This is a genomic window from Athalassotoga sp. (genome assembly GCF_049965695.1).
Taxonomy (GTDB): Bacteria; Thermotogota; Thermotogae; order Mesoaciditogales; family Mesoaciditogaceae; genus Athalassotoga.
On record NZ_JBMFWB010000012.1, the window covers coordinates 1 to 57,671 of the forward strand.

At 40.5% G+C, this 57,671-nt stretch carries 60 protein-coding genes, 1 tRNA gene and 1 other RNA gene (1 of these 62 running past the window's edge); 27 read left to right on the forward strand and 35 right to left on the reverse strand.

The window, feature by feature from the left end; all coding sequences use genetic code 11:
* Positions 1–14 precede the first annotated feature (14 nt).
* The 10 genes from ACP5NR_RS05050 (at position 15) to ACP5NR_RS05095 (ending at position 12,522) form a co-directional block, all read left to right on the forward strand.
* A complete protein-coding gene (locus ACP5NR_RS05050; RefSeq protein ID WP_428006064.1) occupies positions 15–980 on the forward strand; it encodes an aldo/keto reductase in 966 nt (321 codons plus the stop codon).
* A 10-nt stretch (positions 981–990) separates the two neighbouring features.
* Entirely contained in the window at positions 991–2,010 is a 1,020-nt protein-coding gene (locus tag ACP5NR_RS05055; RefSeq protein WP_428006056.1) for a HoxN/HupN/NixA family nickel/cobalt transporter, read from the forward strand.
* Positions 2,011–2,019: 9 nt separating this feature from the next.
* Positions 2,020–3,153, forward strand: a complete 1,134-nt coding sequence (locus tag ACP5NR_RS05060; RefSeq protein ID WP_428004712.1) for an aldo/keto reductase — start codon at positions 2,020–2,022, stop codon at positions 3,151–3,153.
* Complete coding sequence (locus tag ACP5NR_RS05065) at positions 3,154–4,782, forward strand: radical SAM protein (RefSeq protein ID WP_428004711.1); 1,629 nt, start codon at positions 3,154–3,156, stop codon at positions 4,780–4,782.
* Complete coding sequence (gene dxr / locus ACP5NR_RS05070) at positions 4,772–5,881, forward strand: 1-deoxy-D-xylulose-5-phosphate reductoisomerase (RefSeq protein WP_428004710.1); 1,110 nt, start codon at positions 4,772–4,774, stop codon at positions 5,879–5,881. Before ACP5NR_RS05065 ends, dxr begins: the two co-directional genes overlap by 11 nt.
* Positions 5,878–7,371, forward strand: coding sequence for a site-2 protease family protein (locus ACP5NR_RS05075; RefSeq protein WP_428004709.1), 1,494 nt, complete (start codon positions 5,878–5,880; stop codon positions 7,369–7,371). The genes dxr and ACP5NR_RS05075 overlap by 4 nt, the downstream gene beginning before the upstream one ends.
* Positions 7,372–7,453: 82 nt before the next feature.
* A complete protein-coding gene (locus ACP5NR_RS05080) occupies positions 7,454–8,260 on the forward strand; it encodes an FAD binding domain-containing protein (protein WP_428004708.1) in 807 nt (268 codons plus the stop codon).
* Entirely contained in the window at positions 8,257–8,721 is a 465-nt protein-coding gene (locus ACP5NR_RS05085) for a (2Fe-2S)-binding protein (protein ID WP_428004707.1), read from the forward strand. The genes ACP5NR_RS05080 and ACP5NR_RS05085 overlap by 4 nt, the downstream gene beginning before the upstream one ends.
* Complete coding sequence (locus ACP5NR_RS05090) at positions 8,718–11,036, forward strand: xanthine dehydrogenase family protein molybdopterin-binding subunit (RefSeq protein WP_428004706.1); 2,319 nt, start codon at positions 8,718–8,720, stop codon at positions 11,034–11,036. The genes ACP5NR_RS05085 and ACP5NR_RS05090 overlap by 4 nt, the downstream gene beginning before the upstream one ends.
* A 100-nt stretch (positions 11,037–11,136) precedes the next feature.
* Entirely contained in the window at positions 11,137–12,522 is a 1,386-nt protein-coding gene (locus ACP5NR_RS05095; protein WP_428004704.1) for a ComEC/Rec2 family competence protein, read from the forward strand.
* Here the strand turns inward: ACP5NR_RS05095 and ACP5NR_RS05100 are convergent.
* The 3 genes from ACP5NR_RS05100 to ACP5NR_RS05110 are packed head-to-tail and all read right to left on the reverse strand — an operon-like array spanning position 12,419 to position 14,781.
* Positions 12,419–12,898 carry a Fur family transcriptional regulator gene (locus ACP5NR_RS05100; RefSeq protein WP_428004703.1) on the reverse strand — a complete coding sequence of 160 codons (480 nt, stop codon included), beginning with the start codon at positions 12,896–12,898 and terminating at the stop codon, positions 12,419–12,421. The genes ACP5NR_RS05095 and ACP5NR_RS05100 overlap by 104 nt on opposite strands.
* 6 nt (positions 12,899–12,904) lie before the next feature.
* Complete coding sequence (locus ACP5NR_RS05105) at positions 12,905–14,119, reverse strand: pyridoxal phosphate-dependent aminotransferase (RefSeq protein ID WP_428004702.1); 1,215 nt, start codon at positions 14,117–14,119, stop codon at positions 12,905–12,907.
* 20 nt (positions 14,120–14,139) lie between these two features.
* On the reverse strand, positions 14,140–14,781 hold the full coding sequence (locus ACP5NR_RS05110) for an LptA/OstA family protein (protein WP_428004701.1): 642 nt from the start codon (positions 14,779–14,781) through the stop codon (positions 14,140–14,142).
* 162 nt (positions 14,782–14,943) lie between these two features.
* Between ACP5NR_RS05110 and ACP5NR_RS05115 the strand changes: the two genes are divergently transcribed.
* From ACP5NR_RS05115 to queD, 6 genes are read left to right on the forward strand one after another with little or no spacing between them, the layout of a single operon-like run.
* A complete protein-coding gene (locus tag ACP5NR_RS05115; protein WP_428004717.1) occupies positions 14,944–15,315 on the forward strand; it encodes a DUF2089 domain-containing protein in 372 nt (123 codons plus the stop codon).
* Positions 15,293–16,276, forward strand: coding sequence for a DUF4097 family beta strand repeat-containing protein (locus ACP5NR_RS05120; RefSeq protein ID WP_428004700.1), 984 nt, complete (start codon positions 15,293–15,295; stop codon positions 16,274–16,276). The genes ACP5NR_RS05115 and ACP5NR_RS05120 overlap by 23 nt, the downstream gene beginning before the upstream one ends.
* A 2-nt stretch (positions 16,277–16,278) precedes the next feature.
* Positions 16,279–17,508 carry an MFS transporter gene (locus tag ACP5NR_RS05125; RefSeq protein ID WP_428004699.1) on the forward strand — a complete coding sequence of 410 codons (1,230 nt, stop codon included), beginning with the start codon at positions 16,279–16,281 and terminating at the stop codon, positions 17,506–17,508.
* Between the two features lies 1 nt (position 17,509).
* Positions 17,510–17,848, forward strand: coding sequence for a hypothetical protein (locus ACP5NR_RS05130; protein ID WP_428004698.1), 339 nt, complete (start codon positions 17,510–17,512; stop codon positions 17,846–17,848).
* Complete coding sequence (locus ACP5NR_RS05135) at positions 17,845–18,171, forward strand: hypothetical protein (RefSeq protein ID WP_428004697.1); 327 nt, start codon at positions 17,845–17,847, stop codon at positions 18,169–18,171. The genes ACP5NR_RS05130 and ACP5NR_RS05135 overlap by 4 nt, the downstream gene beginning before the upstream one ends.
* 9 nt (positions 18,172–18,180) lie before the next feature.
* A complete protein-coding gene (queD, locus tag ACP5NR_RS05140) occupies positions 18,181–18,534 on the forward strand; it encodes a 6-carboxytetrahydropterin synthase QueD (RefSeq protein ID WP_428004696.1) in 354 nt (117 codons plus the stop codon).
* A 328-nt stretch (positions 18,535–18,862) separates the two neighbouring features.
* Here queD and ACP5NR_RS05145 read toward each other — a convergent pair whose 3' ends face one another.
* From ACP5NR_RS05145 to ACP5NR_RS05165, 5 genes are read right to left on the reverse strand one after another with little or no spacing between them, the layout of a single operon-like run.
* Positions 18,863–20,422: an FGGY-family carbohydrate kinase gene (locus tag ACP5NR_RS05145; RefSeq protein ID WP_428004695.1), complete on the reverse strand. Its 1,560-nt coding sequence runs from the start codon at positions 20,420–20,422 to the stop codon at positions 18,863–18,865.
* Positions 20,419–21,678 carry a UDP-N-acetylglucosamine 1-carboxyvinyltransferase gene (gene murA, locus ACP5NR_RS05150; RefSeq protein ID WP_428004694.1) on the reverse strand — a complete coding sequence of 420 codons (1,260 nt, stop codon included), beginning with the start codon at positions 21,676–21,678 and terminating at the stop codon, positions 20,419–20,421. The genes ACP5NR_RS05145 and murA overlap by 4 nt, the downstream gene beginning before the upstream one ends.
* Positions 21,656–22,345: a DUF4203 domain-containing protein gene (locus ACP5NR_RS05155; protein WP_428004693.1), complete on the reverse strand. Its 690-nt coding sequence runs from the start codon at positions 22,343–22,345 to the stop codon at positions 21,656–21,658. The genes murA and ACP5NR_RS05155 overlap by 23 nt, the downstream gene beginning before the upstream one ends.
* Positions 22,342–23,271, reverse strand: a complete 930-nt coding sequence (locus tag ACP5NR_RS05160; RefSeq protein WP_428004692.1) for a hypothetical protein — start codon at positions 23,269–23,271, stop codon at positions 22,342–22,344. The genes ACP5NR_RS05155 and ACP5NR_RS05160 overlap by 4 nt, the downstream gene beginning before the upstream one ends.
* Entirely contained in the window at positions 23,249–24,190 is a 942-nt protein-coding gene (locus tag ACP5NR_RS05165; RefSeq protein ID WP_428004691.1) for an ROK family protein, read from the reverse strand. Before ACP5NR_RS05165 ends, ACP5NR_RS05160 begins: the two co-directional genes overlap by 23 nt.
* Before the next feature lie 52 nt (positions 24,191–24,242).
* Between ACP5NR_RS05165 and ffs the strand changes: the two genes are divergently transcribed.
* An RNA gene (ffs, locus tag ACP5NR_RS05170) (signal recognition particle sRNA large type) lies at positions 24,243–24,510 on the forward strand.
* Positions 24,511–24,543: 33 nt separating this feature from the next.
* Here the strand turns inward: ffs and ACP5NR_RS05175 are convergent.
* The 11 genes from ACP5NR_RS05175 to ACP5NR_RS05225 form a co-directional block, all read right to left on the reverse strand.
* Positions 24,544–25,221, reverse strand: a complete 678-nt coding sequence (locus ACP5NR_RS05175; RefSeq protein ID WP_428006057.1) for a site-2 protease family protein — start codon at positions 25,219–25,221, stop codon at positions 24,544–24,546.
* The gene (locus ACP5NR_RS05180; protein ID WP_428004689.1) at positions 25,211–26,128 is read right to left on the reverse strand and encodes an RluA family pseudouridine synthase; all 918 of its coding nucleotides are present in this window, start codon (positions 26,126–26,128) and stop codon (positions 25,211–25,213) included. Before ACP5NR_RS05180 ends, ACP5NR_RS05175 begins: the two co-directional genes overlap by 11 nt.
* The gene (gene lspA / locus ACP5NR_RS05185; RefSeq protein WP_428004688.1) at positions 26,094–26,567 is read right to left on the reverse strand and encodes a signal peptidase II; all 474 of its coding nucleotides are present in this window, start codon (positions 26,565–26,567) and stop codon (positions 26,094–26,096) included. The genes ACP5NR_RS05180 and lspA overlap by 35 nt, the downstream gene beginning before the upstream one ends.
* Positions 26,568–26,831: 264 nt before the next feature.
* Positions 26,832–27,779, reverse strand: a complete 948-nt coding sequence (locus tag ACP5NR_RS05190) for a hypothetical protein (protein ID WP_428004687.1) — start codon at positions 27,777–27,779, stop codon at positions 26,832–26,834.
* 3 nt (positions 27,780–27,782) lie between these two features.
* Positions 27,783–28,616, reverse strand: a complete 834-nt coding sequence (locus ACP5NR_RS05195) for a PHP domain-containing protein (RefSeq protein WP_428004686.1) — start codon at positions 28,614–28,616, stop codon at positions 27,783–27,785.
* 4 nt (positions 28,617–28,620) lie between these two features.
* Positions 28,621–29,379 carry a YebC/PmpR family DNA-binding transcriptional regulator gene (locus ACP5NR_RS05200; RefSeq protein ID WP_428004685.1) on the reverse strand — a complete coding sequence of 253 codons (759 nt, stop codon included), beginning with the start codon at positions 29,377–29,379 and terminating at the stop codon, positions 28,621–28,623.
* Between the two features lie 79 nt (positions 29,380–29,458).
* Positions 29,459–30,547 (reverse strand): DUF362 domain-containing protein, encoded by a 1,089-nt coding sequence (locus tag ACP5NR_RS05205; RefSeq protein ID WP_428004684.1) that lies wholly within the window; start codon positions 30,545–30,547, stop codon positions 29,459–29,461.
* Between the two features lie 4 nt (positions 30,548–30,551).
* Positions 30,552–31,763 carry a nickel pincer cofactor biosynthesis protein LarC gene (gene larC / locus ACP5NR_RS05210; protein WP_428004683.1) on the reverse strand — a complete coding sequence of 404 codons (1,212 nt, stop codon included), beginning with the start codon at positions 31,761–31,763 and terminating at the stop codon, positions 30,552–30,554.
* Positions 31,764–31,768: 5 nt separating this feature from the next.
* Positions 31,769–32,521: a nickel pincer cofactor biosynthesis protein LarB gene (gene larB / locus ACP5NR_RS05215; protein WP_428004682.1), complete on the reverse strand. Its 753-nt coding sequence runs from the start codon at positions 32,519–32,521 to the stop codon at positions 31,769–31,771.
* A complete protein-coding gene (gene larE, locus ACP5NR_RS05220) occupies positions 32,511–33,329 on the reverse strand; it encodes an ATP-dependent sacrificial sulfur transferase LarE (protein ID WP_428004681.1) in 819 nt (272 codons plus the stop codon). The genes larB and larE overlap by 11 nt, the downstream gene beginning before the upstream one ends.
* Before the next feature lie 80 nt (positions 33,330–33,409).
* The gene (locus ACP5NR_RS05225; RefSeq protein ID WP_428004680.1) at positions 33,410–34,966 is read right to left on the reverse strand and encodes a radical SAM protein; all 1,557 of its coding nucleotides are present in this window, start codon (positions 34,964–34,966) and stop codon (positions 33,410–33,412) included.
* A gap of 133 nt (positions 34,967–35,099) precedes the next feature.
* On the opposite strand from ACP5NR_RS05225, the gene ACP5NR_RS05230 reads away from it, so the two are divergent.
* Positions 35,100–35,172: transfer RNA gene (locus ACP5NR_RS05230), tRNA-Ala, on the forward strand.
* Between the two features lie 181 nt (positions 35,173–35,353).
* Here ACP5NR_RS05230 and ACP5NR_RS05235 read toward each other — a convergent pair.
* The 4 genes from ACP5NR_RS05235 to mce are packed head-to-tail and all read right to left on the reverse strand — an operon-like array spanning position 35,354 to position 37,893.
* A complete protein-coding gene (locus tag ACP5NR_RS05235; RefSeq protein ID WP_428004679.1) occupies positions 35,354–35,767 on the reverse strand; it encodes a biotin/lipoyl-containing protein in 414 nt (137 codons plus the stop codon).
* Positions 35,768–35,772: 5 nt separating this feature from the next.
* Positions 35,773–35,943: a hypothetical protein gene (locus ACP5NR_RS05240; RefSeq protein ID WP_428004678.1), complete on the reverse strand. Its 171-nt coding sequence runs from the start codon at positions 35,941–35,943 to the stop codon at positions 35,773–35,775.
* A gap of 8 nt (positions 35,944–35,951) precedes the next feature.
* A complete protein-coding gene (locus tag ACP5NR_RS05245) occupies positions 35,952–37,493 on the reverse strand; it encodes an acyl-CoA carboxylase subunit beta (RefSeq protein ID WP_428004716.1) in 1,542 nt (513 codons plus the stop codon).
* Entirely contained in the window at positions 37,489–37,893 is a 405-nt protein-coding gene (gene mce / locus ACP5NR_RS05250) for a methylmalonyl-CoA epimerase (protein ID WP_428004677.1), read from the reverse strand. Before mce ends, ACP5NR_RS05245 begins: the two co-directional genes overlap by 5 nt.
* Before the next feature lie 308 nt (positions 37,894–38,201).
* Between mce and hutU the strand changes: the two genes are divergently transcribed.
* From hutU to ACP5NR_RS05295, 9 genes are all read left to right on the forward strand, one after another.
* Entirely contained in the window at positions 38,202–39,851 is a 1,650-nt protein-coding gene (hutU, locus tag ACP5NR_RS05255) for a urocanate hydratase (protein WP_428004676.1), read from the forward strand.
* 353 nt (positions 39,852–40,204) lie between these two features.
* A complete protein-coding gene (gene asnB / locus ACP5NR_RS05260; protein ID WP_428006058.1) occupies positions 40,205–42,082 on the forward strand; it encodes an asparagine synthase (glutamine-hydrolyzing) in 1,878 nt (625 codons plus the stop codon).
* 91 nt (positions 42,083–42,173) lie between these two features.
* The gene (ndk, locus tag ACP5NR_RS05265; RefSeq protein ID WP_428004715.1) at positions 42,174–42,575 is read left to right on the forward strand and encodes a nucleoside-diphosphate kinase; all 402 of its coding nucleotides are present in this window, start codon (positions 42,174–42,176) and stop codon (positions 42,573–42,575) included.
* A gap of 265 nt (positions 42,576–42,840) precedes the next feature.
* On the forward strand, positions 42,841–43,128 hold the full coding sequence (locus ACP5NR_RS05270; RefSeq protein ID WP_428006059.1) for a hypothetical protein: 288 nt from the start codon (positions 42,841–42,843) through the stop codon (positions 43,126–43,128).
* Complete coding sequence (locus ACP5NR_RS05275; protein ID WP_428006060.1) at positions 43,118–43,621, forward strand: hypothetical protein; 504 nt, start codon at positions 43,118–43,120, stop codon at positions 43,619–43,621. The genes ACP5NR_RS05270 and ACP5NR_RS05275 overlap by 11 nt, the downstream gene beginning before the upstream one ends.
* A gap of 193 nt (positions 43,622–43,814) precedes the next feature.
* A complete protein-coding gene (rpsT, locus tag ACP5NR_RS05280; RefSeq protein WP_428004672.1) occupies positions 43,815–44,102 on the forward strand; it encodes a 30S ribosomal protein S20 in 288 nt (95 codons plus the stop codon).
* A gap of 102 nt (positions 44,103–44,204) precedes the next feature.
* On the forward strand, positions 44,205–44,795 hold the full coding sequence (locus ACP5NR_RS05285; protein WP_428004671.1) for an RNA polymerase sigma factor: 591 nt from the start codon (positions 44,205–44,207) through the stop codon (positions 44,793–44,795).
* A complete protein-coding gene (locus ACP5NR_RS05290) occupies positions 44,785–45,237 on the forward strand; it encodes an anti-sigma factor family protein (RefSeq protein WP_428004670.1) in 453 nt (150 codons plus the stop codon). Before ACP5NR_RS05285 ends, ACP5NR_RS05290 begins: the two co-directional genes overlap by 11 nt.
* On the forward strand, positions 45,234–46,115 hold the full coding sequence (locus tag ACP5NR_RS05295; RefSeq protein WP_428006061.1) for a hypothetical protein: 882 nt from the start codon (positions 45,234–45,236) through the stop codon (positions 46,113–46,115). Before ACP5NR_RS05290 ends, ACP5NR_RS05295 begins: the two co-directional genes overlap by 4 nt.
* Position 46,116: 1 nt before the next feature.
* Here the strand turns inward: ACP5NR_RS05295 and ACP5NR_RS05300 are convergent, their stop codons facing one another.
* The 12 genes from ACP5NR_RS05300 to xylA all read right to left on the reverse strand — a co-directional run.
* Positions 46,117–46,821 (reverse strand): DUF554 domain-containing protein, encoded by a 705-nt coding sequence (locus ACP5NR_RS05300; protein WP_428004668.1) that lies wholly within the window; start codon positions 46,819–46,821, stop codon positions 46,117–46,119.
* Positions 46,793–47,584, reverse strand: coding sequence for a TIGR02757 family protein (locus tag ACP5NR_RS05305; RefSeq protein ID WP_428004667.1), 792 nt, complete (start codon positions 47,582–47,584; stop codon positions 46,793–46,795). Before ACP5NR_RS05305 ends, ACP5NR_RS05300 begins: the two co-directional genes overlap by 29 nt.
* A 115-nt stretch (positions 47,585–47,699) precedes the next feature.
* Positions 47,700–48,095 (reverse strand): class II SORL domain-containing protein, encoded by a 396-nt coding sequence (locus tag ACP5NR_RS05310; RefSeq protein WP_428004666.1) that lies wholly within the window; start codon positions 48,093–48,095, stop codon positions 47,700–47,702.
* A 25-nt stretch (positions 48,096–48,120) separates the two neighbouring features.
* Positions 48,121–48,609 carry a ferritin gene (locus tag ACP5NR_RS05315; protein ID WP_428006062.1) on the reverse strand — a complete coding sequence of 163 codons (489 nt, stop codon included), beginning with the start codon at positions 48,607–48,609 and terminating at the stop codon, positions 48,121–48,123.
* 14 nt (positions 48,610–48,623) lie between these two features.
* Positions 48,624–49,811, reverse strand: a complete 1,188-nt coding sequence (locus ACP5NR_RS05320; protein WP_428004664.1) for an FprA family A-type flavoprotein — start codon at positions 49,809–49,811, stop codon at positions 48,624–48,626.
* A 17-nt stretch (positions 49,812–49,828) separates the two neighbouring features.
* Positions 49,829–50,245 (reverse strand): Fur family transcriptional regulator, encoded by a 417-nt coding sequence (locus ACP5NR_RS05325; RefSeq protein ID WP_428004663.1) that lies wholly within the window; start codon positions 50,243–50,245, stop codon positions 49,829–49,831.
* A gap of 145 nt (positions 50,246–50,390) precedes the next feature.
* Positions 50,391–52,670, reverse strand: a complete 2,280-nt coding sequence (locus tag ACP5NR_RS05330; protein ID WP_428004662.1) for a sodium-translocating pyrophosphatase — start codon at positions 52,668–52,670, stop codon at positions 50,391–50,393.
* A 109-nt stretch (positions 52,671–52,779) separates the two neighbouring features.
* Positions 52,780–53,376, reverse strand: coding sequence for an isochorismatase family cysteine hydrolase (locus ACP5NR_RS05335; protein ID WP_428004661.1), 597 nt, complete (start codon positions 53,374–53,376; stop codon positions 52,780–52,782).
* Between the two features lie 40 nt (positions 53,377–53,416).
* Positions 53,417–53,614, reverse strand: a complete 198-nt coding sequence (gene dmpI, locus ACP5NR_RS05340) for a 4-oxalocrotonate tautomerase DmpI (RefSeq protein ID WP_428004660.1) — start codon at positions 53,612–53,614, stop codon at positions 53,417–53,419.
* 162 nt (positions 53,615–53,776) lie between these two features.
* Positions 53,777–55,246 (reverse strand): xylulokinase, encoded by a 1,470-nt coding sequence (xylB, locus tag ACP5NR_RS05345; protein WP_428004659.1) that lies wholly within the window; start codon positions 55,244–55,246, stop codon positions 53,777–53,779.
* Positions 55,243–56,436: an ROK family transcriptional regulator gene (locus tag ACP5NR_RS05350; protein WP_428004658.1), complete on the reverse strand. Its 1,194-nt coding sequence runs from the start codon at positions 56,434–56,436 to the stop codon at positions 55,243–55,245. Before ACP5NR_RS05350 ends, xylB begins: the two co-directional genes overlap by 4 nt.
* Before the next feature lie 102 nt (positions 56,437–56,538).
* On the reverse strand, positions 56,539–57,671 hold the 3' portion of the coding sequence (gene xylA, locus ACP5NR_RS05355) for a xylose isomerase (protein WP_428004657.1). 184 nt of this gene lie beyond the right edge of the window; 1,133 of the gene's 1,317 nt are visible here — the last part of the coding sequence; its start codon lies off the right edge, out of view; the stop codon is at positions 56,539–56,541.

Below are 57,671 nucleotides of genomic sequence, written 5' to 3' on the forward strand. Positions count from 1 at the left end.
AAGGAGTGATCGAAATGGAATACAGAAAAGTAGGAAAATGGGGATTGAAGATAAGCGAATTGGGATTTGGGACATGGCTGACCTTTGGTCCGCAACTCGATGTTGACAGATCCAAAGAGATAATAAGGGAAGCATTCAAAAATGGCATAAACTTTTTTGATACGGCCGAGGCATACCAAGGCGGGATGGCGGAGTACATTTTAAGTCAGGCTTTAAAGGAATTCAAAAGGGAAGATTTGGTGGTATCGACGAAGATATTCTGGGGAGGGTCGGGGCCGAATGATTTGGGATTATCGAGGAAGCATTTGATAGAAGGGACAGAAAATTCTTTGAAGAGACTTCAGATGAAATACGTAGACCTTGTGTACTGTCACAGGCCTGACCCGTCTGTACCGATGGAAGAGGTTGTGTTGGCGATGGATTACATAGTCAGGAGCGGGATGGCTCTGTACTGGGGGACGTCCGAATGGAGTGCTCAAGAATTAGAAGAGGCACACAGGGTATGCAAAGAATGGAAATGCGTCGAGCCGATAGTGGAACAGCCGCAATACAACATGCTCAAGCGTGAAAGGGTTGAGAAGGAATACCTTCCGATATACGAAAAGTATGGCATGGGCTTGACCATATGGAGCCCTTTGAATGCGGGAATATTGACAGGCAAATACAACAACGGAATACCAAAGGGAAGCAGACTTGATCTTTTCAAAGATAACGGAGGGCTTAAGGGAAATATAGATGAAGCAGGAGGACTTAACGAAAAAACACTTGAAAGAGTCAAGAAACTTACGAAAATTGCCGATGATCTCGGAGTTAAAACGGCTCAGGTTGCGCTTGCATGGGTGTTGAAGAATGATCATGTGAGCAGTGCGATATTGGGTGTCAGCAGAGTCGAACAACTTCAAGAAAACATAAAGAGTCTTGAAGTGAAAGCCAAACTTACAGATGATGTTATGAAAAAGATCAATTCAATATTTGAATGAGGAGAAATTGATGATGGTAAAATCGACCTTTCCGAGAAGAAGGATCTTGGTACTTTTCGTAGGGTTGGCAGCGTTCAACGTTTTAACATGGTCTCTCATGGGACACATAAGTATGCTTGATCCTACAATGCTCGGTATAGGAGCCCTTGCTTATTTCTTTGGTTTACGTCATGCTTTCGATGCGGATCACATCGCAGCGATAGACAACGTAACGAGAAAATTGAGGCAGGAAGATAAAAAACCCGTGGGAGTTGGCTTTTTCTTTTCTCTCGGCCATTCAACGGTTGTGATATTACTTTCCCTTGCGCTTGTCTTTGCAGTCAGAGATGTAAAAGGTCAGATGGGATTTTTGCAGCAGTGGGGTGGAATTGTCGGAACTATCGTATCGGCGAGTTTTTTAACGGCGATAGGTCTTATGAACCTCGTGATCTTCAGGAAACTAAGACGTCTTTTCGTCGAGAATAAGATGAAATCACAAAATTCTGAAGATGTGAACAAAGGAATAGAAGAGTTGTTAAATAGACGTGGATTTTTCTCAAACATTTTCAGGTTTCTTTTTAAAAATATAGACCAAAGTTGGAAAATGTACCCCATAGGCTTTCTCTTCGGCCTCGGTTTCGATACGGCAACAGAAGTTGCAATTTTGGGAATATCCGCAACGATGGCCCAAAATGGAAAGATGCCTATATGGGAGATAATGATCTTTCCGATATTGTTCACAGCCGGTATGAGCCTTATGGACTCTCTGGATGGAGTGGCGATGTTAAAAGCCTATGACTGGGCAATGGTCGATGGCATGAGAAAACTCTTTTTCAATATGACAATCACAGGGATGTCCGTACTTGTGGCCCTTATAATAGGGTTTATCGAATGGATTCAGGTTGTTGGATTGCAATTGAACCTCGGAGGTCCATTCTGGAGCGGCATTGAAAATCTCGATTTCGGAATTCTCGGGATAATCATAGTGAGTTTGATGATCTCGACATGGATCATCGCTTACGTTTATTACAAAAAAGTGCTGAGTTCGTAGGAGGTAAAGATGATCTACAGAAAATTTGGTCAGAAAGATATTGAAGTTTCGGAACTTGGATTTGGTTGCATGAGATTGCCTGTATTGGATGGTGATTATGGGAAGATAGATGAAAAAAAAGCGACTGAAATGTTAAGGTATGCCATAGATAAAGGCGTAAACTACGTTGATACGGCATATCCTTACCATAAAGGCATGAGTGAAATATTCGTTGGAAAAGCGTTAAAGGATGGTTACAGAGAAAAAGTTTATCTGGCGACTAAATCTCCGGTGTGGCTTGTGAATGAAAAAGGAGATTTCGATAAATATCTCGATGAACAACTTAAAAAACTTCAAACGGATCACATAGACATGTATTTACTTCACGCACTCGGAAAGGACAGATGGAAACAGATAAAGGATCTAAACGTCTTCGATTTTGTGGAAAAGGCTAAAAAAGACGGCAGAATAAGAAATATAGGTTTTTCATTTCACGATGAGTTTAAAGTATTCAAAGATATCGTGGATGCTTACGATTGGGATTTCTGCCAGATCCAGCTTAATTACCTTGACGAGCATTTTCAAGCGGGCATTGGAGGCCTGAAATACGCATCTAAAAAAGGTATGGCCGTCATAGTTATGGAACCAATAAAGGGAGGGAAATTAGCCGGTAAATTGCCGTCCGAGGCAGTGGAGATATTCAAAGATGCTAATCCACAAAGGACACCTGCTGAGTGGGCGTTGAGATGGGTCTGGGATCATCCGGAAGTATCACTTTTGCTTAGCGGCATGAGCGAGATGAACCAGGTTGTTGAAAACGTAAAAGTGGCAAATGTTAAACCAAATTCACTTGCTCCGGAAGAAATTACGGCCATAAAAGCGGTGAAAAACGTCTTTGATCAAAGGCTGAAGGTTGATTGCACATCCTGTAATTACTGCATGCCATGCCCAAACGGTGTTCATATTCCTGATGTCTTCAGGCTTTACAACGACGCTTCTCTCTTTGATGAGTTTGACAATTCAAGAAGAGAGTACAAAAATTTCATATCGGGTCATTTTGACGCATCTCAATGCATAGAATGCGGAGATTGTGAAAAAGTTTGTCCTCAGCATCTTCCGATAAGAAAACTTTTGAAAGAAGCAGATGCGGCTCTAAGAGAATAAATGAAAGCGCTTATCGTTGATGGTTACGTTGATGAACCTGCACACTTTGGTGTGCCACCTTATATTTCCGCTTATCCACGGTATGTAGCCGGTCTTCTTAAAATGGCCGGCTATGATTTTTTCTACGACACGATAGAAGGCGTAAGGCAGCATGGATTAAAAGCGGCAGATATACTTGTAACGGTGGGGGGAGTTACCGTTCCGGGAAATTATGTGGGTGGTATACCGATGACAGTTGAAGAGGCAAAAGAGATCTCTAAAAAATTTGTCGGATCCAAAAGCATTATAATAGGTTCTATGGGACAATACGAAGTTGAAAGATCGGGCGGCGTCGTTGCGAATTTGAAGAAGTTTGAAGAGTACGATTTTTCACTTTGGTACGATTACGAAAGAAAACTGTATGAAATACTTACGGGAAAAGCGTGGAATGAAAACAGATATTCGCTCGTCAAGGTTGCATCTGCCGCAGGGGCCGAAGTTATCAAAAAGCATCCGAATTTCCCCGATTTGATGTGTGAAATAGAACTTGGAATGGGTTGCGAAAAAGAAATAAAATGTTCATTTTGTACTGAGCCGCTCTGGGGTAAATCAATTTCAAGGCCTGTCGATGATGTGATAGAAGAAATCAGTTCACTTTACAAATCAGGATGTAGACATTTCAGACTCGGAAGAATTTCGAACATATTTGCTTACATGGGAGAAAAGTATCCAGATCCAAAAGCGATAGAAGCGCTCTACACCGGCATAAGATCCGTTGCGTCAGATCTTATGACCCTTCATACAGATAACGCAAACCCGGGCTACATATACTCTCACATGAAAGAATCTGAAAGCATAGCAGGTACGATATCTGCGTACAACACACCCGGAGATGTTTTGTCAATGGGTATAGAATCTTTCGATCCCAAAGTCATTTCGATGAATAACTTAAAAATTGGCAAAGATCAGGCATTTGATGTCATAAAAATGATAAACGGTGTTGGCGGAAGCCGTGTGGAAGGGATACCAAAATTACTTCCGGGCATAAATCTTTTGTACGGTCTTATGGGAGAAACAAAGGAAACGTATAAAATAAATTTCGAAACTTTGATGAAGATCTTGCATGCAAATTTGATGGTCAGACGTGTTAATATAAGAAAGGTTATGGCCTTTCCTCAAACACCTTTGTTCGAAAAATTGAATGGGAGGGAACCAAAGACAGACGAAAGAATGTACGCCCATCACAAATTTATCGTAAGAAAGGAATTCGATCATGAAATGCTGAAAAGGGTTTTTCCATCGGGAAGCATTTTCAGAGATGTCATAATCGAATATCATGAAGGAAAGATGTCTTACGGAAGAAAAATTGGAACTTATGCCATGCTTGTCGGAATTCCAAAAATTTTAAGTCTCAGGTCTCATGTGGATTGCGTTGTGGTTGATCACGGTCAAAGATCTCTTACAGTACTTCCAATTCCTTTGAAGATAAACAAAGAAGGATATGATATGTTAAAATGGATACCAGGCATAGGAGATAGTTCATCGATTGTGATATTGAAAAGACCCTTTAATTCGATGCAAGAATTTGTACAAAAGACAAATTTGAAATTTCCAGACTGGATGAGTGAGATGGTGAGTTTTGAAAGGTAAAAGAGTTGTAATTCTCGGTGCAACAGGGACGATAGGACGCATGTCCGTCGACGTTTTATCGAAACTCGATCAATTCGAAGTTGTTGGGCTTGCGGCAGGCAAAGATATCAAAACGTTGCTTGAAATCAAATCTAAATTTCCTCTTGCCAAAACATCGATGACAGATGTTTCATCTAAGGACGTTGACTTTCATGGTCAAGACGCAATTGAAAATTTGCTTTCATCGACGAATCCGGACATCGTGATCGTAGGTGTTTCTGGTTTTGCGGGGTTAAAGTATGCTTTGATGTCCTCGAAGTATTCAAAAAGGCTCTGTCTTGCAAACAAAGAGTCCATAATCACGGGTGGAAAATTTTTCATCGATTCGGTCAAAGCAAATGGTTGCGAGATAATCCCTGTTGACAGCGAACATAACGCCATATTTCGTTTGCTTGATTCTGAAAAATCAGAAGTGTCTTTTATATACATAACCGCGTCGGGAGGTGCTGTAAGGGATATTCCAACGGAAAACCTCAAGGACGTAACTCCGGATGTGGTTTTAAAACATCCCGTTTGGAAGATGGGCGCCCGCATAACGATAGATTCATCCACGATGTTCAACAAAGGTCTTGAAGTTATGGAGGCTCATTTTCTTTTCAACCTGAATCCAAAACAAATTCGTGTTTTGATACATCCTCAAGGAAAGATCCATGGAATGATTTATCTGAAAGATAAAACCGTCAAAGTTTTGATGTCAAATGCCGATATGCGCATCCCGATAACTTATGCACTTTGTTATCCGCAAAGTACGGATATATTTGAAGAATTCGATCCTTGCGGAACTTACAGCCTTTTTGATCCGGATCCCAAAAGGTACCCCGCGCTTGACCTTGCTTACAGATGTTTGAAGATGGGAGATGGATCAAGAATAGCGTACAACGCAGCCGATGAGGTTGCGGTTCAGGCCTTTCTTGAAGGTAAAATAAGGTTTACCCAGATATACGAGATAGTAGAAAAAGTCATTGAAAAGGGTTGGCCAAAAGATCTAAAAGATTACGATTCGATAGAAGAGGTGGATAAAGAGGGGAGAAAAACTGCCATGGAGATGCTAAGTAAATGATCCTAAGCATAATATATTTCATCATCATACTCATAGGAATAGTCATCGTTCACGAATTCGGACATTTCATCTTTGCGAAACTTTTTAAGGTCTATGTGCTTGAGTTTGCTTTTGGCTTTGGACCGAAACTTTTTTCTTTTAAAGGAAAAGAAACGGAATACAGGTTTAACGCCATACCTCTTGGCGGGTATGTGAGAATGGCGGGAGAAGATCCCGGCGTAGAAAGTATAGATGGCGTGCCAAAAGAGAGAATGCTTTACTCAAACGCTGCATGGAAACGTTTGATAATAGTGGCGGCAGGCCCTGCTTTCAGCATCATCGCCGCTTACGTTTTGATGATCTTTGTTTCAGTTATCTGGGGTTTCCCACAGGCGCTTGTTGATTGGGTTGTGCCCAATTCGCCCGCAGCCGTTGCCGGTTTGCAACCGGGAGACAGAATAATATCTGTCAACGGCAACGTTATACTCAATCCGAACGAAACTGTAACATTCATAAGCGGTCAGAAGGAAGTGCATATCGTCTACATTCGAAATGGTCAAAGGTACAAAACGTCAATGGCACTTCAAGAATTAGGTCCTCAATATTTCATGGTTATCAATGGAAATGTCTCAACGAACACCACTTTGAAAAAAGTCGGTACAATTCCATTTAATCCCCAAAGTCAAATTATAAACGGTTCACTGCTCACATTCTCAAATGGTGCAACCGCGATACTTGTGAATTACCAATCGATACCAAAATCAAAACTTATCGGTATCTACATGCAATCGATGTCAAATAAAATAGCATCGGTAAATCAATCCACCGGTTTTAAAGCCGGAGATAAAATTTTGTCTATAGACGGGATAAACGCGAGTGGTTCTTTAGGTTTACAAAACGCGATAGAGATCGGTGAATATGCCACGGGGACGGGTAATTTTGCGATCCTCAACGGTGATAAAGTGATCAACGTCTATAAATATGAAGCACCTTCGAATGGCGTTGAAATTGTTTATGAAAGAGACGGAAAGACTTCTTCTGTGATATTAACGCACGATGAATTCAACACTTTTATAAGTTCTCTCGAACTTTTCCCGTCTTACAGTAATTGGTATCCAGGACCAATTGATGCCATAGGATATGGTGTTGTTTACACAAATAGAATTTTCACAAGCATGATAACATTCCTTGGAGGCCTTTTCACAATTAAAAATCCATTAAGCCAGTTCACAGGTCCTGTCGGGCTCGTCAAGATCGTCGGACAGGCATCTGCTCAGGGTCTTCAAACTATACTCACGCTCATCGCTTTGATAACTTTAAACCTTGGAATAATAAATTTAATACCGTTTCCGGCTCTCGATGGCAGTCATATCGTTTTTGCACTCATAGAAATCATAACAAGAAAAAGAGTCAATCCTCAGATCATCGGCTATCTCAGCATGATAGGCTTTATAATACTTATGGGCTTTTTCTTTTACATAACCTATCTTGATCTTGTGAGATTTTATTGAAAATCAGCGACGATTCGGAATCTGAATTTTGTTTAGTGTATGTTATAATTTTTTTACCAATTTAAAGAGGGAGGGAAGCATCTTGCTTGATATTAAAGAATATCTTAAACCAAATACAGTTCAATCTGCTTACGAGATGGGACAAATGCCTAATTCTCTTTACGTGAGCGGCGGGCTTATGGTTGCCCAATTGAAAATTTCAAGCGTTGAAAGGCTTATTGACCTGAAAAGCGTTGGACTAACTCAAATCGAAGATCACGGCAATGCTTTTAAAATAGGTGCCAACGCGAAAATATCCGATCTTATCTCAAATCCATCTCTTAACATCAACGGTGATTTTATAAAAACAGCGCTTAAAGAAATTGGCAGCACTCAAATAAGAAACATGGCAACTTTAGGCGGTTCAATAGCCTTCAAACTCGGTTGGTCTGACGTTATAACGATCTTCATGGTTTTGAATTCAAATCTTGAGATCTACGACGGCAAGTTTTCCAAAATTTCCCTTGAAGAATATGCAAAAAAAAGCATGAAAGGTACGATAATCACAGCGGTGGAGGTGCCAAAAACAGAAGGCATAGCCGTTTTTGAAAAATTCGCAAAATCTAATTTTGATATAGCCACGCTTAATTTAGGCCTTAAAATCGTTTTAGACGGTCAGATCGTCAAAGACGCGCAGATTGTCGTTGGTTCAAGGCCGATGGTTTCTCAGAGAATAAAAGAAGTCGAGGAATTTTTAACTGGAAAGCCCATAAAAAGCGCTTCTAAAGATGCCTGCGATCTTATTGAGAAAGTCATTCAAGTTGGATCGGACATAAGGGCCAGCGCAGAATACAGAAAAGCGCTTTCAAAATCTTTACTTGATAAAGCTCTGAGGAGGTTTCAGTTATGAGGGTGAAGATAAAAATTAACGACAAGGATCAATTTATAGAAATAGATCCCGGAGAAATGCTTTTGGAAACACTTAGAAAACTTGGCTACAAAGGTGTAAAGCATGCATGTTCAACGGCGAGTTGCGGAGCATGCTCCGTTCAACTCGATGGTAAACCTATTTTATCATGTACGACTTTCACGGCCGCGGTTGACGGACACGAGGTGAAGACAATAGAAGGATTTTCGGACGAAAATTCTCTTTCCGATGTCCAAAAAGCACTCATCGACGAAGGAGGATCGCAATGTGGCTTTTGCATTCCGGGTCTTGTTGTTACGGCCGAAGCGCTTTTGAGCGAAAATCCCGATCCCACCCAGCAGGAGGTCATAGATTATCTTAAAGGAAATCTTTGCAGATGTACAGGTTATGAAAGTCAAACCCGCGCAATTCTTAAAGCCGCAAAAGAGAGGCGATCAAAGTGAAAACTCTTACTGAAGAGAAGTTGAACGTTGTCAACACCTCTGTTGAAAAGGTAGACGGTAAAGCGCTTGTCAGAGGCAAACCCGTTTTCACAGATGATTTTGATATTCCAAACACTTTGACGGTGAAAATCCTCAGAAGTCCTTACGCCCACGCGATCATAAAGTCCATAGACACATCCGACGCGATGATAGAAGGCGTTGCGTGCATACTTACCTACAAAGACGTACCACACGTCATTTACACGCGCGCAGGTCAGGGATATCCGGAACCCTCTCCTTACGATACTTTCGTGCTCGATAAAAAAGTTAGATATGTCGGTGACGGGGTTGCGATAATTGCGGCAGAAAATGAAAGCATCGCCGAAAGATCAATGAAACTCATAAAAGTTGAATACGAAGTTTTGCCTTCGATACTCGATTATGAGCATGCGATGGACAAAGATGCGCCGATAATACACGATGAATCAGAAATATCAGGCGCATACGATCCCAAACGCAACATCGCGGCGCATTACGAAATGGAAATAGGAAATGTCGAGGAAGAATTGAAAAAATGCGATTACGTTGTTGATGAAACGTATTACACGCCGAATCAATCTCATGCCATGATGGAACCACATGGGGCCATCTCGTATTTCGATCCGAACGGAAGGTTGACCATAATAACGTCAACTCAGGTGCCATTCCATGCAAGAAGGATAATCAAACGTATCTTTGGCGTTAACTCACGTGTCATAAAACCTCGCATAGGCGGAGGCTTTGGGGGAAAACAAGCACTTCACGTTGAACCTTACGTTGTGGCCGTTACTTTAAAAACTGGAAGACCTGCAAAATGTATATATTCAAGAGAAGAAACGATGACGGCATCCAACACGCGTCATGCGATGAGATTTAGGGCCAGAGCCGGTGCCATGAAAGACGGCACGCTCAGAGCACTTGAATTATGGGGACTTTCCAACACGGGTGCTTACGGAGAGCACGCCCTTACGGTTTTCATGGTCGGAGGTTCAAAGACGCTTCCGCTTTACAACAAAGTTAAGGCCGTTAAATTTGGAGGAGATGTCGTTTACTCCAACACCGAACCAGCCGGAGCCTTCAGAGGATATGGAGCGCCGCAGGGTATGTTTCCGCTTGATTCTGCGCTTGATGAACTTGCACATAAAATTGGGATGGATCCCATTGAATTTAAATTGAAAAATTCGATTCGCGAAGGAGAAACATCACCCATCTTCAGAATAATGGGAGAAGGGCGAGAAGGCGTGGATCAGATCATAAACAGTTGCAAAATTGAAGAATGTGCCATAAATGGATCGAAAGAATTCGGATGGTATGAAAAAAGGAAACAGCCAAGAATAGATCGGCAAAGGCAGATTGCCCATGGTTATGGCGTTGCTTTTGCAATGCAGGGATCATCCATTCCAGCGATAGACATGGGCAGTGCGACGATAAAAATGAACGATGATGGCACCTTCAACTTGCTTGTCGGCGCAACGGATCTGGGAACGGGAAGTGATACGATTCTTGCCCAGATAGTTGCAGAAGTGCTTAACACAACGGTTGAAAAAATAATCGTTTATTCCTCAGATACCGATATGACCCCATTCGATAAAGGTGCTTACGCCTCTTCCACAACTTATGTTTCCGGAAATGCGGCCAAAAAAGCGGCCGAAAAGATGAAAAAGGAAATTCTTAATGCCGCATCTGAGATCATGAATAAACCAATTCACACTTTAGAACTCGATAAAGATGGTGTCATTTCCGAAGATGGGAAAATTTTGAGTTTTAGCGATCTCCAAACAAAACTCTTTTACACATTTAACCAGCGTCAACTTGAGGTTACAGAATCTTTCGTAAGTGAGGTCGCCCCACCGCCATATCTCGTTTCATTCGCGGAAGTGGAGATCGATCTAAACAGCGGAAAAGTAAAAGTTATTGATTTTTTGAATTACATCGATTGCGGTGTCCCGATAAATCCTGTGCTTGCAAGAGGACAGGTAGAAGGTGCGTCTGCACAGGGAATAGGGATGGCACTCTTTGAAGATCATGTAATGGATAAAAATGGAAGGATCATAACAAATGATTTTTTCACTTACAAAATACCCGCAAGAGGAGATATAGGTAGAATACAGGTTAGATTTGTGAAAAGTTATGAACCGACTGGGCCATTTGGGGCAAAGAGTGTTTCCGAAATCGGCCTTGATACTCCAGGACCGGCCATAGCAAATGCGATTTTCGATGCCATTGGAATTAGAATAAGAAGATTACCCATAAGTTCTGAAGATCTCTTCTTTGAGATCAGAAAGAAAGGTTTATGAATGATCCTTTGATTTTGGATTACTTTATCGCCACCTTTGTCGTAGAGGTGGCGATAGTTTTGGTGCTTTTTATTTTTGGAGTCTTCCCGCCACAAGGACGATGAAAAAATATCCCTTTTTTCTCTTCTTTGTATCGGCGATTTTTGGATCATTTCTTTCAAAGACAAATATCTGGTGGATAGGCCCTGTTTTATCGTTAGGCGCAGCCGTACTCATCTTTGCCAAGCGGGATATTTTGATCTCACTTTCAATTTTTTTCATGGGCCTTTCTTTCATGCTTTCTCCGGTGACCATACCTGACGGAATCCACTTCATAACCGGAAGAATAAATCAGGTTAGCGGTAATGCTGTAAGTTTGTCGGATATCAAAATTCATATTTCTCATGGGTGGATAAGGGGAGGATCGGCATACGTTTTACTTTCAAAAACCAATTATTCTCAGAAAAATCCCGAGATATCGGATCTTTTCATGGCAAGAATCGAAAAAACAGATGGTAAAATCTCTGCCATCGATTCTTTTTGGACAGCATGGCCGGGTTCCTTTTTGGATGAAACGATGGCCTGGGGTGCAAAAGTTTCAAATTTCATCTACGATCATTTTAAACGCTACGTGATAGCCGGTGCCGACACGCTCGCTTCGGTTTTTCTCGGAAGAAGAGACATCCCCTACGATCTTAAAATGATGTACAACGAAAGTGGTTATGCACAGATATTCGCAGTATCTGGCGCCAACGTGTGGATAATAGCCACCATAACGCTTATTTTCATTTCGGAACTCGTTCCCATGAATTACGTTAAATATCCGATTGTTTTAGCGATCATCGTCTTTTACGGCATCATAACAGGCTTTTCTATACCCACTTTTCGCGCGGTTTTCACTTTTGGAATTTACACAATTTTCAAACTCTTGGACAGAAAACAAAGTTTGCTCAACATTTTAGGTTTTGTAGGCCTTTTTGAGGTACTCATCGATGGTTCGGTGATCTTCGATCCATCTTTTCAACTTTCTTATTCGGCGGTAATTGGAATGATAGCGCTTATACCCATACTTCCTGAATTCAAACCCAGATACGTTTCTCAGGCATTGAACGCGACAATAGCGGCAAATATAGGGATAATGCCGTTTTTGATTCTTGATTTCGGAAAGATATACGTTGCATCTCTTCCGTTCAACGCACTTGTCGTGCCGGTGCTTATGACCATACTCATGGAAGGTGGTTTGATCTTTTCTCTTTGTGCTATTTTAGAGATATCTTTTCTCGAAGTGATCGTGGGAAGTGGAATTTCACCTTTCGTTAAAGCCTTAGACTGGCTTGCTTATTTTACGATCAGACTGCCACTTTCAACGGTAGAGATACCGTCAAAAATGACAGTCTTTTGGATCACTTTTTCGATGCTTTCAACTTTAATTTTGTTTGCTTTGCTGCATCAGCAAGGCAATCCTGACAAATACCGTAAATCTTCAATTGATGATCTTTTACCTTGAAACCGGTTCTTTCTTCTATTATTTTTTCAAGATCATCGAGCAGATCTTCGTCTAATTCGTAAACTTTTCCGCAAATCGTGCATATAAGATGGTGATGTTGATGGCCGGACGCTTCTTTCAATTCGTACCTTTCAAAGCCATCATCAAGATCTATCTTTGACAAAAGTTTCATTTCAACCAACATTTGAATTGTCCTGTAAATTGTAGCCTTACTTATATTTGAATGCGAATTCTTTCGAGAAACAAGCCTGTAAATTTCATCCGGCGTGAAATGCTCGCCTTTGTGTTCAACAAAAAAAGAAAAGATACTTTCTCTTTGAGAGGTTATTCTTAAATTTTTCTTTTTAAGTTCACCTCTCAACCTTTCGTTTGTCAACCTTATTCACCTCTCAGCAAAAATTTTTCTTTGCGTATAACTTTCAAGTCCTTTTGCCAAAATCGAACATGCTTCCCTGAGATCTTCGGAATTGAGAACATACGCTATTCTTATTTCATCTTTTCCCATATTTGGCGTTATGTAAAACCCTCCAAGTGGTGCCACCATGGTTGTTTTGTTTTGATAAGTGAAATTTTGAAGCATCCATTTTACAAATTCTTCGGCATCTTCGACAGGTAATTTAGCTGCCAGATAAAAAGCGCCTTGAGGTTTATTCACAACAATTCCCGGAATATCTTTAAGCGCTTCATAAACTACGTCTCGCCTTTTTTCATATTCCCTTGTCATGTCCTCGAAATACGAATCAGGCAAATCGAAAAGCCCTATTGCTCCGTACTGGGAAAGGTGGTTAGCCGCAAGCCTGGCCATTGCCATCTTCATCACGGCATCCATTATTTGCTTGTTCTTTGACGCTATGGCACCGATTCTCGCACCACATATGTTGAATCTTTTCGAAAGGCTATCGGCGATTATGACCCTTTCGTGATTGCCGAAATCCATCATCGAATACGCTTTCAAGCCGTCAAAGGTTATCTCTCTGTAAACTTCATCTGAAATTACGTAAAGATCATTCCTTACGGCAAAATCCATTATTGACTGAAGTTCATCTTTTGTGTAAACCACACCATTTGGATTGCCGGGATTTGGAAAAAGCATTGCCCTTGTTTTTGGCGTGAGTACCTTTTCAAACTCCTCGATGGCAGGCATCCTGTAACCGTTTTCTGCCCTTGACGTGACCGGTACGACGTTAACGCCAAGAAATTTCGCAAAAGCCGCGTAATTTGCGTAAAAAGGCTCTATAACGATGATGTCATCGCCGGGATCGGCCACCGCTGCTATCGCAAAACTTACAGCCTCACTGCCACCTTCTGTCACGATTATCTCTTTTGTTTCAAATGGGATTGACCATTTTTTGTAATATTGAGAAAACTTTTCTCTCAATTCGATAAGCCCTGCCGAATTGGTGTAATCATCTATGCCTGAGAACGTTTTTATTCTGTCGAAGTAAATTTTAGGCGTTCTCAAATCAGGCTGACCTATGTTCAGATGATAAACCTTCACGCCTCGCTTTTCGGTTTCGTCAGCATAAGGTACGAGTTTTCTTATAGGTGAAGCCGGCAGTTCACTTGCTCTTCTTGATAAACCGTTATATCTTTCCATCTGAGTGTCACCTCCGTAATTTATGAACCAGCACCAACCATTATCTCCATTTGTACTTTTTTCAACACTATTTTGTTGTTAGATGTGTCCATAACAAGTTCGTCTGCGTAAGCCTTCTCTTTTGTTGAACTGTTGTATAGATAAACGTTACCCGTTATGTCTAAGTAATTTTTGGCGGAATCGTAAGAAAATTGCTTTCCTTGAATGTAAATATCTTTTTTAGTTATGACCGTTGGGCTACCTTGGCCTGTGTAAAAGTTTGTCTTTGTGTTAAATTGAAGGGTAGACGATTGAATGGATATTTGACCGCCACTTGCGTTTATCGTCATCGAAGCCATGCCGGAAAGCGTTCCCACATTTGTGTTAAGGTTGTAAATCATAGATCTTGCTGTGGCTGTGGCATTTCCTGTGTATATAAAAACACGACCGGTCGCCTGAGCCGTCGTCCAATTCACATTGCCACTTAAATCTTTCTGGCCCATGATCGTTATCGAGGTTGCGATTATGGTTGTGTTACCGATCATCACTTTACCATTCGTGATGGTCGTTTGCGTGCTGCCTATGCCGTAATTAACCTCTCCCGCTATTATATGGAGCGTATCTGTAAGTGCCACCACAGATAAAGCCAAGATTAGAACCCAAAAGATGAATAATTTTCTCATGGTTACCTCCTGAAGATATTCTACCACCAATTAGGTGAATATTTTCTATACAATTCACATTTGTTTTTTGTTAATTCTTGACAAATAAAAAATTTTGATTTATAATTCAATAAAATTGATTTTTAGTTTAAAATTATTAAGGAGGTGATCAAAATATCTTTGGTGACGAAGTGTCCAAATTGTGGACACAGGATGGATGTTGTGTCTTTAAGATGCCCTGTTTGCGGGACAGGAGTAACAGGACAGTTCGTGTTAGATGAGTTTTTCAATCTTTCGGAAGATCAGATGAAATTCGTCAAAGTGTTTCTGAAGCACAAAGGGAATTTAAGTGAGGTTCAAAAAGAATTTGACATATCTTATCCTACCGCGCGAAACAGGCTCAATGAAATTGTGTCAACGCTTGGTTATGATGTTGAAGATGAAAGGGAAAACGAAAAAGACATTCTTGAAAAATTGAAAAACGGCGAGATCGACGTTTCATCCGCGATTTCAATGTTGAAAGGAGAAAAAGATGAAGGAAACCAAAAAATTTGACTGGGATATACCGAACGTCAAAAGACTTTTTGTACATTCTATCTCATCGGATACAGTCGTGGTTCGCAACTCAGAAAGCAAAATATCTTTGGAGATCGAACTTTCCGGATTTAAAAAAGACGTTGAAGAGTATGAACCGAAGGTCAAGATCGACACAGATCGGTTTGAAATAGATCTATCGCCGCACACGTCTTTTTTTCCGGACGGATTTTTCGCTTTCGGCTTCATTAAATTCGGAGGATTGGAAATTCAAAGAATTTCTCTGAAAATTCCCGACGGACTTTCTTTGGGAATGGAAACAACCTCCGGAGATACCCTGATCGATGGACTTTCCTTCGATGAATTGAGGATCTCATCTGTCTCGGGAGATTTCGATCTTAATTCAAAGATGAAGCATCTTTTTTTGAAGACTGTTTCAGGCAATACGAATATCAAAGGATCTTCATCGAAGATCGAAAAAATGGAGTTGCAATCGGTATCCGGAGATCTTAAGTTCTCAAAATTGGTTTTTGGTCGCGGAATCATCAAAACCACGTCCGGTGATATAAATCTCACAAATGTGGATCCTGATTTTGAAACTTTGGACGTTAAAACGGTATCGGGAGACTTTTCCGTTTCTTTCACATCAAGGCCGAATGTGCACGTGGAAACCGACACGGTAAGCGGAGACGTAAAATCAGATGTTAACATAAAAGGCATGATAAGAAAAGCATTTGACATCGGAAAACCTTCGTCGATGCTGAAGTTCAAGAGCATCTCCGGAGATGCGAATTTTGAATTCGGATCTTTTGAAACTCAAGATCAAAATTTGAAAAACGAATCTGAAAATGAAGATGAAAGGCTGAAAATTTTTGAAGAGATTTTAAAATCAAAAAGGGCAACAAAAGATGAGATAAAAACGTTGATGAAAACCATCGGATATGATGACGAAAAGATAGAAAAATTTTTATCGGGTAAGTAATCATGGATCAAAAAGAAACCGTTATAGATCAAAAAATGAGACTTTTCAACAAAAACTTTGTCCTTTTGTGGGCAGGTCAGGTAGTTTCATCGATCGGAAATTCAATTCAGTACATTGCGGTCATGTGGTGGATAATGAACCATTTTTCAAGTTCGCAGTCCGGCATCGTTATGGGTTTGATGTTCACATTCAGCGTGATTCCGATGGCAGTCATAGGTCCCTTCGCTGGAGTTCTTAACGATAGAATAAGCAGAAAATCGATCGTCGTACTTTCTGATTTTTTAAGAGGACTTTTGATTTTGTGGATGGCATATCTTGCATACACGAATACTTTGACTGCCATTTTGATATATCTCATCTCCGCATTGATGGGCATAGGCGGCGCTTTTTTCAATCCCGCCATTCAATCGACGATACCAAACATCGTACCGGACAAAAATTTGACTCGTGCAAACAGCCTTTACCAGACGGGAATGCAATTTACCCAGATAATAGGTCCTGCCATAGGAGGAGTTTTGGTGGGATTTTTCGGACCGTTTTTCGTCTTCATGTTAAATGGCTTTTCCTTTATAATTTCGGCCGGAACTGAGATCTTTATAAATTTCAAACAGTCAATTTCAAAGAATAAAGACAGTTCTTTCTTTGCAGACTTCAAAGAGGGATTCAAATTTCTTTACAATCAAAAATTGCTTTTCTGGTCGATGATCATCGTTTCGGTTTTGAACTTTGCCTTTTCTCCGCTCGATATACTCATAGCAAAGCAGATAAAGGAGATATATCATCTTGGTGCGCTTGAACTCGGCTATACGGTCAGCGCCTTTGCAATCGGAATGATGATAGGTTCCATTTTGCTTTCGATAATTCCCGAGATAAAGGTAAAACATAATTTCATAATAATAAGCGCTATAACGATGGGAATATTGTACGTGTTTTTCGGATTCGCACCAAATTTACTTACTTTTTTGGTGATTGCTTTCCTGATGGGTCTTGCACTTGCTTTTGTCAACGTGCTCTTTCAGGTTATAATACAGAGGTTAGTACCAGATGAAAAAAGAGGAAGAGTCTTCAGCGTCATGCTGACATTCGAGACGATGTTTCAACCTATTTCTCTTTCGGTCATCGGTTTCCTGTCTTCGACACTTTCAAATGTTATAATCTTCACAATTCTCGGAACGCTTGTTACCGTTTTCTCGTCTCTTTTCTATCTCGTACCGGGTGTAAAGGAGGTTTAAAATGAAGGCTTTTGCGATTTTTTTGATTTTGCTGGGTTTTTTAGCATTTTTAGGTATTTTTGGTGTCATGGACCTTACATTTGGATTCATATTGGGCATATTTTTTGCCATACTTTTCGGATTTGAAGGTATAAGAGAACTCGTCGGAAGAAGGCTGATAGGAACTGGGAGTTTGCTTTTTGGCATATTCTTGCTTTTAAGGGCATTTCAACTCTTTGGCATAAATGCCTCCTTCAGTCAACTGTTCTTGGGGTTCATTGCCTCTTACCTCATAGGAATAGGATTGCAGATCTTCTTCGGTAAAAGATTCATCCGCATTAAAAAGGAGTGGTTCAATTGAACAGAGAATCTCTCATGAAAATCATCAAAATGCTAAAAGACGGGATCATAAACGAAGCAGAGGCCGCCGATCTAATAGAAGCGATAAGTACCGAGGAAAATGAAGGCAAAGGCAAACAAAAATTCAGAAAACTTGTCATACACGTTGCTCCGAAGACTCAAAACGGAGACAAAATCGATCTTTCCATTCCACTTTCTCTTGCCAGTGGATTTTTAAAAAAATTTGCAACTGAAAAAAATCTGGACTTGGACGTTGATTCCGTGGTGAAAGATGGAATTCACGTTGAAGATGAAGATGAGATCGTTGACATTCATCTTGAATGAGGTGATAATTTGTTAATTTCAAAAGAATTCAAATTTGACGCTGCACATAATCTTGTGAACTATCACGGAAAATGTGAAAGACTTCACGGCCATACTTACAGGCTAAGGGTTACTTTGGAAGGCACACCTGACAAAGACGGGATGATATTGGACTTCACAGAATTAAAAAAAACAGTCAACGATTTAGTCGTTTCAAAACTCGATCATTCTTACATAAATGACACAATTGCCCAGCCTTCTGCCGAGAACATCTCTTCGTGGATATGGAAAATGTTAGAAGTACCTCTTAGCGGGCCAAATTACCGTCTTTACGAGATAATTGTCTGGGAAACGGAAGATTCGTTTGTGACATATAGGGGATAATCAATATCGTGAATCATCAACCCTCGATTTTTAAAGCCGATTGACATATCAAAACGAAAATCATCTGTGGGAACTCTTTTTCGCGATCAAAAGGCCTACAACACCAAGGCCTATGAGTATCAAAAATGATCCTATCGCAACGAAATTCAAGTCATGGCCTCCTTTTAAAATTAGACGAAGGATATAGAAAAAAGTTTAAATTTCGAATAATTTTCAGAGGAGGCTACTTTGTCGAACTCTGTCTTCCACTAAATTATATTTAACTCACTTTAAAAGCCGAATGCTTATTTACTGTAAGCGCAGGGCAGTATGTCCTTTCGATGGCATATCATTTTGCTTTTATTTCAGGATAATTCGTGATTTTTCTTATATCACCATACAATTTTTTAAGCCTTGGATACATGTTCTCGTAAACTTTGAATAATTTTTGGTACAATTCATGATTGGCACTGTTCGGGAGAAATTTTTGCGAATATCTGACCATTTCTCTTGCGGCAATGTCGAAATTTTCATTCATTCCGATTCCGACGCTCGCAACGATGGCGGCTCCCAAACCCGCTGCCTCGTTTATTTCGCTCTTTTCGACAGGAAGGCCAAAGATATCCGAAAATATCTGACATATATCGTTGCTTTTTGAACCACCGCCGGAGACTGTTAATGATTTCGCTCTCACTTTCCCGCGTTTTTCTATTTTCATGAGTCCTTCAAGCAAAGCATAGCCAATGCCTTCTATCATGGCTCTGTACATGTGTGCCCTTGTGTGAGATTCTCCAAAACCTATAAAAGCACCTTTTGCTTCCGGCATTTTTAAGCCGGGTCCCCAATAAGGCTGGGATATCAGGCCAAGAGATCCGGCCGGAACTTTCGAAATCATTTCGTCAAGCAAGTTTTCTTCAAAAATTCCCAATTTTTCGGCATCGAGTCTTTCTTTGAAGCCAAATTCATTTTTAAACCATGTTACCATCCAAAATCCTCTGAAGATTGAAACCGATGGATTGTAAGCGCCCGGCATCACCGATGGGTAAGCGGGCATGAATTTGATCGGCTCAAAGTATTTCTTTGAAGTCATTTGTATCGAGGCCATCGTGCCGAGACTTACGTTTGCTTTATCGTTTTCAACGCATCCTGTCCCGATGGTTTCACAACTTTTATCCGATCCGCAAGATAAAACAGGTGTTCCTTCGATCAATCCCGTTTGTGCCGAGGCCTTCGATGTTATTTTACCTATCACGGTTGATGGCTCCGCAAGGTCCGGCAATTTTTCCGGCTCAACGTAAAACAGCATGTAAGAAACGTTATCTTTTGAAGCCCAACTTTTCTTTTTGTAATCGAAAGGTATGTGACCTATTTGAGATGCAATGGAATCAACAGGTTTTCCCGTTAGCCTGAAATTGAAAAAACCCGACACCTGTAAAAACTTATCGGTACTTTTCCAGATATCTGGTTGATAATTTCTTATCCAGTCCACTTTACTTTCTGATTGGAGAATTATAAACGGTTCATCCATGCCCACAAGGATATGAGAAAGGCGAGTCAAAAATGGCCTTTTTCTCAAATTTAGAAAATTTTTTCTCTGATCAAGCCATAAAATAGCCGGCCTCAAAGGATTTCCGTCTTTATCGACATTTATCATCGTATCGCTTAATGTGGTGACGGTTACTCCTGCAACGCGACTTTGAAAATTATCAACCTGAACTTTCAAATTTTCTAAAGATTTCAAAAATGCAGACCAATAAATTTCAGGATCTTGCTCAGCCCAGCCGGGATAAGGGCTTGAATAAGGATCATAATCAATCTTTGAAAAAGCCCACATCTTGCCTTTTGAATCAAAAAGGAAGGTTCTTAAACTTTGAGTGCCACAATCAACTGAAAGGATAAGGTCTTTCATGACACCTCTCGATCAATTTTAAGAATTTCAAAATCTATCCCTATATCTTTCAATTTTTTGTAAATATTTTCATAACCTCTGAAAATTATCTCAAATTTTTCTATTTCACTCGGCCCATCTGCCGTCGCAGCGGCAAAAAGGATCGTTGCCGTTTCTCTGAGATCATTTCCAACGAGTTTGGCGCCATGAAGTTTTGATGGCATAACTTCTATCTTGTTTTTATCCACGGAGATATCGGCACCCATTTTTTTAAGTTCGTCAACGTGTCTGAAGCGATTTTCGAAGACCGTTTCCGTTATCTCGGAATGACCATTTACATGGCATGCAAGAAGTGTCATTTGAGGCTGAAGATCGGTTGGAAATTGAGGATAGGGTCCTGTTGAGAGTTTAAAAGGTCTCAAATTTGAAGGATAAACGATCAAAGCATTTTCGGATGCCGTTATCTTTGCCCCAATTTTTTTCAGTTCATTTGTAACGTTGTGCATCACGTTGTTGGATATGCCGTTGATCTTCAACATGCCACCACTTGAAAGTGCTCCTATGATGTAAGTGCCGGTTTCTATTCTGTCTCCTATTATGGAATGAACGGACGCGTTTAATTTCTTGACTCCGTCTATGCTTATTCTGTCTGTACCAACGCCTGATATTTTTGCGCCCATGGAATTGAGAAATTTTCCAAGATCGACTATTTCAGGTTCCTTAGCGCAATTTCTTATTTCCGTATGTATGCCGTTTAAAAGTACTGAAGTCATCATAAGATGCTCAGTTGCTCCGACGCTCGGAAATCTCAGATCTATCCTTACATCTTTAAGTACTTTGTCAAAGATGGCTTCTATCATATCATTTTTTTCGTTTACCGAAATGCCAAGTTTCTTCAAACCCTCGATGTGTATGTCTATCGATCTTTTCCCTATTGAACATCCACCGGGATAGCGCAACTCGGCATGGCCCGTTCTTACCGCAAGAGGTCCAAGAAGCAGTATAGATGCACGTATGCTTGATCCAAATTCTCTTATCTCTCCTTTAAGGTTTGACGGCCTTGCCAAGACGGTGTTTTTCTCAAAATTAACGGCAACCCCTGCAGATCTTATCATGGAAATCATCTCGGAAACATCAGCAATGTCGGGAATTTTTTCGATCTTTATTTCTTCCGAGATTAAAACAAGAGACGCGAGAACCGGAAGTGCTGAATTTTTCGCTCCGCCTACGGTTATTTCACCTTCAATTTTCGAATTACCCCTGATTCTTGCTATCATTTCTCTTACCCCTTTTTACACCGATTTGTATTGAAACAGATAATATTGACAAAACTAAAAAAATGGCAACAAAAACCGTCAAAAGAATGACGTCTTTTCCACCGATAAGGGTATTTAAAAGTTCATTTGGTTTGACGTTAAATGAGTTCGAAAAAGGAATGAGAATCGCAAAAGCCGTTATCAACGCTCCTATTGCGGCCATCGCTGTACCAATGGCCCTTTTTTCGTTGAAAATCGTCAAAAGACCGAAAATCAATCCAAAGACGATAAAAACGCCTATCCTTATCCATTGAACATTCGATCCCATATTCAAATTCATCGCGGAGATGGCCCAGTTGTAAATGTAATATGCTATTGCGCCGCCGGCCAAAAATCCCATCATGAAAAGTGCAAATTTGTAAAGTGCTATGAAAAGTGCCGTTACGAGAAAGGCAATTATCAAGACGGCAATTATATGTATCATTTGCTGGTTCGAAGAAGCGATATGAAAATTCTTAAGGATCAAATTCGTCCAGACATATTGCCCTAAATAAATGCCTGCTATGAGTCCTATTATCGCCATTGATATCCTTAAAAGATAATATCCAAAAAAAGTAAGCACGATGCCAACTATCAAAACGACAGGCCAATAGTTGACGACAATACTCGAAAGCGATCCAAGACTCATTTTATATCCTCCCCCTTTGTCCATTTGAATGTCAGTTCAAGAGTTGCGAAAACAGGATCCGCACCATTTTTTATCTTCATTTCAACATCTTGAAAATCTTCCATCAAAAGGCTTATCTCTTCGTATTTCCATAATTTCAAAACATTTTTCCTTTTCTTACCACCAAGTGAAAAACCAACAAGATCTGCTATTTGAGGAGTCGGAACTGAAAGCGCTTTTGATATGTTTTTGACGTCATCCCAGGAGTAATCCGATCTTTCATTTGAAAGCATTTGAGCGACAAGAATGGATGTTTTTTCAAGGCCTCTCAAAGGTATAAGAGGATGCACATCTTCGAGTAGATCTTTCAACATATCCAAAGCAGATGAATCTTTTTCAAAGAACAACCTGTAAAAATCGAAAATGGCCGGAGTTGAATAGATAGGAACAAACATTTTCACCTCTTCCAAAGAAGGTTTTTTTGAAACGACAGAAATTTTTTCAATTTCCATTGCCATTAAATCGATCTTCATGCCTGTACGGTTCAATATCAATCCCTTCTCCGTTTCATCCATTTTAACACCAAAGACTTCACAAATATCGTTTACTTCTTCAATCCAACCTTTAAGATCCCATTGCTTTGGGCAGGAAAGATCCTCGACATCTCCGAATTTCTTCAGTAAATCAAGATCGTTGGAAGTTATTATAACATCATGTTTTGACAAAGGTACATTTTTTAAAAGCCAATTTTTATCTTCTTTTTCCCATTTTTCAACGGATTTCAAAAGAATCGTATGTTCTCCAAAAAGGGTATCCGAAAAAAATTCCAATCGCATGCGATTTATTTTAGATTCCGTGTCCGGAAAAACAGACAAAATGTCATTTTTTACCTTTTTCAAAAAGTTTTTCAATTTCCATTCAGAATCAACGAGTATTGGCCTTATCATTCCTCAATTCCTCAAAACACATTGAAGCCGCACCGTATATCCCCGCATCATCTACGAGATTACTCAAAACTATTTTATAAGTTCCCCAGAAAGATTTCATGACATTTTCATGCGTTTTCTTCTCGACCCCGTCAAGAAGAAATTTGCCTGATCTCGAAACTCCGCCACCAATTACGATTATCTGCGGGTTGAATATATGGACAAAAGAACCTATGGCAATTCCAAGTGCTTCGGTTACACGCTCGAAAACCTTTATTCCAAGCGGATCACCTTTTTTGGCCGCATCCAAAACCGCTTTTGCGCTGAATTCTTTTATTGAAGTATCAGGATACCTTTCTTTCCATTCTTTCGCAAGTCTTGAAATGCCAGTTGCCGAGGCTATCGTTTCAAGACATCCGTGATTTCCACACCCGCAAAGATACCCATTTGGTTCAACGATGACATGACCAAGTTCGCCTCCTATGCCGGTTGATCCTCGAAAGACACGGTCATCGCATATTATGCCTCCGCCGACACCTGTTCCCAGCGTTATCCCAAGCACATTCGTGTATCCCTTTGCAACTCCAAACCATTTTTCACCTACCGCAAAAGCATTCGCATCATTTTCAACGACGACTTTCACCCCAGTTTTCGAAGAGATTTCGGGGCCAAGCGGGACGTCTATCCATCCCGGAAAATTGGGTGAAAATCTCACGATGCCTTTTTTATGATCTATCGATCCTGGAGATCCTATCCCGATCATCTCAACCTTTTCACTTTTTGTCATTTCATTCGCGGTTTTTGCAATTCTCTCAACAACAGCGTTAAAACCTTCTTCTGTTTTGGTATCTATCGTTTGTCTTTTCAGAATATTGCCGTTTTCGTCCACAATTCCCATTGCAACTTTGGTGCCACCAAGATCGATTCCCAACACTTTCATCGATTTCACCTCTTCGATTTTTGTTCAATTTATGGTAAAATATCTTTGAACACCATGCTAAGCGGGGAGTCAGCGGTTCCCTGTAACCCGAAATCCGCTCCATGCGGGGCTGAAGATCGTTCTGCGGTTAGCGGAGGTAAGGTACGGACTTTCTTCGAAAACGTTGAAGATCGGGTCCTGCGCGACGAAAAACCACGAACTTGGTCAGGTCTGAAAGGAAGCAGCCATAAGTGGCCAATTTTGGGCGACGCAGGGTAGCCTTATCGGAGTTTATCGGGAAAGCACCGCCTTGTTTCCGTTGATCAAAGGCGATTGCATGGTGTTCTTCATTTTTGAAAGATCGCTTATACAAATTATTTCATCATGAAAATGTAAGCGGCATTCCCTATGAGCCAATTTAAACTTGGACCTAAGATAACATTCACCACACCAAAAAGAATAAGTACCAACAGTATAATTGTTCCATATATTTCATATTTCAAAACCCAGTTCATGTATTTATTCGGAAGAAAAGCATCAAGTACTTTCGAACCGTCGAGTGGTGGAATGGGAATGAGATTGAAGATGAAAAGCACGTAATTTATAAGGATGAACAAACTCACCGTATCAGACAGGTATGAAAGGTAAGGATTAGAGATGATCGTTGGAAATGAAAAAAGCGGTGCATACCTGGCGTAAAGGAAAAGTCCTGTTTTAAGGTATATGAATTCGGTTACAAATCCAGCAACAAGATTTGAAATTGGACCGGCCAGAGAAACGATGACCATATCTCTTCTAAGATGTTTGAGTTTCCAAAAGTTAACAGGCACAGGCCTTGCCCATCCAAAGTGAAAAATTATAAGTGCAAGGGTACCAAATGGATCAAGATGCTTTAAAGGATTCAAAGTTAACCTTCCGGCACGTTTTGCCGTATCGTCACCTAAAAAGTAAGCAGCCAATCCATGAAAATATTCATGAAGTGTTATGGCGAAAAGTACAGCAGGTACTGCCTCAAGTGCTTCGAATAGAAAGGCTCTTATATCATTTAACATTTTTAACCTCCAGGTCGTGAAGACCTATTATAACTTTTTTGAAATCTTCAGGGAGCGGTGCTACAAATCTCATGCGCTCTCCGGTGATCGGATGATATATTTCGAGAACTGAAGAATGAAGCATCTGTCTTTCACAATTCAAAAAGGCAGAACTTTTCTTACCATATATTTTATCACCTAAGACTGGATTCCCCAAATAACTCATGTGAACTCTTATCTGATGTGTGCGCCCTGTCATGATGGTCACAGACAAAAGCGACGCCGTTTTGAAGTCTTTCATGACTTTGTAGACAGTGTGAGCCTGCCTTCCCCATTTTAAAACGTCCATTCTCGTTCTTACCTGAGGATTTCGGCCTATCGGTGCCAATATTTCTCCTGTTGCCTGCGGTGGAACACCTTCAACAAGCGTGAAATACATTTTATGTGTTTGTCGTGCCTTGAACTGGGCCGAGAGTATCCTCTGTACATCCGGGTTCTTTGCCACCACTATGACTCCGGAGGTGTCCTTGTCAAGACGATGAACTATGTATGGAAAATACTTTCCGTTTGAGTACCATAAAAGCGCATTTACAAGCGTTCCAGTGATTTTTTTCAGCGTCGGATGGGTTACAAGACCCGGCTGTTTATTTATCACAACGATAGAATCATCCTCGTAGATCACATCAAGGGGAATTTTTTCAGGTAATACTTGAGGTATTTCTGGAGGAGGGAAAACCGCTTCAATCACATCTCCGATTTTGAGTTTGTAAGATGGCTTTACGCACTTTGAATTAACTTTGATATTGCCAGTTTTTATGAGATTTTGAACAACGGTTCTTGACGTATTGCTTGGAGCAAATTCCAACATTGCGAGATCTAAACGATTTCTGGCTTCACGATTGGTGACGGTTAATTTGAGGCTTTCCACCATAACTCCTTCTTAAAAAATAAATTCCCAGGCCTATTGCCCCTGCCACAACACAGGAATCCGCAACGTTAAAAACGGGCCACCATCCTATTTGAATAAAATCTACAACATAACCGAATATGGGCCTGCTTATGGCGTTGTTTGATAATGCACCTCCTATCAAAAGTCCGACAGAAAGTCTGAAAAAAAGACTTTTTTCTTTCCATAAGAAGGAAAAAATTATTATGCCACCTATAATCGCAAGCGTAAGATATTCGACGAAATCGTTTTTAAATGCCAGAAGGCTAAAGCCCACACCGGTATTTCTTACGTAAAATAAATTAACAACTCCTTTTACAACGGGTACGCTTTCCCAAAGTACCATTCTTGTTGAAACAAGATATTTTGTGAGTTGATCCACAGATATGACGATTAACACAACAATCCATTGAAAGATCATTTTGCATCCTTTTCAAGAAAATTTTTGATGATATACTGAACCAGTTTTAAATTCCGAATAATCGCTCCAACAGGTGCCCCACTCGATGTCTGGTCCTCGCTGCGCTGCGGAGGCCATCTCGGAGGCATCCTGCTCTCCGCTTAAATTAAATGAACATTCGACTTTTAAAGTTATTTAAGTATATACCAAATAAAGTTATTTAAGTATATACCAAACAAAATTCAAATTCCGAATCATCGCTCCGGTATGTGCCCCGCTTTCAATTCAGAACCTCCACGTTAAGCCCGACCACAAGACTGGTCCCTCCACCGGCTCAACGTTTAACAATTGTCCGCTTGTTGCCGCATCAAGAAAGAAAGATATATCTTTTGAAATGGGTTTTACAAATTGGAATGCGCCCGAAATACCATAAGATGGCTGATATCCTCCCACGTAATACCCTGAAAAGGTTATCGTTGCATTTCCACCGAATATATTGAAAGGCACTTCTCCTTGCAAGTGCAGTTCTTTTTCAGTCATTGCAGTTAAAATTGAAAATGATCCGTCTGTGTAATCGGATATCCATACATATTTTGATGGTGCCTGATGAGCGATGTTTGGGAAAAGATCGACTGAATCAGAAAAAGCCATAAGTGTGTTTGAAAAATTTCCGTAATTTGCACTTAAGCCTATTCCGTAAGCACCGTTTGAAACACCACCCATTAAAAAGAAATTGCCAAGACGTCCTGTGAGTAAAAAGCCATTTTGGTACCAGAATGAATCAAGATAAAAGAAGCCGTTGAAACGTGCAAAATAAGTTCCTCTATCGTAGGCAAAAGAAAGCGCGTTATTTTGAGTTTCTCCTTTTAAAGTCACAGTCCATCCGGACGGAAGTGTACCCACGTCCCAAAGTGTGTAAAATTTTTCTGAGTGGGTATCCGTTGCCCCGTCTTGAATTCTTAAAACTCCCCAATCGAAATCAACGTATTTGAAAAGTTGAGATGCGTAAGGCGTAAAGACAAGCGTGTTGTTGGCAAAGTTTGTGTTAACCGAAAAATAAGATTCAACGTGGGCAACCCAAAATTCAAGATTCATCTCCACCGAAGATGTTAGGTTCAATCCATCGGTTGAGAATGAAGGTCCTGTCGATAAAAAAATTGTACTCTTCGGTGCTGCCAAAACAACTCCAAGAGTTGCAATTGCAAGAACAAAGAATACAATTATTTTTCTCATGACTCACCTTACCATTTTAAGCAGTTCAATCACTATTTCTCTTGGAACGTTCATTATCTCTATTGGGTAGGTGCCTTCATGGTAATCAGTTCCCACGGTTATTTTGAGCCCATGAATTCTTGCCATTTCGTGGTAATACTTTGACTGAGCACTCGTGTGTTGCGAATGATATGCTTCAATTCCATCAAGGCCCCATTCGATCATCTTCATCAGATCGATTTCTTCAAGTCCGGACTTCACCTTGTTCTTGTAAAGGCCAGGATGCGCAAGCACAGCCCATCCTCCCGCCATATGAATTCTCTTTATCGCTTCTTCTGGATCAAGTCCTTTCGGTGCCACATATGCTTTCCCTTTGTCTCCTATAAGTTCTGGAGTAAAAGCATCTTTGAAAGACTTGACATATCCCTTTTCCAAAAGCGCCCTGGCAACATTCGGCCTTCCGACAAAAGGACCTGGAGATTGTTCCATAACATCGTCAAAAGTTATCTTATAACCGAGTTCATTTAATTTGTTAACCGTCTCACGGACTTTTTGTGTTCTTTCTTTGAACCTTGCCTCTAAAAAATCGTTAAAACAGGCATCGTCTGGATCAAAATCGTAACCAAGGATATGCACTTCGCCATCATCGTACATCGTTGATATCTCAACGCCGGCTATCAATTTAATGCCAATCTCCGAAGACAGATCAAGCGCTTCTTTGACGCCGCTTATCGAATCGTGATCTGTAAGTGCACCAAAAACAACACCACCTCCGGCGACTATTTCAAGTACGTCTCTGACGGAGAAGACGCCATCTGAGTGGTTACTGTGAAAATGAAGATCAACTCTTTGAAACATCTTATCAGCCGATTCTCGACATTATTTCTTCAAGTTCCTTGTCATCGATATCGAAATTAGAATAAACTTCCTGAACGTCATCGAGTTCTTCAAGGGAGTTTACGACCTGCAGCACTTTTTCCGCATCTTTTCCGCTCACGTGAACACTCATTTTTGGCACAAAAGTTGGTTCGTAAGAATCAATTTTGTAATCATCTTTAAGTGCATCGACAACTTTGTAAAGCATTTCAGGCGGAGTCATGATTGTGTAAACATCTTCGTCCTCCTTGATATCTTCTGCTCCGGCATCTATGACCCTCATCATAAACTCATCAGGATCGGAAACAGCATCTTTTGAAATTATTATCACACCTTTTCTTTCAAATTGCCAGCCAACACTTCCGCCTTCTGCAAGACTTCCGCCGTATTTGGTTAGAACATGCCTTATATCCGCTATCGTTCTGTTTTTGTTATCTGTCAGTGTGCTTATGTAGAGTGCAACTCCGGCAGGAGCATATCCTTCGTACATTATTTCTTCGTAACTGACACCTTCAAGTTCTCCGGTTCCCCTTTTTATCGCTCTTTCAACGGTGTCCTTCGGCATGTTTGCCTCTCTTGCCTTTTCAACCGCAACTCTCAAACGCGGATTCATATCCGGATCCCCACCTCCGGCTCGTGCGGCAACGGTTAACTCTCTTATAACTTTTGTAAACTCAGCAGATCTCTTGCTATCCTGTGCTTCTTTCCTGTGTTTTATATTGGCCCATTTGTTATGACCAGACATGAAAATCCCTCCTGGATTTTTAACTTTTCAAGATATTTTACCACATTAAGCCTTTTTAACAAAAACATACCCCCAAAGATCATCTCAGGGCTATGCCCACCATCTTCAATTCGTATTTTCTACTTCCAAGTCCAATTTTTTCACCGTGTTCAAGTTGTGCTTTCCATGAAACTTCAGGATGTACTTCGTGGAAAGGATCTTTTCCAACTGTTTTTATGACAAGATCAATGCATGCCTGATCAAGTGCGACAGGATCGGTACTTGCCGCTATTCCTATGTCAGGTGCAACTGGAGGTCTGTTTATAGACCAGCAATCACAATCCGGAGAAACGTTGGTTATGAAAGAAATAAAAAGCCCACGTTTATCTTTCAAAACGGCTTTTGAATATTCGGCTATTTTCATGCTCAAAAGGTCGGATGAAGCATTCCACTGCGGGGTCATCGCACCATAATCACACATGGCCACACACTCTCCGCATCCTATACAGGCATCGTAATCTATCAGCGCATACCTTTTACCATTCTCTCCCTTTACGACCTTAACGGCACCGGTGGGGCAATGCCTTTCACACATGCCGCATGCCGTACAGTTGTCTGTAACGACAACGGGTTTTGAAGTAGAATGCTGTTCGAGTTTTCCAGATCTCGAGGCAGATCCCATACCCAAATTTTTCAAGGTACCTCCAAAGCCAGTTTGTTCATGGCCTTTGAAATGCGTTACCGCTATCACGACATTTGAAAGCGCTATTGCGGAACCTATTTTTGCATTTTTCACGTACTGACCATCTATCGGAACCTCCACTTCATCGCTTCCCCTTAGGCCGTCTGCTATAACAAGCGGTGCTCCAGTTACTTCTTGAACGAAACCATTTACCGTCGCCGTCCAGAGATGATCGATGGCATTGGACCGACTCCCTTTGTAAAGGGTATTTGCATCAGTTAAAAACGGTTTTCCACCAAGTTCTTTTACCCTATCTGTTAGAACGCGTACGTAATTAGGCCTTATGTAGGCCATGTTCCCGTATTCTCCAAAGTGGATCTTTATAGCGACAAGATCGTCCTTCTTTACCACTTCGGATATTCCCGTTCGATCGACAAGCAATTTCAATTTTTGGAGCAAACTCATTCCCGGTGTGGTTGACATATCGGTAAAATAAACGGTAGACATCTTTTCATACTCTCCTTTCAAATTCAGCGTAAAACATTTGATAAACTGTTTTTATAGGTAATCCTTTTTCTTTTGCTATTTTTTTGCATTCTTCGTATTCAGGGGCAATATTGACAGTTTTACCATCTAAAATTCCGACTTTAACTTTGACCTTTCCAAATTGAGTGTCGATTTCCTCTATCTTGCGATCGACTATTTCTCTCTCGATATCAAAGATCCTAACTCCAAGAGTTGTCGTCTCTTGCAAAAGTATTTCGTTGACCTTAAAAAGGTTTTCAACATCGACTATGACGCTTATCTTTGTCGCTGGTCTGTTTTTCTTCATCTGGATTGGTGTGAAATAAACATCCAAAGCGCCGTTTTCGAAGAGTTTTTCCATGATATATTCGTAAAATTGCGGATTCATGTCATCTATGTTTGTCTCAACAACTTTCATCTTTTTTGATCCCTGTTCAACATTTCCGACGTTTATTCTCAAAAGATTGGGAATATCTATCTCATAGGTACCGGCTCCGTAACCCACTTTTTCAACGCGCATAAGAGGTTTAGGGCCAAAATAAGCAGATAAAGTTGTTATTATGGCAGCACCTGTCGGTGTTGTCAATTCTTTTTCTGTTCCGCTTGAGTATGTAGGCACATTTTTAAGCAATTCCATCGTTGCGGGTGCCGGCACGGGTAATTTTCCATGGGCTGCCATGACATATCCTTGGCCGGTGTTGATCGATGAAGCGTATATTCTGTCGATCCCTAACAGTTCAAGTCCCGTAACGGATCCAACTATATCCACTATTGCATCAACGGCTCCGACTTCATGAAAATGAATCTCGTTTATCTCTGTTCTGTGAACCTTTGCTTCGGCTTTTGCAAGATTCAGGAAGATCGCTTTGCTTTTTTCTTTTATCGTTCTTGAAAGTTCGCTCGTTTCTATTATTTTATTTATATCTTCGAGGTTCCTTCCGTGATGTTCGTGATCGTGATCATGGTCGTGATCGTGGTTGTGGTCGTGTTCGTGTTCATGATTGTGTAAGTGCACATCAACGTAAGTACCACCTATGTGAGATCTTGAAACTTTTTCGATCTTTATTTCGTATTCATTTTCAAGGCCTAATTTATTTAATTCAGACTCAAGCGATTTGGGATCGAGGCCAAGATCTATCAAAGCACCTAAAACCATATTTCCGCTTATACCCGAAAACATTTCAAAATAAGCGTCCATTTGAATCACTCCTCTCCTATTTTGTTTATCATGCTGGCCAGATAAGCGGCTCCGAAACCGTTATCTATGTTAACAACTCCCACTCCTCCCGAGCAGTTGTTCAGCATCGTTAAAAGCGGTGCAAGTCCTTTGAAGTTTGCGCCATAACCCACACTTGTCGGAACTGCTATAACCGGTTTTTTGACGAGTCCTGCGATGACGCTTGGAAGCGCACCATCCATGCCAGCGATTACAATTATAACTTTAGCCTTGTCAAGTAAATCAACGTTGTAAAGGATCCTGTGAATGCCCGCAACCCCGACATCCAAAAGTTTTGATACCGAATTTCCCATTATTCTTGCACTTTCATATGATTCTTCAACTACCGGCAAATCCGAAGTGCCGGCGCTTACAATGAGAATATTTCCGGTATTTTGTGGACTTTCCCTTTCCAAAGTAATAGTTCTACCCAAAGCATTGTAAGTGGCTTGAGGAAAAAGCGTACTGATTTTTTTAAACGTTGTTTTATTTGCCCTTGTGCCAAGTACATTTGAATTCTTGTCAGATAACTTTTTGAAGATTTCTAAGACTTGATCATCTGTTTTTCCTTCACAAAAGATCACCTCAGGGAAACCGCGCCTTTTCGTCCTGTCAAGATCAACGCGTGCAAAATCAAGATCATCGTATCCGGGATCGATTATCATCTCAATGGCCTCATCGATTTCTATTTTCCCCAACTTCACAGATTCAAGAATTGATTTCAGATTTTTACCTACCATTTTTAAGCACCTCGTTAAGACTTCCGCTTCTGTAACCTTCAAGATCAAGGGTGACGTAATTAAATCCGAGAGATTTTGCAAGTTTCACGATCTCGAATTTTTTTTCAAGAATTATCTGAAATTCATCCGGCATTACCTCTATTCTTAAGGTTTTTTCGTCATGATACCGTGCCCTGTGGACCTTCAATCCGGTTGAACTGAGATAAAATTCAATCTTTCTTATCTTTTCGAGTTTATCGGTTGTTATTCTTGTACCGTAAGGAAAGCGAGTCGCAAGGCATGTCTCGGGTTGTTTGTCCCACGTGGGTAATCCCATTTCTTTTGAAAAATTCCTTATCTCGGATTTTGTCAATTCGGCATCTTTTAATGGACTTGATATTCCAAGTTCCGTAAGTGCTTTCAAGCCCGGTCTGTAATCATTCAAAACATCATCGTAATTGGTTCCGTCTGCGATAAACTTAACGTCATTTTCTTTGGCAATTTTGATAAGATCTTTGAATATGGAATATTTGCAATAATAGCAACGTAAAGCATCATTTTTGGCAAAATTTTCATCTTCAAGTTCATTTGAGTCAACGATGATCTGCCTTATACCCAAGTCTTCTGCGATTTGAGTGGATTTTTTTATTTCATCTTCAAATCTTATCGGAGAAATAACCGTTACAGCCAAAACCTTGTCTTTTCCCAAAATGTCTTTGGCAACTTTCAAAAGGAAAGTGCTATCTGTTCCTCCTGAAAATGCCACTGCAATTTTTCCCATTTTTCGGATTATCGATTTAAGATTTTCCAATTTTTCCGCAGAATTCATGATTGCACTTCCTTATTTGAAAATTATATCACAAGCCCCGCATAATTGCGGGGCTTATTTAATTTTAAATTTGTATACCTTTATTTTCCTGCCGCTACATCGGCCTTTTCTAAATTTTTAGCCTCTTTTATCGCCGCTTGCAAGAAATCGTAATCAAGTATGAATGGATATTTTTTTGCCCACTCAAAGATCTTGTCTGGGTTATTCTGGAACCATAATCTATCTAGTCCTTCACCGTGAGAAGTACCTTTTTGTTTTATCTCTTCGATGTTTTTGGTGAATTCATTTTCCCACACGGGATCAAGTTCTTTGTGAATGTTTTTGGAATATTCATCCAAAGCAGGCGCCAATTTTGTAACAACGAGATCCGACGCACCTTTATCCGTTGATATTGCGTTATGCTTTGCAACTACTTCTCTGAGAATCCACGGATTGTCTATTATCATGCATGGAGTTAAAAGATTATCTGAATGTGGCTGATGAAATCTTATGTCTGCAAGGAAAGGAGATTGTAAAATTTCAACAAGAGATTTTTCTTTCACGTTGTCTGTCGCGAAATGCGTGAATATGCAAGGTTCAACGTATCCTTCGCTGTTGATGTGAAGATATCTTCTTCCGCCGGCTATACATCCGCCAACAGATGGTGCATCATTCCAGAAATCCATCAAGAAATAGGGTTTTCTTGCCCTCAATGACCTTACAAAGTCTCCCATTGCCTTTCTCTGAGATGGAAGTGGCATGAGATCAACTTCCGGATCTCTTCCCACTGGCATGAAAAGGAATAGCCATGAAAAGAAAGCACCTTTTTCTATCCAGAAGTCGTAAAGTTCATCAGATGTGAGTTGATCAAAATTCGTCCTCATGAAAACGAAAGAATTACCAAATATGATCCCTCTTTCTCTTAATCTATCTGCGGCAGCGATTACTTTGGCGTAAATACCTTTTCCTCTTATGTAATCAGTTTCGTCTTCCCATCCATTTACGCTAAGAACGGGATAAACATTGCCAAGTTCCTGAATTTGATCGGCCACTTTATCGGTTATGAACGTTGAGTTCGTGAAGATCATGAAAAGAGAATCGTTGTGCTTTTTTATGAGTGGGTAAAGTTCACCCCATCTGACAAATGGTTCTCCTCCGAGGATCGTGTAAAAATAAGTACCGATTTCTTTTCCCTGTGTGATTATGCTGTCGACAAGTTCAATTGGCATATCATCCTGTCTTGAATATTCACTCGCGTAACAGCCAATGCAATTCAGGTTGCATCTCATAGTCGGGCTTATGAGGATGGTGTAGGGAGCGGCAAAACCGTTCTTTTGTACGGTTTCTTCTTTGTTGTACTTGATCCATCCAAGATTTACATTTACAAGGAAATTTGTGAAGAAAGTTTTCACAATGTGTTTGTCTTTCTTGAAAAGATTTATAAGCCACTGCCTTGAACCAGGATTCTTTTGAACCCAATCTGCGAATTTAGAAAGGTTATCGGTCCCTCCTATGGTGTGTTCCAGTTTTTTGAGAGATTCAATGGCTTTATCGAAATTCTGTTCTGGATCTTTGACTATGAAATCTATATACCTTCCAAGAACTGCATTTATCGCCATTTTTGTAGCCTTATCTTTGATTTCGTTTCCTATTCCCATTCAGATCATACTCCTTCCCTAAAATTTTACCGAACGGTCAAATTGAAATCAAGACCATTTTACACAAAAAAAAATCTTTTGTCAATACGTCTTGATTTTTTATGTTCAAATGTATTAGAATATAAAGCGTTGCGGGGTCGTGGCGCAGCTGGGAGCGCGCTTGCATGGCATGCAAGAGGTCGTGGGTTCAAATCCCATCGGCTCCACAGAAAAAAGGCGAATCTTTAAGATTCGCCTTTACTCTATACTTAAATAACTTTAAAAGTCGAATGTTCATTTAATTTAAGCGGAGGGCAGGATGCCTCCGAGATGGCCTCCGCAGCAGCGCGAGGACCAGACATCGAGTGGGGCACCTGCCATCGCTGCGATTCGGAATTTAAAACTGGTTCAGTATATTTTCATAAGAGATTGATCGATCTCAACTTGCTGCCCTTCTTTGACAAGAATTTCCGTTATTTTGCAATCTCGAGGGGCAAGAATCTCGTTTTCCATCTTCATGGCCTCAAGCGTAAGCAAGGTTTGACCATCCTTGATGTTTTCACCAACTTTTGCTTTTATCTTGACTATCGTTCCCGACATGGGTGCGCGAATTATTTCCTCTTCATTTTTTTCATCTTCAGAAGAAACATGTTGAACAGGTTGAACGATTTTTGGAGGTTGCGGCTCACTTCTTGGGAATTGCTTTGTTTGATCCGTTTTGATCGAAAGTGGTGAAGGCATATTTGTATCTTCCTTGCCAATTTCTTCAACTTCAACCTCGTAGACTTTTCCATTAACCTTTATCATGTATTTTTTTAACATTGCATTTACCCCTTTCTTGTCTTCCAGAAGATCTGAGGAGTGTGAATTGTCCATCTGTTGATGTAATTGCAATTTTGGTCAATTTTTTTGACTTTTTTTATCAGTACCTCTTTTTCTGATGAATAAGCCTTTATTGCCGCGAAAATGACGGCAACAATCTCTTCGTTGTCTTCCATGTCAGGCCTCATAAAGGAATATTGCCATGTTTTTTGGAAGGTTTGCCTTCCACCTTTGATCCAAGTATTTCAAGTCCTCGAATTAAAACACTTCGCGTCTCGGAAGGTAAAATAACCGTGTCAACGTAACCACGAGAAGCGGCAACGTAAGGATTAGAAAAGGTATCGGCGTATTCTTTTATTTTTTCCGATCTTGTTTTTTCAGGATCAACCGAATTTTTTATCTCATTTCTGAAAATCACATTTGCGGCTCCGTCAGCGCCCATAACGGCTATTTCCGCCGTCGGCCATGCCAAAACGATATCGGCACCAAGATGTTTGCTTCCCATCGCTATGTAAGCACCACCGTAATCTCTGCGCGTTATAACGGTTATTTTGGGTACGGAAGCCTCGCTGTAGGCGAAAAGTAATTTTGCTCCATGTCTTATTATGCCACCATATTCTTGAGAGGTACCGGGTAAAAAGCCTGGAGTGTCGGCGAAAGTTATAATCGGAATGTTGAACGCATCGAGAAAACGTATAAAACGTGCCGCTTTGTCTGAAGAATCTATATCAAGCACACCAGCCAACACTTTTGGCTGGTTTGCAACAATTCCAACGGTTCTTCCGTTTATTCTTGCAAAACCGGTGATCATGGATCTCGCAAATTTAGCCTGCACCTCAAAAAAAGTACCTGGATCTACTATTTTGTTTACAACATCTATCATATCGTAGGGCTTATTTGAAGATTGAGGTACTATTGAATTTATTGATTCATCTGATTCAATTTCGATTTCCGATCCCATTTTGGGATTTTCCATGTTATTTGAAGGAATGTAAGAAAGTATCTTTTTGACGATTTGCATCGCGTCCATATCGTTTTTTGCTATGAAATGCGCAACGCCGCTTTTAGAGTTATGAACTTCTGCACCGCCGAGACTTTCCTGGGTCACATCTTCACCGGTAACAGCCTTTATGACTTCAGGACCAGTTATGAACATTTTCGATGTTTTATCCACCATGATGACAAAATCTGTTATAGCCGGTGAATAAACAGCACCTCCAGCGCAAGGCCCGGCTATAACGGTTATTTGTGGTATCACTCCGGATGCAAGGGTGTTTCTGTAAAAGATTTCTCCGTAGCCGTAAAGTGAGTCAACACCTTCTTGAATTCTCGCACCACCGGAATCATTTATTCCAACAAGAGGTATCCCCATTTTCATGGCCATATCTTGAATTTTGGTTATCTTTTTGGCATGCATTTCTCCGACGGAACCACCTTGAACGGTGAAATCTTGTGAAAATATGGCAATTTCTCTGCCATCCACACGCCCTATGCCCGTAACAACTCCATCTGCTGGAAAATACTTTTGATCAAGGCCAAAATAAGTTGATCTGTGCCTTATGTGATCGTCAACTTCAAAAAAACTTCCTTCATCGACAAGAACTGCTATTCTTTCACGGGCCGTCAATTTTCCCTCTTCATGTTGCTTTTTTATTCTTTCTTCTCCGCCACCGAGACGTATTGTTTCGCGTCTCTTTAAAAGATCATCGTTTCTGTCCAATTTAATCCTTCCTCCTTTCAACGAGTTCTATCATAACACCATTTGCGTCTTTTGGATGTATAAACGTTACGATCGTGTTGTTTGCCCCCTGAGACGGATCTGATGTTACCCTATACCCTTCGTTTTTGAGTTGCTTAACGGTTTCATAAATGTCGTCCACTTCAAAAGCAACGTGGTTAAGCCCTTCTCCTCTTTTTTCGATGAATTTGGATATTGTACCCTCAGGATCGAGATCTTCAAGAAGTTCTATACGAGTTCCTCCAGCGTCGATCATGACAACCTTCAATTTTTTACCTTCAAGTATTTCTTCGTCAGCATGCATGCCAAGGGATTTTGTGTATATTTTGGATGCATCTAAAGCAGATTTAACTGCAATTCCTATGTGATCGATTTTTATAACTTTCACCGTTGCATTCCTCCCTTCATTATCCAGGATAGAGATGTTCTTTTCTTATTATACTAAATCTCTTTCATACTTGATCAATTTTATCCGAATCGTCGCTCCGGCAGGTACCTACAACGGCAGGTAGCATGTGGCTCGTAGCCCGTAGAATTGGCAATTTTCAATTTAACAGACTGTTCACTCTTCACACGTCACCACTCACCAATTGAGGCATCCTACTCTCCGCGACAGGGTAGTTCATTATCATGGCTTTTTGCCACCGTGTGCTGTATGTTATACTTTATAAGAAGTTTGAAAAGGAGGAAGTTTTTATGCCAAAATCAGTTAGAGCTCCAAGAGGCACAGAAATAACATGTAAAAGTTGGCAGACGGAAGCACCAATGCGTATGATAATGAATAACCTTGATCCTGAAGTCGCAAGAGATCCAGACCGCCTTATAGTTTATGGAGGAACCGGAAAGGCAGCAAGGAATTGGGAATCATTTGACGCGATAGTTAAAACACTCAAAAGACTCAACAACGATGAAACTCTCCTTGTTCAATCTGGAAAACCAGTTGCCGTTTTCAGAACAAATGAGTGGGCACCGAGGGTTTTGATTTCAAACGCAATGTTAGTTCCAAAATGGGCAGATTGGGATTATTTTCGAGAACTTGAGTCACGTGGACTTACGATGTTTGGACAGATGACGGCAGGAAGTTGGATATACATAGGCACACAGGGCATTTTACAGGGCACATATGAAGTTTTTTATTCTATCGCTCAAAAATATTTCGACGGTACTTTGGCAGGGAAAATAGTCGTTACGGCAGGCCTTGGTGAAATGGGCGGCGCACAACCTTTATCCGTGACTTTCAACGGAGGAGTTATGATAGCCGTTGAAGTTGATAAAAGGATGATCGACAGAAGGCTTGAAAAACATTATTTGGACACATGGACCGATTCTTACGATGAAGCGGTAAAGATGGCAAAGGATGCTGCGACAAAAAAGCAACCACTTTCAATAGGATTACTTGGTAATGCGGCTGAAATACTTCCAAGAATGGTAAAGGAAGGATTTATTCCTGATATAGTTACGGATCAAACTTCGGCTCATGATCCACTTAACGGATACATTCCCATCGGATTAAACGTTGAAGAAGCGTCAAAAATGAGAGAAAAAAACAAAGATGAGTATATGAAAAAAGTTTTTGATTCCATGGTAGAACATGTTGTGGCAATCGTCGAAATGCAAAAAAGAGGATCAAAGACTTTTGAGTACGGAAACAACATAAGACGTATGGCTTACGATCATGGCGCAAAAGATGCCTTTCAAATCGTTGGATATGTGCCGGAATACATAAGACCCCTCTTTTCCGAAGGCAAAGGTCCTTTCAGATGGGTGGCGCTTTCCGGCGATCCGCAGGACATATACAAGACGGATGAAGTCGTGCTTAAACTTTTCCCATACGATGATCATCTCAAAAAATGGATCCATATGGCACACGAAAAGGTAAACTGGCAAGGTTTACCGGCAAGAATATGCTGGCTCGGTCAGGGCGAAAGGGAGCAGTTCGGCCTTGAGATAAACAAAATGGTAAGAGACGGCAAACTCAAAGCCCCGATAGTGATCGGGCGTGATCATCACGATACGGGATCCGTAGCCTCTCCTTACAGGGAAACAGAAGCGATGAAAGATGGATCGGATGCGATAGCGGATTGGCCAATTTTAAATGCGCTTTTAAACACTTCTTCTGGAGCCACGTGGGTTTCGGTTCATCATGGTGGTGGAGTCGGAATAGGATATTCGATTCATGCCGGTTTTGTCTGTGTTGCGGATGGAACGAAAATTGAGGATGAGAAGTTATCAAGGGTATTAAACAACGATCCGGGCATAGGTGTTGTACGTCACGCAGATGCAGGTTATGAAATAGCCAAAGAGACGGCTATGAAACACAAAATAGATATGCCGATGGAAAAGTAAAGTGATACATGAGGTAAAAGGGATCAGACATTATGGAATAGAGAAAAACGGCAGGCGGCTCGTAGCGGGTAGCACGTAGAAAAAATGGTAACGCGTGATCGGTAACGAGTGAAAAAAACAGTAATGGGTAACGCGTAATCAGTGATCAGTAAAACAGCGCGTGGCACGTGGAAAAGACGGACGGCGACGGAGAGCATGATGCCGCGAGGTGGCCGACGCTTCGTAGCGAGGACCAGACACTTAAGGGCGAATGCGAAAGCCGACGCACAAAAGACATTAGAGATTAGACATTAGAGATTAGAGATCAAAAGTGGCGAATTGCGTATGAAAAAATTGCATTGTGAGGATATAAAATGTGCGGAATTTTTGGAGTTATCGGGAAAACAAATGCAAATGAATTGCTTGAAATATCTCAGATTTTGAAGCACCGCGGTCCTGATGATGAAGGATTTTGTTCCATTCCTAATGTTAAACACTTCTGTGGGCCTGATACGGTGAGATCGCTTTTATTTCCGAAAATCAGTGGAGATTTGGACGGTGCTTTTGGTTACAGAAGGCTTAGCATAATAGATCTGTCTGTGAAAAGTCATCAGCCGATGGAAAAAGACGGTTATGTTGTTGTGTTCAACGGCGAAATTTACAATTTTGCCTCAATACGGGAAGAACTTGAAGGATTGGGTCACCAGTTCAACTCCTCGGGGGACACCGAAGTACTTTTGACCTCTTACATTCAATGGGGAGAAAGGTGTGTAGATCATTTCAATGGAATGTGGGCTTTTTCAATATGGGATCCGAAAAGGCGTATTGTCTTTTCGTCAAGGGACAGATTCGGAATAAAACCTTTTCTTTACTTTCACGATGACAGATATTTTGCTTTTGCTTCAGAGCAAAAAGCACTTTTGAAATTTTCTAAAGTTTCGAATAATCCGGATCTGGAAGATGCGAAAAGATATCTTATCTGGGGAATGCAAAATTTTTCCGAAAATTGCATGTTCAAAGAAATAAAGAGGTTGCTTCCTTCTCATAACCTTGTTTTCAACGTTGATACGGGTGAATTAAAAACTTACGAATACTGGAATATACATCCAAATACGGAAAAATCCGTCTACGATGAAAAACAAGGTCAGATGTACTTCCAAAAATTTCGTGAAATTTTCACAGATGCGGTAAGATTAAGGCTAATAAGCGATGTCAAAGTCGGAACCGCTTTAAGCGGAGGGATAGATTCTTCTTCAATCGTTTATACCGTTAGAGAACTCATGAAAAAGCAAAGTGTGCCTTCAATCGGGGATATTCAATACACTTTTTCGGCCGTTTACGGAAATTACGTTGCGGATGAATCGAAATGGATTGATATAGTAGCAAAAGAAACAGCGGTTAAATCTTTGAAAGTCGTTCCGGATCACGAAGATCTTGCCAGCCGTCTTGAGGCACTTGCATACGTCCACGATGAACCATTTGATTCTACGTCGACATACGCACAATATCGCGTCATGAATTTGGTCAGAGAAAGCGGTGTTACGGTTACGCTTGACGGTCAGGGTGGCGATGAAATAGCGGGCGGATATCCACTTTACATGCCAATGATGATCCTTGAAAACTTTCCGAATAAAACGTTTTTTTCGGAAATCAAAAATCTTAAAAAAGCAAATTCATCGTTTGGGCTGTTTTTGAGAACAATCGGTACACGTTATGTAAACGATGTGGCCCAAAGAAGATATTTCAAAGAAATTTCAAAAGGCCTTTTCAACCATACAAACCAATTCATACCTTACGGCGGCAGATCAAAGGCTGAATTTTCTCACATGAACTTGCGCGCATGGTCTGACATGAGAGAAGAATTAGTGGACCTTTTAAAAACGGCAGATAGAAATTCCATGGCTTTTTCAATAGAGTCGAGATTTCCTTACCTTGATTACAGACTTGTAGAATTTGCCATGTCTGTACCATCTGCATACAAAATTCATCAGGGATGGACAAAATATCTGTCACGCAGAAGTTTTGAAGGGTTGATAAACGATAAGGTGCTTTGGAGAAAAGACAAGTTAGGTTTTCCAACACCTCAAAAAGCGTGGTTTGAAATGGGCTTTTCTGATTTTGCGATGAATTACATTTCAAATTCAAAATTTTTAAAATATCTTGATGTGAATGTAAATGGAGTTTTTTCGCACAAATTACTTTGGCGCCTTGTGAACCTTGCTGCATGGGCAAGGGTATTTGAAATGGATTAAGTTACTGAATCAGTTTTAAAAGTAGAACACTTTTTGTCATGTTCACCAATAATGTGCTATGACCGTCACTTTTTGTTGAAAAGGAGATGGTATCTTGGAAAGAACATTGGTGCTTGTAAAGCCAGATGGTGTTAAAAGAGGATTGATAGGTGAGATCATATCACGCTTTGAAAGAAAAGGGTTTAACATCGTGAATATGAAAATGTTGCGGATGACAAAGGAACTGGCGGCAGATCATTATGCCGAGCACAAAGGAATGCCTTACTACGATCGGCTCATAGAATACATAACAAGCGGTCCGGTGATCGCGATGATTTTGGAAGGGGAAGATGCCGTTAACATTGTCAGGATGATGATAGGTAAGACATCTCCTTCGGAGTCTCTTCCTGGGACGATAAGAGGAGATTTTTCGCTCAATATCACCGTTAACATCGTACACGCGTCTGATTCCTTAGAAAACGCGGAAAGAGAGATGAAAAGATTCTTTTCATGATTTTTGACATGTATACCAAACAAAATTCAAATTTCGAATCATCGCTCCAGCAGGTGCCTACAACGGCAGGTAGCGTGTGGCTCGTAGCACGTAGGAATTGGCAATTGTCAATTTAACAGACTGTTCACTCTTCACACGTCACTTCTCACCAATTGAGGCATCCTGCTCTCCGCTCATGGTAAATGAGCATTCGGCTTTCAAAGTGAGTTAAGTATAAGTGAACACAAACATGGTTCATCATGGATTTAAACTGAGGGGGGGTAAAATGAGAAATGGTGCGATTTTGCTTGAATCATTGATCTTTTTGATACTCTCTTTCATACTGTTTTCAATCGTGATCTCGGTTACTTCAACTTTAACCCGCAATCAGCAATTCATAGAAAGGGGATCTAAAGAACTTTCAGAAATAATTTCGATATCCAATATCGATCCAGACGATATTCCCCAATCTAAGATTGACAATTTAAAAATCATCGATGAAACAGGGGGGAAAATTGTGTATGAATACAAATCCACAGTCACAGGTGAAACATTCAGGATCGGTGATAATTGAAGTAATAGTAGCCCTTTCAATCTATGGAATAAGCCTTGCCACCATTTATGATTCGATAAGCATCATGATGAAAACGATGATCAAAATTTCGGCATCAGAAAAATACGTTGAAGACTTCGAAGATGCACTAACTTACATGTACAAAACGGACATCGAAAGGGGAAAAGAACTCGAACTCATCTCATATAAAACATGGTCTGTACTTTTAATCGATTTTGATCCCAAAGATCCTGAATCACATGTTGTCGGATACCAACTTTTTAAGTCGAATGACGGATCAAAATTAAGAAGGATAGTTGCAAAATGGGATGAGGATATACATAAATTAAAAATTCAAAGGCCGGGGCAAAAATATTTTGACTCTCACTTTTCGGGATTCAACGCGGTTTACACGGGAAAAGAGATGTTATCCTTTGACGTTGAAGGAAAGTACATAACGTTTACATTTGGAAAGATAAAAACTTACATTGGCCGTATATCTCAGGTATACTGATTCAACTTTGATTGTGTGAAGTATAAGTTCCGGCAGATACCCTCTCAATGTCTGGCCCTCGCTGCGCAGCGTTGGCCATTGTGACGGTTTGTGATTTGAATTTTGCTTGGTATAAATCATTGAATTGATCGGTCATGTTATGGTATACTTTAGAGATATAATTTTGTATTTTCAAGAAGGAGGAAATTTTTAAATGGCAAAAATAAGATCCGCCATAAAGAACATGAGAAAGTCTGAAAAGAAACATCTCCAAAACCAAATTAAAAAGTCTCAATTCAAGACGTCCGTTAAAAAGGCTATCGTTTCAGCCCAAAAGGGAGAAGACACGACTAAACTTTTAAGTGAGGCATTTTCCAAAATTGACAAGGCTGCCAAGACCGGATCAATTCATAAAAATCAAGCGGCAAGAAGAAAATCAAGACTTGTGAAAAAGATCAAATCGCTTCAAAAAGTTGAGACTCAAACTGTTCAGAGCAAGTGAGTTATTTTAAAATTTGCAGGATCTCCGAAAAACGGAGATCTTTTTGATTTTTGAACATCGTGTTTTTTTTAATGTCTAAATAACGGGAGTGGGATTTCAAATTTGGAAGAGCAAAAACTTATAGAAAGTTTAAAACGTGCAGATTCACGCGCTTATGATGAATTGTACAGGGAATATGTAGAAAAAATAGGTGGAATAGCAAGATCTTATCTCGGCGTTGATGATGTTGAAGACGTTATTCAAGAGGTTTTTATAAAGGTCTATAAAAACATAAAGAAATTTCGTGGAGACTCTTCATTGTCGACTTGGATCTACAGGATAACTGTCAACGTGTGTAAAGATATGCTTGGTAAAAAGCACAGACGTAAGGAGATATTGACCAGTTTTGGAGAAGAAGATGATGATGAGAAAAACACCATCAGAGAACCGGCAGATGAATTACAACCTTCAGATGAACTTATGAAAATGCTTTCTGCCGAAGAAATTTCAAAAGCCATAGATTCTCTTTCGAAAGAAGATAGATTGCTTATAAATTTGAGAGAAATTGAAGGCATGAGTTACGATCAAATATCTGAAATAATGGACAAACCGGTGGGCACCGTTAAAAGTAGGCTTCATTATGCTCGTGAAAGACTTAAGGGAATATTGGAGGAAAGTTTGGGCATTGAAGGAGAGGTTAACGATGAGGTGTGAGGAATTTAGAGAAAAGTACATAAATGACGAAATGACAGATCAAGAGAAATTACAATTTGAGGATCACCTGAAAGTATGCGAAAGTTGTAAAATCTTTGTTCAAAACTATCAAAAGATAAAAGATGGCCTTAAATTGCTTTACACCTTCAAACCATCTAAGGCTTTGGAAGAAAGCGTCATTTCCAAAATTCATAGAAAAGCGGTAATGAAAAAAGGGTTGATCTTCGGATTGCCAGGTGCTGCGGCCGTTGCTGTTTCGATGATAATGGTCTTTTACGTTTTCAGTCCTGCTGTTAATTCCAACTTTGCTTACGAAAAAGCTGTTTCGGCAGGTATTTCTTTGCTTAAATCGGAGCCAGGAACAACTCTTACTTATGCCCAAGCCGGAAATTCAAATCTTGATTACCTTTTAAAGATAAAATATGTGAGTGATCAATTTTGAGATTTTTTCTTTATCCAATTATATTTTTGATAGCGGCGCCATATGTTTTTGGTGCGTCTTTTATAAATACATTTCTAACCTCATATGCCTCTCAATCAATACAGGCTCAAAGAATAGTCGTTGAGGAAGGTCAAAATGCAAAGGTAAGATACGAAAACATCTTAAGAAATGGCAAAAATGAGATTGTAAATGTCATGGCTCCGATGCCATTCGAGTGGGCTTTGATCGATGGAAAGACTTACGTCATAGACGATGGAGAAATGAGATTGTCTCCTGTTCCAATAGTCGATATTGAACAGAGATTCATAGAATTGCTCTCTTCGGCAGCATCAACAACCGCTATCGCAACTCAAAACGTTGTTTATCAAGGCGAACCTTCAATTCAAATAAATTTGATAACTCGGAATTCCACTTATGTGGGAATTCTTTCGAAAAATTCGATGATCTTGAAATTCATAAAAGTTCAAAGAAATGATGGTTCTATTTCCATGATTTACACGCAAATTGCACCTATTCCGATCGATTATTTCAACAAGGTATTGAACGGTTTCAAAATCTACAATGCCACTCCAGATACGGTGGAAATGGTTGTATGGCAACTTATATCTAATCTTAGCAACGTTAATGTCATGTCGATGAAGATCAACGATGTGACCTTTACAGTTGTAAGTGGAATGATGTCTCCCCAAAGCAATACCGTGTGTTATATCTTCAAGATAGATTCAAAAGTTTCCCCCGACTCTCTTGTGAGTCAATTCAAAGCGCAAGGTTATAACTCAATTGCCGTTAAATATAACGATGTTTACGTTGTGGTTGCCACAAATGGGAAAACAGACGAATTGAAAGCGTGGATTTCAAAGGTATTCGCGAATAAATGATTCAATGAATTAAGATCACCAGAAAATCTATAAAAGGAGCGATGATAAGGGCTGGCAAGAAATTGCCAACTTTTATTTCTTTCACGTTTAAAATTCTTAGTCCGATCATTATCATCATGGCGCCGCCTGTTCCTGTAAAATCGTTAAGGTAAGCAGGTAAAGTAAGAAATTGAAAAGTGGATGCAAGCAAAGCAATGCCACCTTCTATGAAAAATACACTGCCGGCGGACAGAAGCACGCCTATGCCGTAAACGGAAGCGAAGGCTATCGAACTTATTCCATCCATTATGGACTTTAAGTAAAGTATTTCGTTGTTGCCATTCAAACCGGAATTAACGCATCCAAGAATTGTCATGGGGCCAACGACAAAAAGTATCGTAGTTGAAACAAATCCTGTGGCAAAATTAGAATCATCCTTTTTCGAGATTTTTTTCGTAAGTCCCGAGATTTTATCCTCTATTTCGAAGATCTCCCCTACAAGTCCTCCTATGACAAGACTTCCAAGAACCACCAGAAAATTTTGACTTTTCAATCCCATGCTAACGCCTATCAGGATCGTCAGAATCCCTATTGAGATGAAAAAGACAGCCTTATGCTTTTCTTTGAGTTTGTTTCCAAGCGGAATGCCTATTAAAGTACCACCGATGACGGTTATCGTGTTGACAATAACGCCAAGGCTAAACATTTTCCCTCCTGTAACTTTCAAAGAAACCTTCCATATCGGTATCATCGCGTATGCCAAGTCTGGTAAGACAGAAATCATATTTCACGGGATCTTCAGGTGAAATAGATTTAAAGTTTTCCGTAATTTCGAGTGCTGCCTTCATGTCTGCTTGCTTTCTTGTCGTAAATCCGAGCACAAGTGATATATGGTGCATGTGTGTGTCAAGAGGTATTACAAGTTTAGAGGCTGAAATATCATTCCAGCCATCCGGATCGACTTCATCGGATCTGACCATCCATCTTAAAAAAAGGTTCAGCCTTTTACATGGACTTTTGCAGTTGGAAGATGGAAGAAGGCTGTTTTTTCTTCCCTGAGGCGCAAGCAATTTTATGAAGTTCGACAAAGCCGATACGACATTTTGATCTTCATCTTTCAATCCACTCTTGAAGGCATCATGAAGGGATCCGAATCGTTCAATGACTTTTTTTAAATTTAAAAGAAATTCAATTAAATCATTTTCATCTGTGTATCTATGCACAAACCCTTTAAAATCTTGTTTTAAACTTTCTGAATTTGAATTCAAAATAAATTCGTAAGGATGTTCCATTTTTTCAAGCACAATCGAAACGTCTCTAAGTATCTGTGAAACTCTTCCGTAAGCAAGAGATGCCCCTATGATACCGACTATCTCACGATCTTTTATGTCTTCGTAATTGTACAAAAATTCAAGAGGATCTGGATGAATGTATGCTCTTTTGTTGTACTTAGAATAAAGTGATTCAAGGATTTCTGTTTTTACGATCATAAAACCTCCGTACTTTTATCGATCAGGCATTATCGTTTTAATTTTAATACTTTCACCAAGTATATCAAAAGAGATGGACATAAGTCCATCTCTTCATTCAAACTTTTAAAAACGTTTATTCTAATTTAAGTTCTACCTGGCTCGACCAAAGGCCGTGGATATTGCAATGTGAATAGGCTATAACAGTACCGGACTTTTCTGTTCTGAAGGTAACCGTTACTTCCGGATCGGAATATATCGTACTTGTATTTGGACCTTGAGTTGATGCACCGTGAGCCTGAAATTCATACTTGCCTATCACGTAAGGATACTTTTCACCTGTTGGGAGGAAATAAAGTTCTATCCATGAGATGTGATGTTCTGTTGTGTTCGGATGTGGAATTTCTTTTCCAACGCTGACAGTAACCTTTATCTTTTCGCCCTTTTTAACGTGTGCAGGTAATTCGATGACCGGAACATGTTTTTCCTTTTTAAAATCATCCGACATTATAACTTCTTTTAAACTTGCCATTTAAATCACCTCTTTCAGAAATTTTTTAACCCCTTTTACCAAGTTCAGCATCTAACATCAGAAGACCCTGATTTGAATCTTTTATCATTCTCAATCTTTCAAGGATCTGCAAAACAGAATATTCTTCTTCTACCTGTTCATCGACAAACCATTGCAAAAATGATGAGGTAGCATAATCTTTTTCACCATCGGAAAGATTTGTGAGTCTTTCTATCGATTTTGTTACCTCTTGTTCGTGAACGTAAGTGGCTTCAAAAACATCCATAGGTGATTTCCACTCAAATGGAGGTTCTTTTATTAATTTTAGAGCAACCCTGCCACTTCTTTTGTTAACGTAGTCATATATCTTTTTGGCATGCTCTTCTTCTTCTTTTGCCTGATTTTCCATCCATGCGGCAAATCCGTTTAATTTCACCGATCTGAAATACGCACCCATCGAAACATAAAGATAGGCTGAATAAAGTTCGGCGTTTATCTGTTCATTCAAAACATCTTCAATTTTTTTACTCAACATCAAAATTCCTCCTCTCAAAATATACCTGCTTTTTTGTGTTTCATTGAAATTTTTTCAGAAAGTTCATCTATAGCATTTAAATCCTGATCTTTCGGGTATCCATTTATTGAAACCGGATCGATGATCTCTGCCTTAACGGAAGAAAGTATCCCTTTCAACTGATCAATTGCCTGTCCTCCCCAACTGTATGAATTGATTATAGATATGAATTTTGTCTTTGGTCTTAAAGCGTTAAAAAGATACGCAGCATAAGCAACATCGGGGTGAACACCGACGAGCATCGTTGGAGTTGCTATGACAACCGTTGCCGAATCCACAAGTGAAATTGCCAATTTTCCTACATCCATTTTGACAACGTTAAAGGGTTCAACCACGATGTTCATCTTGACAAGATCGTCTATCAACCTTTCAACCATTTTTACCGTACTGCCATGCATTGAAAGATAAACAATTGTAACTTTGTTTTGCACAGTGTCAGATGTCCATCTGCGGTACGCTTCAATTATTAATTCTGGCTTATCGTAAATCTGACCATGACTTGGGGCTATAAGTTCTATTTCAAGTCCTTCTATTTTTTTTAAATTTGATTTTATCGGTGCGCGAAATGGCATCATTATCTCGGCGTAATACCTCTTCGCACCTTCAAGTGCTCTCGCCGTGTTATCACCCACAAAAAGTTCGCTTGAAGCAACGTGAGAACCAAAAAAGTCACAGGTGAAAAGTATCTTATCTTCTTTAAGATAAGTTGACATGGTCTCGGGCCAGTGTACCCATGGCGTTAAAATGAATTTCAAAGTTTTGTCTCCGAGGGAAAGTTCTGTACCGTCATCTACAGTGATAAATTTGGATTCATCTATCAAAAGCAAAGATTTCAGAAATTCCTTGCATTTTATATTTGTGACAACTTTTGCTTGAGGATAAAGTTCAAGAATTTTGGGAATGGAACCTGAGTGATCCTGCTCGGCATGCTGAGAAACTATGTAATCTATTCTATCGACACCTAAACTTTTCAAATTTTCAACAAGTACCTCCGTTTTAGCCGGATCAACGGTGTCTATCAGAAGATTTTTTTCTTTTCCTTTTACAAAATACGAATTGTAAGATGTACCTTCTGCAAGGGGAATAAGTTCATCAAAGAGTTCTCTATCCCAGTCTTGTGCCCCAACGTAAAAAATATCTTTCTTTATCTCTCTTGCAGTCATATTCGTCTATCCTCCAATCATTTTTGCTCGCAATTCTTACATGTTCCAAAAAATTCGAGCGTATATCCATTGACTTTGTAACCGTTGCCTTCAATGATCTTTTCAATTGCACCTATTTCTTTTTCCAATTTCTCGACCATTTCAGGTTTAAGAGGCGCATCTTTCATTTTTTGGCAATTTTTGCAATAAAAATGATAATGCGTGCTTATGTTGTCATCAAATCTTTTTTGGGTATCAACGGGCTCAATTTTTTTTATAAAACCATTTTTTGAAAGTACCTCAAGACTTCTGTAAACCGTACTCATACTTATCTTTGGAAGTCTTTTCTTCACCACCATGTAAACCTCATCTACGGTAGGATGATTTCCAAGATTTTTAAGTTCTTCAAGAATTATCTTCCTCTGGTACGTGATCCTCATTGGACTTTTTTCCAATTGTGCTATCTCCTTTCACGAAAACAATAATCGTTTTCAATTAAATGATACCACTTAACAACATGAATGTCAAGTATAAAATGGGGATTGGAAATCTCCAATCCCCATATTAAAACAAATAATGTTAAAGAGTTTAGTTGATATGTTAAAAATTCGCTTCTCCTGCTTTTGTCCTTCTGAAACCGCCATTCACGGAATACATCACAGCTACAACTATTGCCACTACACACGCTATACCGACGAGTATAGCAATTGGATTTGAAGTGGAAACGCGGATTATAATCGGAGCGATTATCAAGGCTATCATGTTTATAACTTTTATCATTGGGTTTAAAGCAGGTCCGGCTGTGTCTTTGAGTGGATCGCCAACCGTATCTCCTACAACGGATGCTTTGTGAGCTTCAGAACCTTTTCCCCCGTATAGTCCATCTTCTATGGTCTTTTTGGAATTGTCCCAAGCGCCACCGGACGTCGCCATAAAGACGGCAAGCAATTGGCTTGAAAGAATGGCACCGACAAGGAAACCTCCAAGTGCACCTTCTCCAAGCACTAAACCGGTGACCACAGGTGTCAATATGACGAACGTTGCAAGTGTTATGAGTTCTCTTTGGGCCGCTATGGTACTTATCGCAACAGGCTTTTCATAATCCGGCTTGACTTTTCCTTCCATCAAACCAGGTATTTTGAATTGACGTCTTACCTCTTCTACCATCAATCCGGCAGCCCTCGCAACGGCATTTATCATCAAAGCGGAAAAGAGCCAAGGGATCGCACCACCTATTAAAAGGCCAACGAAAATTATCGGAGATGCTATGTTTATACCGGTGGCAAGGATCGTGTCCGACGATGCCACTCCCATTTGTTGTTGAACGAGTGCAATGCTCGTTAGGAAGGATCCGAATAACGCGACTGCCGCTATGACCGCAGATCCTATTGCAACTCCTTTGGTTATTGCCTTCGTGGTGTTACCAACGGCATCGAGATCGGCTAAAGATTGTCTTGATTCTTTATCCATGTTCGACATTTCGCCAAGGCCGTTTGCGTTATCAGAAATTGGACCAAACGAATCCATTCCGAGATAATTTCCGGTCAACGTTAGCATTCCTATACCGGTTAGTGCTACACCGTAAAGTGTAAAGGTAAAACCCTGACCCCAGTATATCAAAACGGCTGCCAATATGGCACCGGCTATGGCCAATATCTGCCATACTGTTGCTTCGTATCCAACCACAAGACCTCTGAGTATTAACGTCGCGGCACCTGTTTTTGATGCAGACGCTATATCTTTGACAGGTCTGTAACGTGTATCAGTGAAATATTTGGTTATCTCATTGATCGCAAGTGCTAACAATATACCAGCGCTGACAGAAAAGAACGCTCTCCATTCTTGCATGTAAAACAGGGCAACAAGTGCAAATCCAATTACGGAAATCACGGCAGAGACGTAAAATCCTCTGTTTATCGAATTCATGGCATTCTTCTCTTTACCGACACCGACGAGGTATGTTCCTATTATCGAGGAGATAACACCTATACCTCTTACCAAAAGCGGAAAAATAACCCATTCTATCTGGTGAGTCGTGAAATAAAGCGCAACTCCGAGAATCAAAGCGGCAACTATTGTGACCTCGTAAGATTCAAATATATCGGCTGCCATCCCCGCGCAATCTCCAACGTTATCACCGACGAGATCCGCAACAACGGCTGCGTTTCGTGGATCGTCTTCCGGAACTCCGACCTCGACCTTACCAACAAGGTCCGCACCCACATCGGCAGCTTTGGTGTATATTCCGCCACCGACTCTCATGAAAAGAGCCAATAACGTTCCGCCAAGTCCAAAGCCAAGCAAAACGTCTGGAGAATCTATTCCGAAGGTCATGAAGATCACCATACATCCCAAAAGGCCAAGGCCATTTGTGAGCATGCCCGTTATTGTTCCATCGCGATAGGCAAGTTTCAAAGCGTAATTAAGTCCTTTTTTCGAAGCAGCGGCAACACGGACACTTCCCTGAACGGCCATACGCATGCCCAATTGACCAACTAACAAAGAAAAAACAGCTCCCATGACGAATGCAAGTGCGCGACCAATTCCTACGATTAAACTTATTTCGGCATCCGTCATTCCCTTAAAACGAAGCAAAGCAGCAGCACTCGGTGGAATAAAATAAATCGAAAGGAAAAGTACAACAGCCAGGACGACGATCAGTGGAAGAATAGATCTGAGTTGTTTTCTGAGGTATGTGTTTGCTCCGACTCGTATTCCATCCCATACACTCTGCATTTCCTTTGCTCCCTTGTCTTCCCTCATTATTTGATTTCTGAGTAGAAGGGCATAAAGTAAGGCTACAAAGGCAATGGCAAGAATTACCCATAAAGCAACCACTTCAAAACTGGTGATGTTAGGAATTCCGAACAATAAAACCATCTCCCTTTTTTGAATTCAGTAGAAATATCCTCACTGATTGTGAAAATTATATCATTTTTTAGTTGAAAACGATCTTTTTAAAAGTTGTGCTCATATTTCCCATTTAAAGTTAATTCGGTATACTTTTAAGAATTTCAGACGAATTCCTAACTATGAACATCTTATCAAGTACTTTTAAGGCAGATTCATGCAATTCTTTGTTTGATGAAGAAACACAATCAGAAATGATGACCGTGTAAAAACCTCTGTTTGAAGCATCTCGCGCCGAAGATTCAATGCCTATTTCCGTTGAAATTCCTGTGAACATTATCGTTGTTATTCCTCTGTTTCTAAGCATTTGTTCAAAATCAGTTCCAACAAAGATGCTCGCGGTTGATTTTTCTATCACGATATCGTCGGACGACGGAAAAACCTCTGGATATACGTCTCGTGCTTCTGGCTTTGACATGAAATGTGGCATCTTTACGGCTTCTTCTGGACTTATTCCAAAGTTTTTCATGGTCGTGTAATAAGACCAGGAAGATTGAAATCCATTTTTTAATGGCGTGATTTTGGTGTAAAAAATGGGCATTTTGCCTCTTACACCCTTGATTAAAGTTTCGAGGTGATTTACAAATTCCTCTTTGTTAAATATCCTTTCAACAAGTGCATTTTGCACATCCCATACGACAAGACATGTATGTATCGGATCGACTATTTCTTTCAAATTTTCATAAATTTCAACGTTGTTGATCTTTTTCGTATCATCACTTCCTTTCCTTCATAACGGAACTAAGTGGCTTACCTCCTGTTCCGATGTTATCGGGATCATTTTCCTTGATCATGACCATAAAGGCAGATTCTGGAATCTTTAAAACATCGCTTGCAATCCTTGTAAATTGAGATATCAACTGCTCCTTTTGTTCCTTCGACATCTTGCCACCTTCAATGGATATGAACGGCATCTTTACACCTCCTCGTAATCGTATATTTAATTCATTTTAAAAGTCGAACGCTCACTTACTTTGAGCGGAGGGCAGAATGCCTCCGAGATGACCTCCGCAGCGAAGCGAGGACCAGACATCGAGTGGGGCACCTGCCGGAGCGATGATTCTGTTAAAGTTGGTTTAGTATACCTGACGATCGATCTCTTTAAATCTTTCTTTTAAATCATTGTAAAGGCCTTTGTATTCATAATACCACGAATCGTAAAATTCACTCCATGTTTGTTCAGGTTCAACGGTATTTTTCACTTTGATCCATTTTGAAACCTCTTCGAATTTCTTCCCGTTGCCCACCGCCGCAAGCATCGCGGCACCGTAAGCACCGCCCTCGTTTATTTCCGGTATCTCTATCGGAACTTTGAAATTGGACGCTATGATCTTGACCCATTCAAGGTTGTTCGATCCGCCTCCGGTTATCTTCGCGCTTTTCACATCAACGCGCTTTTTCACAAGTTCAAAGGAATCTCTCAAACCAAATGTAACGCCTTCTATCACCGATCTCATGATGTCTGCTTTCTCAGACAACGAAGATATGCCAAAGATGACTCCCCTTGCGTGAGGATCTCTGTGTGGCGTCCTTTCTCCATTTAGATACGGCAAAAAGATAAGCCCTTTCGATCCTGGCACGGAACTTTTTACCATTTCTTCTATCTTTTCCAGACTGTCGTCGGTTGCAACCATCTTTCTTGCCCAATCAAATGAACCTGTCGCTGAAAGCATGACTCCCATGTAATACGAAGTACCGTCTACAACATGGTTGAAGTAATGCAACTTGCCTTCAAGATCGGGTTCTGTCGATGACGTAACTCCAAGTACCGTGCCTGACGTCCCGACGCTGACCATGCAATCGCCGGGGTTGAAGACTCCTATTCCAAGTGCGGAGACCGCGTTGTCTGCTCCCCCGCATATGATCTTCACATCTTTCCATCCAAATGTTTTCTCCAGCGATGCCTTTAACATGCCTCTCGAAGAGTAAGATTTCGAAACGGGCGGGAAAAGTCCTTCGTCTATTTCAAGCGATTTAAGAACTTTCAAATCCCATTTTCTTGATTTTACATCGTAGCATGCCGTCCCGGATGCGTCAGACCATTCGGTGCCGATTTCTCCCGTCAGCATGTAGGCTATGTAATCTTTTGGCATCATGATGTGCTTTATTCTTTTAAAATTGTCCGGTTCATTTTTTCTCAACCATAATATCTTTCCAAGGGTGAATCCTTCAAGTATTGGATTTCCAACTTCGGATATGACGTTGCGCTCTCCACCAAGGATCTGTGTTGCTTCTTGGCATTCTTTTGTGGTTCTTTGATCGTTCCAGAGTATCGCGGGTCTGACGACATTTTCGTCTTTATCCAAAGCCACAAGACTGTGCATCTGGCCGGATAATCCTATCGAATCTATTTTGTACTTGTGGGATATGGATCCCAGTATATCCATTACACCTTCCCACCAATCCTGAGGTTTTTGATCTGACCATGCAGGCCTGGGATTGTAGACTTTCAGTGGACGATCAAAGCGATCAAGGATCTTCCCATTCTCTTCAACAACTAATGCTTTTATGCCGGTCGTTCCAATGTCTATGCCAGCGTATTTCACGAGATTGCCTCCTTCGAAAATTCATCCATTGCCATAAGCGTACATCCTTCAAGCGTCGATTGAATCATATCCATGGAAGAGGTCATTATTAGCAAGTCTTTTGTCGCGCTTTCAAGCGCTCTTTCTTTTACCTCATTCTTCAGAGTTTGAATGTACGTGTTAGGTATTTTCTCACCCATGCCTCCTATCATCACAAACTGTGGGTTTATTATGTTGGTAAGATTTGTGATCCCGACCGCAAGGTAATGCATCATCTCGATTAAAATATCTTTGGCCACTTTATCTTTTTCACCCTTCAAAATAAGATTTTCGAATTTTTCTTTGAAGTTTTTACCTTCAAGTGCTCTGCCTTTAACTTCGTATTTCCTGACTATCGTGTCTATCGAAATGTACTCCTCCCAGCATCCTTTGTTTCCGCAATGGCAAACCGGACCATCTGCGTAAATGCTCATATGTCCCACTTCTCCCGCCGTAAAGGAGGTACCCAAAAAGATATGACCGTTTACAAGCAGCGCGCCTCCAACTCCTTGAGACACGTAAACGTAAACGCCATCTTTGAATTTGTCTATCTCTTCGTTGAAATACATCTCGGCCATCAAAGACAATTTGGCTTCATTGTCCAAATAAATAGGTATGTTCATATCTCCAAATCTTTCTTTTATGCGCTTTCCTATTTCTACTTTAGACCATTCAAGGTGTGGCACTATTTCCATTGAAATGGTGTCTTTGTTTACGATGCCTGGCACAGAGATGGCCAAAGACATGATTTTGCTTCTTAAACTTTCTTTTTTGTAGAGGGTATGAATTTTCTCACCGAAGGCATCGAAAAAATCGTCAAAAAGCGGAGGCGTGTTTATTTCATAGACCCTTTCAAAGGAGTTATCAAGGTAGCCTAAACCAATTTGTGTGTTTTCAATGCCTATTTTTACGATTATGGCCGTTGCCGCTTCTTTGGATGGAAGTAAACTTACCCTCCTTTTGCCGGGTTTGCCGGAAAAGCCCTTTTCTCCTTCCTGAACAAATTTCTTTTCTATAAGATCAAAGACTATGTTTGTAACCGTGCTTGGGTTAAGTCCGGTCATCTCAACGATCTCTCTTCTACTTATACCGGGATATTTTCTTATGAGATTTAAAATCGTCAGTCTGTTGGACCGGCCCATACTTTCTGAATTCATGGTTTTTATTTCCAAATTATTTCCTCCGGTTTGTCAATTTGTTAATGTTGTTCTTTCTGATCTCTGCTCTTGCTATCTGTCGTTTGCCGTTTTTCGCTGTTTACGGATCACGCATCACTATTCTTTGAACATGTATCTGTTCAGGATATTCTCAAGCATCTCCTGTCTCGATGAAACGTTGCCTACGTCTTTCATGTCAAGCACGTATTCTTCAAGGTCTTTAAGCGTTACTTTTTGTGAAACTATTTTCATGCCTATGCCTGTATTATAACTCGAATATCTTTCTTCTATGAACTTTTCAAAGACTTTGTCATCCAACAAACGTTTCGCTATTCTCAATCCAAGCGCAAAGGCATCCATCCCCGCAATGTGTGCGTAGAAAAGGTCACGCTCTTCGAACGATCCGCGCCTTACATGTGCATCAAAGTTCAATCCTCCAGGCGCTATCACATCATTTTTCAATACCTCGTACATCGCAAGTGTCGTGTCGTAGACGTTCGTTGGAAACTGGTCTGTGTCCCATCCGAGTAGCATGTCTCCCATGTTTGCATCTATGCTTCCCAACTTCCCGCTTATCCTCGCGACTCTCAGTTCATGCTGGAATGTATGCGTTGCAAGCGTTGCGTGGTTTGCCTCTATGTTGAATTTGAAATACCCATCTAATCCGTATGCTCTCAAAAATTCAAGTGCCGTTGTAACATCAAAATCGTATTGGTGTTTTGTGGGCTCTTTCGGCTTTGGCTCTATCAAAAACTGGCCTGCAAATCCTATCTCTTTTGCGTAATCTTTTGCCATCTTGTAAAATCTCGCTATGTTGTCTCTTTCTAATTTCATGTCCGTATTCAAAAGCGTATCGTACCCTTCACGTCCTCCCCAGAAGACGTAATTCTGTCCTCCCAACTCCTTCGTTATTTCAAGCATCTTCTTTACCTGCGCACCGGCAAAGGCAAATGCATTTGCGTTGCACGACGACGCACCGCCGTGGACGTACCTCGGATGAGAGAAAAGATTCGCGGTCCCCCACAGCATCTTTATGCCTGTCTCTTTCATGAGGCCTTTTATATGTTCAACCACTTTGTCGAGTCCTTCGTTTGTCTCCCTTAATGTCTCCTGCTCGGGATAAAGGTCCCTGTCATGGGCACAAAAGTATTTCACACCCAATTTTGACATGAATTCAAATGCCGCATCTGCTTTCGCCAAAGATGCATCGAGCGGATCCGAATAGTCAAACCATGGCCTTTTGTTGACCG

Excerpts from the sequence above, each read along its gene's own strand:
- ACP5NR_RS05050 (WP_428006064.1), top strand. The coding sequence starts at position 15 with ATGGAATACAGAAAAGTAGGAAAATGGGGATTGAAGATAAGCGAATTG.
- ACP5NR_RS05055 (WP_428006056.1), top strand. The coding sequence starts at position 991 with ATGATGGTAAAATCGACCTTTCCGAGAAGAAGGATCTTGGTACTTTTC.
- ACP5NR_RS05060 (WP_428004712.1), top strand. The coding sequence starts at position 2,020 with ATGATCTACAGAAAATTTGGTCAGAAAGATATTGAAGTTTCGGAACTT.
- ACP5NR_RS05065 (WP_428004711.1), top strand. The coding sequence starts at position 3,154 with ATGAAAGCGCTTATCGTTGATGGTTACGTTGATGAACCTGCACACTTT.
- ACP5NR_RS05075 (WP_428004709.1), top strand. The coding sequence starts at position 5,878 with ATGATCCTAAGCATAATATATTTCATCATCATACTCATAGGAATAGTC.
- ACP5NR_RS05085 (WP_428004707.1), top strand. The coding sequence starts at position 8,257 with ATGAGGGTGAAGATAAAAATTAACGACAAGGATCAATTTATAGAAATA.
- ACP5NR_RS05095 (WP_428004704.1), top strand. The coding sequence starts at position 11,137 with ATGAAAAAATATCCCTTTTTTCTCTTCTTTGTATCGGCGATTTTTGGA.
- ACP5NR_RS05105 (WP_428004702.1), bottom strand. The coding sequence starts at position 14,119 with ATGGAAAGATATAACGGTTTATCAAGAAGAGCAAGTGAACTGCCGGCT.
- ACP5NR_RS05110 (WP_428004701.1), bottom strand. The coding sequence starts at position 14,781 with ATGAGAAAATTATTCATCTTTTGGGTTCTAATCTTGGCTTTATCTGTG.
- ACP5NR_RS05120 (WP_428004700.1), top strand. The coding sequence starts at position 15,293 with ATGAAGGAAACCAAAAAATTTGACTGGGATATACCGAACGTCAAAAGA.
- ACP5NR_RS05125 (WP_428004699.1), top strand. The coding sequence starts at position 16,279 with ATGGATCAAAAAGAAACCGTTATAGATCAAAAAATGAGACTTTTCAAC.
- ACP5NR_RS05130 (WP_428004698.1), top strand. The coding sequence starts at position 17,510 with ATGAAGGCTTTTGCGATTTTTTTGATTTTGCTGGGTTTTTTAGCATTT.
- ACP5NR_RS05145 (WP_428004695.1), bottom strand. The coding sequence starts at position 20,422 with ATGAAAGACCTTATCCTTTCAGTTGATTGTGGCACTCAAAGTTTAAGA.
- murA (WP_428004694.1), bottom strand. The coding sequence starts at position 21,678 with ATGATAGCAAGAATCAGGGGTAATTCGAAAATTGAAGGTGAAATAACC.
- ACP5NR_RS05155 (WP_428004693.1), bottom strand. The coding sequence starts at position 22,345 with ATGAGTCTTGGATCGCTTTCGAGTATTGTCGTCAACTATTGGCCTGTC.
- ACP5NR_RS05160 (WP_428004692.1), bottom strand. The coding sequence starts at position 23,271 with ATGATAAGGCCAATACTCGTTGATTCTGAATGGAAATTGAAAAACTTT.
- ACP5NR_RS05165 (WP_428004691.1), bottom strand. The coding sequence starts at position 24,190 with ATGAAAGTGTTGGGAATCGATCTTGGTGGCACCAAAGTTGCAATGGGA.
- ACP5NR_RS05175 (WP_428006057.1), bottom strand. The coding sequence starts at position 25,221 with ATGTTAAATGATATAAGAGCCTTTCTATTCGAAGCACTTGAGGCAGTA.
- lspA (WP_428004688.1), bottom strand. The coding sequence starts at position 26,567 with ATGATCTTTCAATGGATTGTTGTGTTAATCGTCATATCTGTGGATCAA.
- ACP5NR_RS05190 (WP_428004687.1), bottom strand. The coding sequence starts at position 27,779 with ATGAGAAAAATAATTGTATTCTTTGTTCTTGCAATTGCAACTCTTGGA.
- ACP5NR_RS05195 (WP_428004686.1), bottom strand. The coding sequence starts at position 28,616 with ATGTTTCAAAGAGTTGATCTTCATTTTCACAGTAACCACTCAGATGGC.
- ACP5NR_RS05200 (WP_428004685.1), bottom strand. The coding sequence starts at position 29,379 with ATGTCTGGTCATAACAAATGGGCCAATATAAAACACAGGAAAGAAGCA.
- ACP5NR_RS05205 (WP_428004684.1), bottom strand. The coding sequence starts at position 30,547 with ATGTCTACCGTTTATTTTACCGATATGTCAACCACACCGGGAATGAGT.
- larC (WP_428004683.1), bottom strand. The coding sequence starts at position 31,763 with ATGGACGCTTATTTTGAAATGTTTTCGGGTATAAGCGGAAATATGGTT.
- larB (WP_428004682.1), bottom strand. The coding sequence starts at position 32,521 with ATGGTAGGTAAAAATCTGAAATCAATTCTTGAATCTGTGAAGTTGGGG.
- larE (WP_428004681.1), bottom strand. The coding sequence starts at position 33,329 with ATGAATTCTGCGGAAAAATTGGAAAATCTTAAATCGATAATCCGAAAA.
- ACP5NR_RS05225 (WP_428004680.1), bottom strand. The coding sequence starts at position 34,966 with ATGGGAATAGGAAACGAAATCAAAGATAAGGCTACAAAAATGGCGATA.
- ACP5NR_RS05235 (WP_428004679.1), bottom strand. The coding sequence starts at position 35,767 with ATGTTAAAAAAATACATGATAAAGGTTAATGGAAAAGTCTACGAGGTT.
- ACP5NR_RS05240 (WP_428004678.1), bottom strand. The coding sequence starts at position 35,943 with ATGGAAGACAACGAAGAGATTGTTGCCGTCATTTTCGCGGCAATAAAG.
- hutU (WP_428004676.1), top strand. The coding sequence starts at position 38,202 with ATGCCAAAATCAGTTAGAGCTCCAAGAGGCACAGAAATAACATGTAAA.
- asnB (WP_428006058.1), top strand. The coding sequence starts at position 40,205 with ATGTGCGGAATTTTTGGAGTTATCGGGAAAACAAATGCAAATGAATTG.
- ACP5NR_RS05270 (WP_428006059.1), top strand. The coding sequence starts at position 42,841 with ATGAGAAATGGTGCGATTTTGCTTGAATCATTGATCTTTTTGATACTC.
- rpsT (WP_428004672.1), top strand. The coding sequence starts at position 43,815 with ATGGCAAAAATAAGATCCGCCATAAAGAACATGAGAAAGTCTGAAAAG.
- ACP5NR_RS05290 (WP_428004670.1), top strand. The coding sequence starts at position 44,785 with ATGAGGTGTGAGGAATTTAGAGAAAAGTACATAAATGACGAAATGACA.
- ACP5NR_RS05305 (WP_428004667.1), bottom strand. The coding sequence starts at position 47,584 with ATGATCGTAAAAACAGAAATCCTTGAATCACTTTATTCTAAGTACAAC.
- ACP5NR_RS05310 (WP_428004666.1), bottom strand. The coding sequence starts at position 48,095 with ATGGCAAGTTTAAAAGAAGTTATAATGTCGGATGATTTTAAAAAGGAA.
- ACP5NR_RS05315 (WP_428006062.1), bottom strand. The coding sequence starts at position 48,609 with ATGTTGAGTAAAAAAATTGAAGATGTTTTGAATGAACAGATAAACGCC.
- ACP5NR_RS05320 (WP_428004664.1), bottom strand. The coding sequence starts at position 49,811 with ATGACTGCAAGAGAGATAAAGAAAGATATTTTTTACGTTGGGGCACAA.
- ACP5NR_RS05330 (WP_428004662.1), bottom strand. The coding sequence starts at position 52,670 with ATGGTTTTATTGTTCGGAATTCCTAACATCACCAGTTTTGAAGTGGTT.
- dmpI (WP_428004660.1), bottom strand. The coding sequence starts at position 53,614 with ATGCCGTTCATATCCATTGAAGGTGGCAAGATGTCGAAGGAACAAAAG.